Origin of the sequence: Yoonia vestfoldensis DSM 16212 (assembly GCF_000382265.1) — a bacterium.
Classification (GTDB): domain Bacteria; phylum Pseudomonadota; class Alphaproteobacteria; order Rhodobacterales; family Rhodobacteraceae; genus Yoonia; species Yoonia vestfoldensis.
The window spans coordinates 55,583-113,253 of sequence record NZ_KB907979.1 but is presented as its reverse complement, the minus strand read 5'-3'; the positions used below and the strand labels follow the sequence as shown (position 1 = coordinate 113,253).

At 61.8% G+C, this 57,671-nt stretch carries 54 protein-coding genes (2 of these 54 running past the window's edge); 21 read left to right on the top strand and 33 right to left on the bottom strand.

The features are described 5' to 3' along the window. The 5 genes in view from H147_RS21240 to H147_RS0108765 are tightly spaced (at most 3 nt apart) and all read right to left on the bottom strand, a layout consistent with a single transcriptional unit that may run on beyond the window. A protein-coding gene (locus tag H147_RS21240; protein ID WP_211216534.1) for a hypothetical protein crosses the window boundary here: on the bottom strand, nt 1–212 show its 5' portion. Its footprint begins 130 nt before the window's first position; the window shows 212 of its 342 coding nt (coding positions 1–212); its start codon is at nt 210–212; its stop codon lies beyond the left edge, outside the window. Then, entirely contained in the window at nt 209–1,465 is a 1,257-nt protein-coding gene (locus tag H147_RS0108780; RefSeq protein WP_019954984.1) for a hypothetical protein, read from the bottom strand. Before H147_RS0108780 ends, H147_RS21240 begins: the two co-directional genes overlap by 4 nt. After that, on the bottom strand, nt 1,456–2,277 hold the full coding sequence (locus tag H147_RS0108775; protein ID WP_019954983.1) for an MBL fold metallo-hydrolase: 822 nt from the start codon (nt 2,275–2,277) through the stop codon (nt 1,456–1,458). The genes H147_RS0108780 and H147_RS0108775 overlap by 10 nt, the downstream gene beginning before the upstream one ends. Then, on the bottom strand, nt 2,274–3,242 hold the full coding sequence (locus tag H147_RS0108770) for an NAD-dependent epimerase/dehydratase family protein (RefSeq protein WP_019954982.1): 969 nt from the start codon (nt 3,240–3,242) through the stop codon (nt 2,274–2,276). Before H147_RS0108770 ends, H147_RS0108775 begins: the two co-directional genes overlap by 4 nt. 3 nt (nt 3,243–3,245) lie before the next feature. Continuing rightward, nucleotides 3,246–4,190: a 3-oxoacyl-ACP synthase III family protein gene (locus H147_RS0108765; RefSeq protein WP_245541124.1), complete on the bottom strand. Its 945-nt coding sequence runs from the start codon at nt 4,188–4,190 to the stop codon at nt 3,246–3,248. Nucleotides 4,191–4,493: 303 nt separating this feature from the next. Between H147_RS0108765 and H147_RS20320 the strand changes: the two genes are divergently transcribed. From H147_RS20320 to H147_RS19525, 6 genes are all read left to right on the top strand, one after another. Continuing rightward, a complete protein-coding gene (locus H147_RS20320; RefSeq protein WP_019954980.1) occupies nt 4,494–4,859 on the top strand; it encodes a hypothetical protein in 366 nt (121 codons plus the stop codon). A gap of 78 nt (nt 4,860–4,937) precedes the next feature. Continuing rightward, the gene (locus H147_RS0108755) at nt 4,938–5,720 is read left to right on the top strand and encodes an MbnP family protein (protein ID WP_019954979.1); all 783 of its coding nucleotides are present in this window, start codon (nt 4,938–4,940) and stop codon (nt 5,718–5,720) included. A gap of 241 nt (nt 5,721–5,961) precedes the next feature. After that, the gene (locus tag H147_RS0108750; RefSeq protein WP_026352385.1) at nt 5,962–6,159 is read left to right on the top strand and encodes a hypothetical protein; all 198 of its coding nucleotides are present in this window, start codon (nt 5,962–5,964) and stop codon (nt 6,157–6,159) included. Nucleotides 6,160–6,180: 21 nt separating this feature from the next. Beyond that, entirely contained in the window at nt 6,181–6,717 is a 537-nt protein-coding gene (locus tag H147_RS0108745) for a YcnI family copper-binding membrane protein (RefSeq protein ID WP_019954978.1), read from the top strand. Nucleotides 6,718–6,851: 134 nt separating this feature from the next. Continuing rightward, nucleotides 6,852–8,417 carry a copper resistance CopC/CopD family protein gene (locus tag H147_RS0108735; protein WP_019954976.1) on the top strand — a complete coding sequence of 522 codons (1,566 nt, stop codon included), beginning with the start codon at nt 6,852–6,854 and terminating at the stop codon, nt 8,415–8,417. Between the two features lie 11 nt (nt 8,418–8,428). Beyond that, a complete protein-coding gene (locus H147_RS19525) occupies nt 8,429–8,971 on the top strand; it encodes a copper chaperone PCu(A)C (RefSeq protein ID WP_019954975.1) in 543 nt (180 codons plus the stop codon). Between the two features lie 563 nt (nt 8,972–9,534). Here the strand turns inward: H147_RS19525 and H147_RS0108725 are convergent. The 3 genes from H147_RS0108725 to H147_RS19520 are packed head-to-tail and all read right to left on the bottom strand — an operon-like array spanning nt 9,535 to nt 11,158. Continuing rightward, nucleotides 9,535–9,987 (bottom strand): hypothetical protein, encoded by a 453-nt coding sequence (locus H147_RS0108725; RefSeq protein WP_019954974.1) that lies wholly within the window; start codon nt 9,985–9,987, stop codon nt 9,535–9,537. Between the two features lie 54 nt (nt 9,988–10,041). Continuing rightward, a complete protein-coding gene (locus H147_RS0108720; RefSeq protein WP_019954973.1) occupies nt 10,042–10,605 on the bottom strand; it encodes an NADPH-dependent FMN reductase in 564 nt (187 codons plus the stop codon). A 19-nt stretch (nt 10,606–10,624) separates the two neighbouring features. After that, nucleotides 10,625–11,158, bottom strand: a complete 534-nt coding sequence (locus H147_RS19520; protein WP_019954972.1) for a cytochrome b — start codon at nt 11,156–11,158, stop codon at nt 10,625–10,627. Between the two features lie 506 nt (nt 11,159–11,664). Here H147_RS19520 and H147_RS0108700 point away from each other — a divergent pair. Then, nucleotides 11,665–12,573, top strand: a complete 909-nt coding sequence (locus tag H147_RS0108700) for a LysR family transcriptional regulator (protein WP_245541123.1) — start codon at nt 11,665–11,667, stop codon at nt 12,571–12,573. A gap of 356 nt (nt 12,574–12,929) precedes the next feature. Here H147_RS0108700 and H147_RS19515 read toward each other — a convergent pair whose 3' ends face one another. The 8 genes from H147_RS19515 to H147_RS0108655 form a co-directional block, all read right to left on the bottom strand. Beyond that, nucleotides 12,930–13,805: a 2-oxo acid dehydrogenase subunit E2 gene (locus H147_RS19515; protein ID WP_019954969.1), complete on the bottom strand. Its 876-nt coding sequence runs from the start codon at nt 13,803–13,805 to the stop codon at nt 12,930–12,932. Nucleotides 13,806–13,815: 10 nt separating this feature from the next. Then, on the bottom strand, nt 13,816–15,240 hold the full coding sequence (locus tag H147_RS0108685; protein ID WP_019954968.1) for an NAD-dependent succinate-semialdehyde dehydrogenase: 1,425 nt from the start codon (nt 15,238–15,240) through the stop codon (nt 13,816–13,818). Nucleotides 15,241–15,255: 15 nt separating this feature from the next. Then, nucleotides 15,256–16,536, bottom strand: coding sequence for a biotin/lipoyl-containing protein (locus tag H147_RS0108680; RefSeq protein WP_019954967.1), 1,281 nt, complete (start codon nt 16,534–16,536; stop codon nt 15,256–15,258). Next, complete coding sequence (locus H147_RS0108675) at nt 16,526–17,521, bottom strand: alpha-ketoacid dehydrogenase subunit beta (RefSeq protein ID WP_019954966.1); 996 nt, start codon at nt 17,519–17,521, stop codon at nt 16,526–16,528. Before H147_RS0108675 ends, H147_RS0108680 begins: the two co-directional genes overlap by 11 nt. Before the next feature lie 12 nt (nt 17,522–17,533). Further along, complete coding sequence (locus H147_RS0108670) at nt 17,534–18,505, bottom strand: thiamine pyrophosphate-dependent dehydrogenase E1 component subunit alpha (protein ID WP_019954965.1); 972 nt, start codon at nt 18,503–18,505, stop codon at nt 17,534–17,536. Nucleotides 18,506–18,593: 88 nt separating this feature from the next. Next, complete coding sequence (locus H147_RS0108665; RefSeq protein WP_019954964.1) at nt 18,594–19,892, bottom strand: M24 family metallopeptidase; 1,299 nt, start codon at nt 19,890–19,892, stop codon at nt 18,594–18,596. A gap of 63 nt (nt 19,893–19,955) precedes the next feature. Then, nucleotides 19,956–20,765: an SDR family NAD(P)-dependent oxidoreductase gene (locus tag H147_RS0108660; RefSeq protein WP_019954963.1), complete on the bottom strand. Its 810-nt coding sequence runs from the start codon at nt 20,763–20,765 to the stop codon at nt 19,956–19,958. 20 nt (nt 20,766–20,785) lie between these two features. Beyond that, nucleotides 20,786–22,555 carry an extracellular solute-binding protein gene (locus H147_RS0108655; RefSeq protein WP_019954962.1) on the bottom strand — a complete coding sequence of 590 codons (1,770 nt, stop codon included), beginning with the start codon at nt 22,553–22,555 and terminating at the stop codon, nt 20,786–20,788. A gap of 258 nt (nt 22,556–22,813) precedes the next feature. Here H147_RS0108655 and H147_RS0108645 point away from each other — a divergent pair, with 258 nt between their 5' ends. From H147_RS0108645 to H147_RS0108630, 4 genes are all read left to right on the top strand, one after another. Beyond that, on the top strand, nt 22,814–23,764 hold the full coding sequence (locus H147_RS0108645) for a sugar ABC transporter substrate-binding protein (RefSeq protein WP_019954960.1): 951 nt from the start codon (nt 22,814–22,816) through the stop codon (nt 23,762–23,764). Between the two features lie 133 nt (nt 23,765–23,897). Then, nucleotides 23,898–24,872, top strand: coding sequence for an ABC transporter permease (locus tag H147_RS0108640; protein ID WP_026352382.1), 975 nt, complete (start codon nt 23,898–23,900; stop codon nt 24,870–24,872). A 12-nt stretch (nt 24,873–24,884) separates the two neighbouring features. Continuing rightward, on the top strand, nt 24,885–25,886 hold the full coding sequence (locus H147_RS0108635) for an ABC transporter permease (RefSeq protein ID WP_019954958.1): 1,002 nt from the start codon (nt 24,885–24,887) through the stop codon (nt 25,884–25,886). Beyond that, complete coding sequence (locus H147_RS0108630) at nt 25,883–27,442, top strand: sugar ABC transporter ATP-binding protein (RefSeq protein WP_019954957.1); 1,560 nt, start codon at nt 25,883–25,885, stop codon at nt 27,440–27,442. The genes H147_RS0108635 and H147_RS0108630 overlap by 4 nt, the downstream gene beginning before the upstream one ends. 187 nt (nt 27,443–27,629) lie before the next feature. On the opposite strand, the gene H147_RS0108625 is transcribed toward H147_RS0108630, so the two are convergent. The 5 genes from H147_RS0108625 to H147_RS19505 all read right to left on the bottom strand — a co-directional run bounded on the left by H147_RS0108625 (nt 27,630) and on the right by H147_RS19505 (nt 31,639). Then, nucleotides 27,630–28,328, bottom strand: coding sequence for an endonuclease/exonuclease/phosphatase family protein (locus tag H147_RS0108625; protein ID WP_019954956.1), 699 nt, complete (start codon nt 28,326–28,328; stop codon nt 27,630–27,632). Continuing rightward, on the bottom strand, nt 28,325–29,755 hold the full coding sequence (cls, locus tag H147_RS0108620; protein ID WP_019954955.1) for a cardiolipin synthase: 1,431 nt from the start codon (nt 29,753–29,755) through the stop codon (nt 28,325–28,327). Before cls ends, H147_RS0108625 begins: the two co-directional genes overlap by 4 nt. 158 nt (nt 29,756–29,913) lie before the next feature. Then, nucleotides 29,914–30,438, bottom strand: a complete 525-nt coding sequence (locus H147_RS20315; protein WP_019954954.1) for a DUF1269 domain-containing protein — start codon at nt 30,436–30,438, stop codon at nt 29,914–29,916. Then, the gene (locus tag H147_RS0108610) at nt 30,435–30,830 is read right to left on the bottom strand and encodes a hypothetical protein (protein ID WP_019954953.1); all 396 of its coding nucleotides are present in this window, start codon (nt 30,828–30,830) and stop codon (nt 30,435–30,437) included. Before H147_RS0108610 ends, H147_RS20315 begins: the two co-directional genes overlap by 4 nt. A 68-nt stretch (nt 30,831–30,898) precedes the next feature. Beyond that, nucleotides 30,899–31,639: a hypothetical protein gene (locus tag H147_RS19505; protein WP_019954952.1), complete on the bottom strand. Its 741-nt coding sequence runs from the start codon at nt 31,637–31,639 to the stop codon at nt 30,899–30,901. 204 nt (nt 31,640–31,843) lie between these two features. Between H147_RS19505 and H147_RS0108595 the strand changes: the two genes are divergently transcribed. From H147_RS0108595 to H147_RS0108575, 4 genes are all read left to right on the top strand, one after another. Then, nucleotides 31,844–32,407 (top strand): SOUL family heme-binding protein, encoded by a 564-nt coding sequence (locus H147_RS0108595; protein ID WP_019954950.1) that lies wholly within the window; start codon nt 31,844–31,846, stop codon nt 32,405–32,407. A 182-nt stretch (nt 32,408–32,589) separates the two neighbouring features. Then, nucleotides 32,590–33,237: a BON domain-containing protein gene (locus tag H147_RS0108590; RefSeq protein ID WP_019954949.1), complete on the top strand. Its 648-nt coding sequence runs from the start codon at nt 32,590–32,592 to the stop codon at nt 33,235–33,237. Between the two features lie 71 nt (nt 33,238–33,308). Further along, nucleotides 33,309–34,472, top strand: a complete 1,164-nt coding sequence (locus tag H147_RS20310) for an alpha/beta hydrolase (RefSeq protein WP_211216532.1) — start codon at nt 33,309–33,311, stop codon at nt 34,470–34,472. Between the two features lie 250 nt (nt 34,473–34,722). Then, complete coding sequence (locus tag H147_RS0108575) at nt 34,723–35,277, top strand: LuxR C-terminal-related transcriptional regulator (RefSeq protein ID WP_211216531.1); 555 nt, start codon at nt 34,723–34,725, stop codon at nt 35,275–35,277. Nucleotides 35,278–35,396: 119 nt separating this feature from the next. On the opposite strand, the gene H147_RS0108570 is transcribed toward H147_RS0108575, so the two are convergent. The 8 genes from H147_RS0108570 to H147_RS0108535 form a co-directional block, all read right to left on the bottom strand. Further along, entirely contained in the window at nt 35,397–36,077 is a 681-nt protein-coding gene (locus H147_RS0108570; protein ID WP_019954945.1) for a peptidoglycan-binding domain-containing protein, read from the bottom strand. Next, entirely contained in the window at nt 36,074–37,399 is a 1,326-nt protein-coding gene (locus tag H147_RS0108565) for a DUF3131 domain-containing protein (RefSeq protein ID WP_019954944.1), read from the bottom strand. Before H147_RS0108565 ends, H147_RS0108570 begins: the two co-directional genes overlap by 4 nt. 1 nt (nt 37,400) lies before the next feature. After that, nucleotides 37,401–39,221, bottom strand: a complete 1,821-nt coding sequence (locus tag H147_RS0108560; RefSeq protein ID WP_019954943.1) for a glycosyltransferase — start codon at nt 39,219–39,221, stop codon at nt 37,401–37,403. Continuing rightward, nucleotides 39,222–40,376 (bottom strand): acyltransferase, encoded by a 1,155-nt coding sequence (locus H147_RS0108555; protein WP_019954942.1) that lies wholly within the window; start codon nt 40,374–40,376, stop codon nt 39,222–39,224. Beyond that, nucleotides 40,373–42,532, bottom strand: a complete 2,160-nt coding sequence (locus H147_RS0108550; protein ID WP_162561649.1) for a DUF3131 domain-containing protein — start codon at nt 42,530–42,532, stop codon at nt 40,373–40,375. Before H147_RS0108550 ends, H147_RS0108555 begins: the two co-directional genes overlap by 4 nt. Nucleotides 42,533–42,561: 29 nt before the next feature. Further along, on the bottom strand, nt 42,562–42,906 hold the full coding sequence (locus H147_RS0108545) for an STAS domain-containing protein (RefSeq protein ID WP_019954940.1): 345 nt from the start codon (nt 42,904–42,906) through the stop codon (nt 42,562–42,564). Beyond that, nucleotides 42,884–44,113 carry a SpoIIE family protein phosphatase gene (locus H147_RS0108540; RefSeq protein ID WP_019954939.1) on the bottom strand — a complete coding sequence of 410 codons (1,230 nt, stop codon included), beginning with the start codon at nt 44,111–44,113 and terminating at the stop codon, nt 42,884–42,886. The genes H147_RS0108545 and H147_RS0108540 overlap by 23 nt, the downstream gene beginning before the upstream one ends. Before the next feature lie 110 nt (nt 44,114–44,223). Further along, complete coding sequence (locus H147_RS0108535) at nt 44,224–44,838, bottom strand: response regulator transcription factor (protein WP_026352381.1); 615 nt, start codon at nt 44,836–44,838, stop codon at nt 44,224–44,226. A gap of 245 nt (nt 44,839–45,083) precedes the next feature. On the opposite strand from H147_RS0108535, the gene H147_RS0108530 reads away from it, so the two are divergent. From H147_RS0108530 to H147_RS0108520, 3 genes are all read left to right on the top strand, one after another. Beyond that, entirely contained in the window at nt 45,084–45,971 is an 888-nt protein-coding gene (locus tag H147_RS0108530; protein ID WP_026352380.1) for a UTP--glucose-1-phosphate uridylyltransferase, read from the top strand. A 126-nt stretch (nt 45,972–46,097) separates the two neighbouring features. Continuing rightward, complete coding sequence (locus tag H147_RS0108525; RefSeq protein WP_019954936.1) at nt 46,098–46,613, top strand: putative pterin-binding protein; 516 nt, start codon at nt 46,098–46,100, stop codon at nt 46,611–46,613. Nucleotides 46,614–46,654: 41 nt separating this feature from the next. Beyond that, complete coding sequence (locus H147_RS0108520) at nt 46,655–49,156, top strand: ATP-binding protein (protein WP_019954935.1); 2,502 nt, start codon at nt 46,655–46,657, stop codon at nt 49,154–49,156. A 95-nt stretch (nt 49,157–49,251) separates the two neighbouring features. On the opposite strand, the gene hutU is transcribed toward H147_RS0108520, so the two are convergent. Genes hutU through hutI form a run of 4 tightly spaced genes read right to left on the bottom strand, consistent with a single transcriptional unit; the run spans nt 49,252 to nt 54,447 of the window. Further along, entirely contained in the window at nt 49,252–50,958 is a 1,707-nt protein-coding gene (gene hutU / locus H147_RS0108515; RefSeq protein ID WP_019954934.1) for a urocanate hydratase, read from the bottom strand. Then, nucleotides 50,955–51,737, bottom strand: a complete 783-nt coding sequence (hutG, locus tag H147_RS0108510) for an N-formylglutamate deformylase (protein ID WP_026352379.1) — start codon at nt 51,735–51,737, stop codon at nt 50,955–50,957. Before hutG ends, hutU begins: the two co-directional genes overlap by 4 nt. 2 nt (nt 51,738–51,739) lie before the next feature. After that, nucleotides 51,740–53,266, bottom strand: a complete 1,527-nt coding sequence (gene hutH, locus H147_RS0108505; protein WP_019954932.1) for a histidine ammonia-lyase — start codon at nt 53,264–53,266, stop codon at nt 51,740–51,742. Beyond that, the gene (gene hutI, locus H147_RS0108500; RefSeq protein WP_245541126.1) at nt 53,263–54,447 is read right to left on the bottom strand and encodes an imidazolonepropionase; all 1,185 of its coding nucleotides are present in this window, start codon (nt 54,445–54,447) and stop codon (nt 53,263–53,265) included. Before hutI ends, hutH begins: the two co-directional genes overlap by 4 nt. Before the next feature lie 90 nt (nt 54,448–54,537). On the opposite strand from hutI, the gene H147_RS0108495 reads away from it, so the two are divergent. The 3 genes from H147_RS0108495 to dusA form a co-directional block, all read left to right on the top strand. Further along, nucleotides 54,538–55,905 carry a formimidoylglutamate deiminase gene (locus tag H147_RS0108495; protein WP_019954930.1) on the top strand — a complete coding sequence of 456 codons (1,368 nt, stop codon included), beginning with the start codon at nt 54,538–54,540 and terminating at the stop codon, nt 55,903–55,905. Continuing rightward, on the top strand, nt 55,902–56,603 hold the full coding sequence (hutC, locus tag H147_RS0108490) for a histidine utilization transcriptional repressor HutC (protein WP_019954929.1): 702 nt from the start codon (nt 55,902–55,904) through the stop codon (nt 56,601–56,603). The genes H147_RS0108495 and hutC overlap by 4 nt, the downstream gene beginning before the upstream one ends. 171 nt (nt 56,604–56,774) lie before the next feature. Then, nucleotides 56,775–57,671 carry the 5' portion of a tRNA dihydrouridine(20/20a) synthase DusA gene (gene dusA / locus H147_RS0108485; protein ID WP_026352378.1) on the top strand. 99 nt of this gene lie beyond the right edge of the window, so the window shows 897 of its 996 coding nt (coding positions 1–897); its start codon is at nt 56,775–56,777; its stop codon lies beyond the right edge, outside the window.

Here is a 57,671-nt window from a genome sequence, read left to right as displayed (position 1 = left end):
TAGTCGATATAGGCGCTGACAGGATTGCAGATATAGCAATTGCCACGCTGGGCGCGGTCGTTGATCGTCAGCGGATAGGCGCGCCCGTCGATCAGGATCTGGTCCACCTTGGTTTGCAGGTTGGTGATCAGCTCTGGCACCGGATGCGCCTCAAACAGGGCCACAAAGCGTGCGACCATGTCCGGCGTATTGGCGACACGTTCGGGGGTCATCGCCGCAGGTCCGCAGGCAGCCGACATTCCACGCGGCGCAATTTGCGGCTGACATCCAGCGCAAGGTTATCGTGGGTGACAGTGATGGCGGTTTGCGCACCAAGACGGGCAAGAGCCCCCTGCAAGGCCGATTGCGCCGTTCCGATCGCATCGGGCGGGGTGGCATGTGGCAATACCAATGTCACGGCACCGTCGGTTTGCTGGATGACGCGGAAATCGGTGATCCGTGCATCCGCCTGCACGACGGCATTGCGCAGCACATCGGGCGTCACCAGAACCGCGCCGAAACGGAAACAATCATCCATCCGGCCCACGACTTCGGCGACCCGCTGCAAGGGGGATTGGCAGGGGCAGGGCTGGTCCGAAAGGCGCAAAAGATCGTTCATCCGGTATCGCGCAAGGATCTGTTCCTGTCGGCGGAAGCTGGTGATCAGCGGCGATACAAGACCATCCCCAACGGGTTCGTATTCGAATGCCACGGAATCTTCGGCCAGATGCAGATGGCCATGGGCGCAGGTCACGCCCAACAGCCCCTCGGTCGCCATGTAGATCTGCCCAAGCGTTAGGCCGAAACCGTGTTCGATGACCGCGCGGTCGATCGGGTCCAGCGTTTCCGCAGCGCTGAAGACACGGCGCGGCGCAAGCCGCGGGCCGTCTTCGACCAAATGGCGCAGGACCTTGGGCGGGGCGACGATGACGGTGGGGGCATAAGCCGCGAGTGCGCGACGCCATTTATCGACGCCTTGGCTTAGCGGAAAGAACCGCAGTTCCAGGAAGGGGACCGACCGAGCGCTGCTGTAAAGCCGCGTGTCCTGCGGCAGGATGATCGCCACGCGCTGCGGCCGCCACAAAAGCCCCGCCATCGCCTTGGCCAGCAGCGCGCCAAGCCAGCGATAGCGTTCCAGATCGGAAATCACGAAATAACCGCGATTGCCTGTCGTGCCGGTGCTCGCGCCGACCGTGAAAGGCCCGACCTTGCAATCCGCTCCGAGGGCAGTGCGGACCTGATCGACGCTGATACCCGCACAATTGTAGCGCGCAAAGTTCGCCATCAGCTGTGCCTTGTCCATGACGGGCAGGTCGTCCAGATTGCGCGGGGCCGCACCAAAGGCCGCAACCCGCGGCAGGTCATTGTCCAGCCAGCGGCGCAGGGCCTGGCCTTGTGCCGCCACGAATGCGCCGCGCGACAGGCCCGGATGCGACAGGCGGCGGGTTGATTGATAGCTGCGCAGGGTCTCGCGGATCAGGCGCATGGTGCCGCCTCGTCATAGATCGTGGGTGTCGGATCGTGGCACAGCAACACGTCCCCGCCCGCGGCCGCGACCCCGGCCACCAGATCGCACGACCGCGCCTGCGCCGCGCGGTCGGTCGCGACCAGCATCGCAGGAAACCCCGGTCGGCGTGGCGCGGGCAAGGCGGCCAGCATCCATTGCGTATCGACGGCGTAAAGCAGTGGCTTTGCAAGCCGGGTAAACAGCAGTCCGACATGCCCGACCGCGTGACCGGGCAAAGGCAGGGCAAGCAGGGCACCATCGCCCATCAGATCATAGGCCGTGCCATGATCGGTCCGTACGGCGGGTTTGCGTTCGATCGGGTCCAGCCGGTCCGCGAAATCGGGCGGCAGCAATTCGGGAAACACGGCATGGCGCAGATTGCCCAGCGTACCATGTGCGCGCAGCGCGTCCCATCCCGCGCGCGCGGCAATGAACCGCGCGTTGGGAAACAGCCGCAGGCCCGACACGTGATCGGCGTGGAAATGGGTGACGACGACTGTCGTGATCTCTTCGGGTCGCAACCCGTGGCGCGCAAGAAACGGCACGGGCTGGCCTCGGGGCTGCAAGCTGGCACCGAGCGCGCGCCCATAGAACCGCAACGCCGCGCTGCGCCCCGCGTCATGCAGCGCATGCGACGTATAGCCGGTGTCGATCAGCACAGGCCCTGACGCTGCGCCAAGATAGAGCCCGTAGCGTACCCAAAGCGCGCGTTGCCGCCATGGTGCCTCGCGCAGGACGAACCGCTCGGGGGCCTTGACGAGGGCGCTGTTGGCAAAAACGGGCGCGGTCACGACGCGACCTGAAAGGTGCGCTGCAATCCAACCTCGAACGGCACGAGCGGCGACCAGTCCAAGAGGTCGCGGGCCTTGGTGATATCAAGGCTTTGCGCATAGGCGAAAAGCGCAAGGCCATAGCGCGTGATTGCGGGTTCAGGGCGGTGCGGCAGCAGCATGCATGTCATTTCGACAGCACCGGCAATCGCCATGGCCGGGCGGAGCGGCATCTTGCGCCAGCGCAGGGGCTGGTTCGCGGCAGCGCAGGCGCGGCGGGCGATCTGGGTCACGGGGATCACCTCGCCTCCGGTGATGTTGAAGATCTGGCCGGTCGCGTCCGGCCCGGCGCGCAACGCTGCCATCACGGCGGCGACGACGTCATCGACATGCGTCAGGTCGATCCGCGCCCGACCGTCACGCAACAGGGGCAGCGGGCCCCGCCCGGCCGCACGCAGCAGGCGCGGCAACAAGGCTGTGTCGCCCGCGCCATAAATCCCGCGCGGGCGTAGCACGATCGGGCCGAGCGCGGGGGCGTCCAGCACGATCTTTTCGGCCTGTGCCTTGGTCGCGGCATAGGCGTTGAACGGCCGCGGCAAGGGGGCATCTTCGCGCAGGTCCAACTGGTCCATCGGGGCGAAACTGACCGACGCACTGGAGATATGCACAAGCCGCGCCACCCGCAACGCCTGCGCCAATGCGACTATATTGCGCGTTGCGGTGACATTCGCGGCGATGAAGTCCAGCCTTGGCCCAAAAGGTGCAGACAGCGCTGCGCCATGCACGATGGCGCTGATCCCGCTGAAATCGGCAGGGTCCAGCGGGCGGGTCAGGTCATGGGCACGCAAGTCCAGCCCTTGGGCGCGTATGGCGTCGATGCGCGCCACATCGCGCCCCAGCCCGGTGGCAGGCTGCCCCGTGGACGCCAGATGGCGCAGCACCGCCCCGCCCAGAAACCCCGTCGCGCCTGTCACCAACACCGTCATGCGTCAGGCAACCAGGGCCAGGCCGCCAAACGACACCCCCGCCGAGGTGCCAAGCATCAGCACCTTGTCGCCTGCTGCGATCCGACCGTCGCGGCGGGCCAGATCATAGGCAAAAGGGATCGAGGCCGCGACCTGATTGCCATATTCGGCGGCGATATCGACGACCTGCCGGGGCGCGAACCCCGTCAGCCGGATCATATGTGCAAGGCCTGCGGGGCTTGCCTGATGCGGGACGACCAGCGCGACATCGCTTTGTCGCCAGCCGGCCCTGACCAAAAGATCGGCGACAAAGCCTTTGAAATGCTGGGCCGTGACGCGAAACAGCGCCTTGCCATCCATGTCAAAGGTGCTGTTGGCCGCAAATCCGGCGGGATCTTTATGGTAATCAAACCTTGTGCCGCCTGCACCCAGCGTGCAGGCCTCATAGGCCGACGGGTAGCTGCGCATCTGCATCGCTGCAACACAGGCCGCCGCGCGTGGTGGGCTTGCGCCCAAGACCATCGCTGCCGCGCCGTCACCGAACAGCGCGGCGGTTTCCGGATCATCATCCCATGGCAGGGCACGCGATGCGACTTCGGATGACACGACAAGTGCACGGCGTGCGACGCCCGTCGCGATCTGGCGGGCGGCAAGGTCGAATGCAGTGATGAAGCTCAGGCAGGTTGCGTTCACGTCAAAGGCAGCGGCCGTCCCGTCCGCCATGGCAAGCCGCCGCATAACCAAAGGGGCCGTCGCCGGGATCGGCTGATAGGGGACCGCCGCGCCGAACACGAGCAGATCGATCTGATCCGCCGAAAGACCCGCATCGTCCAGCGCGGCCCTGCAAGCAGTGACCGCAAGGCTGATCTGGTCTTCGGTGTCGCACAGATAACGGCTCACCACCCCTGTTGCCTGCACCACGCGGCCCGTGCCAAGCCGCCGCTGCTGTTCGAGATCGGTCGTCGTCATGCGTCGGGCGGGGGACGCGCGCCCTGTTCCGCACACCGAAATCCGCAGATGACCTGTCATGTCAGTTACCCAGCCCGTCCTGCGCGGCGCAAAAACCGGCACCTTTTCCACCCCTGACGCTATCGCGCAAGAGGTCTCAGATCAACGCGTATCGGTCGTCTGTCAGCCCGGGGACCGCTGAGCAGGCGCTTCGGTCGGGGAAGCGCGGGATGAAGGCGCGGTTCTTTTCGCAAGGGCGGAATGTCTTGATTGCGCGGGCAGGCGAAGCTCTGTAGACCTTCCAGCATGGGAAGGTTTCGATTCATGATCTGGAACAGGGCTGTGTCGCTGCTGTGTGCCATGGCCCTTGTGATGGTGGCGTTCGCGCACCGTCCTGCTGATTCCGGCCATGGCCTGACGGACCCGCAGATCGCGTCCTATCTTGCGCTTGGCGGATCGCTGGCCGACCTGTGCCTGTCGGACCTCCCCAGAGAGGACGGCGCGCCCCATGCAGATTGCCCGTCCTGTACCTTGGCCAAAAGTCTGGCGCTTGCCCCGGCGGACCTTGATGCTTCCGGTGATCTTGTCGGCTCGGTCGCGCAAGTGGCCATCGCGGATCGCGCGACGCCGCGCGGTCAGGCGCCACGCGCGCCACCGGCCCGCGGCCCCCCGTTTATCCGTTTGATCTGACTTTCATCAGGTTCCGCGTGTTGCGGGCCAAGATTGCCCGCGCCCGTGCGGGCACCTGATCAATCTGGATGATCTGCCATGAATCGTTTTGTTGTTGCGGCCTTGGCCGCCCTTGCCGCCAGTCCGGTCTGCGCCGATCTGACGGTCGAGATTCCCTTCACCGCCCAGAGTGCCGGTGCGCCCTTTGCCTGCACTGACAGCGATGCGGGCCTTGGCCGTGCGGGAACCGAGGTGCAGGTCCTCGATTTTCGCATTTTCGTTTCGTCGGCCAATCTGATCGCCGCCGACGGCACGCCGCAGGTCAACACCACGCTGCGCGGCACCGTGCCAGATGGCGAGTATCGCGGGCCGGAGTTCGAAGGCGGTGTATCCTTCGACGGGAATCACGGGGAATCCACAACCGCGCCGGCACCCCTGAACCTGACGGCAATGTTCTGGAACTGGCGGGGCGGCGACAAGTTCGCCAAGATCGCATTCTCGCCGGTCACAACAGCGGACATGACTGTTGCCGCGACCACCCAGGTCGAAAAGGCAGGTCACGTCGGCCCCGGCAGCGGGATGCTGCATCTGGGCACGACATTGTGCGCAGCCTCCGACGCGACGCCGCCACCGACCGAACCCTGCGCCAATCCCAACTGCGGGGCCGGGGTGCTGCCGGGCTTCATCCCCGGCACGAGCATGGTGGTCATAGACCCTGCCGCCTTTGGTGCGGGCGCGGACCTGACACAGACCACGCCCAAGACCAGCCCGGGCTGCATGTCTTTCCCGCACGATGCTGACTGCACCAGGGTGCTGCTGCGGCTGGGGATGGCGTTCAATGCCTTGCCGGCCGAACAACAGCGCCTTGTGACCCTGCGCTGACGCTTGGCCATGCGATCCTTTGCCAGAACCGGACGCCCTGGGGGAAGGCGGGCTTATCCCGCCGGAGACCGCGGCCTTTTTGAGGTTACGGACGTGCCGTTCGACAGGGGCTGCTTTCGGACACCTGGCCTGCGCAACGTCGCAGTGACTGCACCCGACATGCATCACGGGTCTGTCGCGACGCTGGAGGCGACGATCCGCCACGACGCCGCAGGTGGACGGCGCATCGCCAGTGGTCCCCATGCAGGTGTGGGCCACGACAATCCATTCAAGGCCCCCGCTGATCACCGAATTCCAGATATCGGACGCCGAAATCGCGGACCTGATTGCCTTTCTCGACAGCCGGATCAGCGAGGAATTCCTCGCTGATCCGGCCTTCGCGGACCCTTGGCCGGGCGGGCACCCGGCCAGTGTGAACAGAGCGATGCCCGTCAACTGAAACCAACACGAAAGTACGAAGATGAAACACATTCTCGCAATCGCAGTCCTTGCATTGCCGTTTGCCGCCGCCACCAAGGCCGCCGCCCATGCCACCTTTGCCGAACGCGAGGTCGTGCAAAACCAGACCAGCCGTCTGACGTTGCGGGTGCCCCATGGCTGCGGCGACGAGGCAACGCTGCGCGTGCGCGTCCAGATACCCGAAGGCGTCATTGCGACCCAGCCCATGGTCAAGGCCGGTTGGGAACTTCAGACCGTGACAGGGCCCTATGCCAATGCCCATGCCATACATGGCAATTCCGTGACCGAAGGCGTGCGCGAAATCATCTGGTCGGGTGAGCTGCCCGATGCCTTTTACGATGAATTCGTGTTCCGTGTCCGCGTGACCGAAGAGGTCCCGGCAGGTGCGATGCTGTACATTCCTGTCGTGCAGGAATGCGCAAACGGGGCCGAACGCTGGATCGAGATCCCTGCCGCCGGACAGGACAGCCACGATCTGGAGGATCCGGCACCCGGCGTCATGGTCGTGCCAGCGGCCCCGGCCGGGCATGGGCATTAGCTATGCCTGGGGGTCGGGTTGCGGCGACGTCGCTGTCCGATCGCCACGACCTTGCGGCGCAAGCCCTTGATGCGCGCCGACAACGCCGCCGGGCAAGGCCATGGCTCGGCGGAACAATTAATGGATAACCGCCGATGCGTCATGCCCTGATCCTTCTCCTTGTCCTGTTCATGCCGTTGCAGGCGCTGGCGCATGCCCAGTTGCGTGGCGCGGGCCCTGCCGACGGGGCGGTGCTTGACGCGATGCCCGGCAACGTTACGCTGACCTTCAACGAGCCGGTTGCCCCCTTGGTTCTGCGTCTTTTTGGACCGGACGGGGCTGCGACCGATCTTGTGGGAACGGCAGAGAACGCGGTCGTGACCGCAGCGCTCCGGGGTGTTCTGGTCGAGGGGACATATCTGCTGTCATGGCGCGTTGTATCGGCGGATGGACATCCCGTGGGCGGCACGCTGACGTTTCATATCGGCGCGCCTTCTGCCGCGCCGCCGACCCCGGCGGACCTTGCGGCAGGCGCGGCCCGGATGGCCTCTGCCCTGCGCTTTTTGCTGACCGCAACTGTGGTGGTGGCCGTCGGCGCGTCGCTGTTTGCGGCGTTCGTCATCCGTGGGCAGGCCGGGCCGCAATTGTCCCGTGCCGCATTGGTTGCCGCCAGTGCGACCTTGCCCGCAGGCGTGCTGGTGGTGGGCGTTCAGGGGCTCGACATGCTGTCGCTGGCCCCCGCTGCGCTGCTGACGCCGCAGCCGTGGTGGGCGGGGCTATCAGCGCCGGTGACCCTGACCGTCATCTTGTCATGCATGGCTGCGGTGCTTTCGGCTGGCGCATTGCGCTGCGGCACAGGCCCCGTGCGCGACGCGTTTGCGCTCGTGGCACTGCTGCTGGCTGCGCTGTCATTCGCGGCCTCTGGTCATGCCGCCGCCGCGCCGCCGCGCGCGGTCGCCTTGCCCGCCGTCACGCTGCATGCCGCTGCGCTTGTCTTTTGGATGGGATCGCTCCTGCCGCTGCTTTTCGCGCTGCGCGGGGCCGATGCCGCCGTCATCCTGCATCGCTTTGCCGCAATCGCCATTCCCGCGGTCGTGGTGCTGGTCCTCAGCGGCGCGACATTGACCTGGTTGCAGGCAGGCACCTCAACGGGCCTGATGGGATCAGCCTATGGCATCGTGCTTGCGGCAAAACTGGTCCTTGTCGCAATTCTCCTTGGTGTTGCTGCAAGAAACCGGTTTGTCCTGACCCCTGCGCTTTGCGAGGCGCAGCCGCAGGCCGCGCCGCATCTCAGACGCGCCATCCGTGCCGAGATCGTCCTCGGGCTGGCGATCCTTGCGCTGGCTTCGGGCTTTCGGCTGACGCCGCCGCCCCGTGCCTTGGCCGCGCCGGTCGCACCGCTTTATGCGCATATCCACACCGACCGCGCGATGGCCGACATCCGGCTGACACCGGGGCGCGCGGGGCCGGTCACCGTCATGCTCGGTTTTCAGACGGGCGATTTCGCCGAACTGGTGCCACGGGCCGCCGAGGTCATCTTTGCACAGCCCGCAGCCGGGATCGCGCCGATCCGGCAACAGGCGCTGCGAGGCGGTGACGGGCTTTGGCATGCGGGGCCCGTCACCTTGCCGCTCGCAGGCGATTGGGAGGTGACGCTGCGCCTTCTGATCACCGATTTCGAAAGCATGATACTGACCGACACGATCAACCTTCCCGATTGACAGGAGACCCCATGAAACGCCTTGCCCTTGCCGCGCTGCCTGCCACCGCTCACGAGGTGATCACCGACACGCTGGTCATCGACCACCCCTACGCGCTGGAAACCGTGGCCACGGCGATGTCCGGCGCAGGCTATCTGACGATCACGAACACCGGCAGCGCAGCCGACCGCCTGCTTGCGGTGCGCGCCGAGTTCCCGCGCGTGACGCTGCACGCGACGCAAACCGACGCGCAGGGCGTGACCCGGATGATCCAGGTCGAGGGTATCGCGATCGCACCGGGCGAGACGGTGAGATTCGCGCCGGGTGGCATGCATGTGATGTTCATGGGCCTTGACGGCGACCCCTTCGAGGAAGGCGAGCGTATTCCCGCCACGCTGGTCTTTGAACATGCGGGCGAGATCGCGTTCGAATTCTGGGTCGAACCGCGCGACGACGCGATAACAGGGCATGATCATGGCAGGCTTGTTCTGCCGACAGGGGATGTGGCAGCCGATGGCCCAAAGGCCGCGCGGATCAATGCAGCGCGAATTTCAGCATCTTCACAAGCAGGCTGAGTCCGCCGGTCAGGCCTGCACTGCCCATCGCCGCCACAATTGTGCCACCCACACGCCAGCCAATCCGGCCGCCGAACCAGACGATCAGCCCCGAGGCCAGCGCCTGCGCGAGGTAAAGCGCTGCGTCGTCCGGGTCTGTTGCCGGACATGGGATGCGTCAGCCAAGGTGGCGGCCGGACCGGATGCAAGCATCCTTTCGCATGTCTTGGCAAAGGCTTTGGCACGTCCGATCGCACAGACCGATCCCACACGCATCAGCCACGGGCGGGATGCAGTGCCGGGAGATGCGCCAGAACCGTGATGGAGCCGTCGACAACGCCAAAAGCGGCCTCGTCACTCCGTCGCGTGGTGGCTGTCATCGGACCATTTGGCGCCAGGGTGAGAGCCGTCGCAGAACGGCTTGTTCGCCGCGGCATAGCGCCACCTTGGGCCTGCCTGACACATCCAAGGCGACCGCGCCTGTCAGACGGGGTGCGCTCTCGACAATCAGCGGGCCGTTGTCGGCGGGGGTGATCCTTGGCAGGTCGGACATGAATGTGGCCTTTCAGCTTGGCAGGACTGCGTCAGGCCTGCGTGGCGGACAAGCGCCTTGTGCCGAGCCAGACCCAGAAGCTGAGCACGATTGCCGAACCCGAGATCAGCGTCATCACGGTGCCCGGAAAGAAATTCACGTAGCCCGGCAGGTCCACGAACACCAGATAGCCGATATCCGCAAGACCGCCCACCATTGCGGTGACCCAGATCGCGGTCAGGTTGCGCCGCCAGATGAATGAGGCACCAAGGATTGTGACGATCCCGATCCACAAAAGGTTGAATCCGTGCTGGTTCAGGACCCCGCCGACCGCCGGATGATAATCGGCGACCAACAATGCGGGATCGACAGCATCTGCGATGGCGGCAAAGCCCCCGGATGGGGCCTGAATGATCGTCATCACCCCTGCGAGGGTGTGAACAAGGCCCCAGATCACCCACAGGATGGCTGCGATCTTCAGGGCGGTGGTTTGTGTTTTGGTCATCGGGGTTCCTTGCTGCGTTGTCTGATGGGCTGGGCGGGGGCGGCCAAGGCGTGGTCAGGCCAAGGCGAACGGGTCTGGTGTCGCGACGAGGCGGCGCAGAACGTCATCGAGCGCGGCGATATCCTCGGGCCGGGTCAGCCGTGCGGTGGCGGCATCCCAAGCCTCGGGCCAGTTGCCGATCCCCAGCGTGCCGCGCAGGTCGGCGCCGAAATGCGGGGCCAGCATCTGCTGGCTTGCCAGCACATTGGCGCCCGCCCTTGGTCCGGGTGTTGCCGCCAGCATCACCATGGGTTTGCCCTGCCAGAGCGCCATTTCGATCCGGCTCATCCAGTCAAAGACATTCTTCCAGGCTGCGGTCACAAAGCCATTGTGCTCGGCGAAAGCGACAAGCACGGCATCGGCCGCACCGATCCGGCCATGGAAATCCCGCGCTGCGGCGGGAATCCCGTCCGCGCGTTCGCGGTCAATGGAATAGATCGGCATCTCATAGGCATTCAGGTCGAGCGTTTCGACCTCTGCCGCCGGGATGATCGCCCGCAGTCGGCGACCCGCATGGTCGATCAGCGCCCGATTGATGGATTGGCGGCTGTTCGTGGCCGCAAAAGACAACAGTTTCATGATGGATACCTCAGCCGGGTCATGCCGACCGCCTGCCGAACCACATCCGGCGAAGAAGACCATCCTTGAGGATGAATTGGTGATAAACCGCTGCCACCACGTGCAGGGCGATCAGCGCCACCAGAAGCGATGCGATCACACCATGCGCCGCCCGCTGCCGAAGATCCGAGAGTTCCGGTGGCAGCGTCTCGGCCGTGCCGCCATAGACGATGGGAAAAAGGCCCGCGCCAAGCGCTGATGCCAATCCGGTGGCGACCATGCCCGCGATCAGCACATAGAACCCCCAATGCGTCCAGCGACCAAGCCGGTCAAGCAAGGGGGTGCCGGTCGTGGCATGTGGCGGGTGCGTGCTGCGCGTGCGGGTGACAAGGCGGAGGATCAGCAAGACGCCGATCGCCATGCCAAAGACCATGTGGCCGCCAAGACCCTTCACCTTGTCAGGGCTGTCGGGTGGCATGTTGGCAAGCACCACACCACCCGCAGCAAGCGCGACAAGGATCATCAATGCAATCAGCCAATGCAGCACGACAAGAAAGGGGTGATATCTTTGCATGGTGCGGTGCCTTTTCTTTGGTTTTCACGCCATACCCTGCGGCGACGATCCGATGCGCACCAGATATCGAAATGCGCAGAACATGCGCGCTGATATGACATGGGGACAGTGTGTCATCGCTTGCCGGGAACGGGCGCCCACGCGATTGCCTGCGCCCAATCGGTGATCGCCGCCTTTGTTGGCCAGTCGAACAGCGCGCCGTGGCGGGTTCCAGCCATATCCTCCAGCCTGTGGGCGATAGGTAGACGCCGCGCCGTGTCCTGCCACGGATCAGCGGGTGTGAATCGCCGACCCCGAGCGTCTCGCCAAGCGCAGCAACAGGTTGAGCACCGACAGTGATGGGGTCAAGATATGGGCAGACACGGGATATCCTCGCTCTGCCAACAAGATTGCGCGGCCAGAGCGACGGTCCTGACGACCGGATTGAAACACGCCTGCGATACACGGTCTTGATGCACCACAGGTCGAAACGCGGATGACCCGCGCGTTGCTGCGTCCCCTGTTCGATGCTACGCACGGATATGGAATACTGGACGGAACTCCGCACCGCGCTGATGGTCGCGCGTCTTGGCACGGTCAGTGCGGCGGCCGATGCGCTCGGCGTGCATCGTGCGACGGTAAACCGCCACGTCGAGACACTGGAAGGGGCGTTTGGCGACACGCTGTTCCAGCGCCATGCGCGCGGCTATGCGCTGACAGATGCGGGCCGCGATATGCTGGAGGTCGCCAGCCGCGCCGATGAGATGTTCGCCGATCTGGCCGGACGCGCGCGTGGCAAAGCCGGGCAATTGTCGGGATCGCTGATCGTGACCGCCCTGGCGGGCGTAGCGCCGCTCGTGATGCCCGCGATCCGCGATTTCCATCTTGCCCATCCGCAGATTGCACTGGAATTCGTGGCCGGGGCGCAACTCGCACGGTTGGAGCATGGCGAAGCGCATGTCGCCGTCCGCGCCGGGGCGAAACCGGAGGTGCCCGACTACGTCGTGACGCTGTATCGCCGCCTGCGCTTTGGGCTTTATGCCAGCCGGGACTATCGCGACCGGGCGGGTCCGATCGACCCCGATCGTCTTGATGGGCACCGCTTTGTCGGGTCGGTCGGCGCACCGCGCCCGGTGCCCTATGCCGACTGGATGAATGCCAATGTCCCGCCCGAGGCGCTGGCCCTGCAGACCACCGACCAACAGGTGCTGCACAGCGCGGTCTGCGACGGGCTGGGGCTGGGGTTTCTGGCCGAACACGATGCCTGCGTCCGGCCCGATCTGGTCGAGATCATCGCGCCCGGCGACGCGTGGTCGACCGCGCTCTGGGTTGTGACCCATGTCGATCTGCACCGCACAACAAAGGTGCAGACGTTCCTTTCGCACCTCAGGGTGCGCATATTGGCAGAGACCGCCGCACGACCCGCGATCCGCTAGGAAAGACCAATCCACCGGCAGATATCAAATTGCTGCTGCCGCCGGTGGCAACCTATCCGACACGCGCCGAAGGCTTTGGCGCAAGGGCTGTCATCCAAAGCGACCGATGCCACAAGAAGCGATGTTCTATTGACGCCCGCGTCAGGTCTGGTCGGCATCCCGACAGACGATCACGCGCATCATGATTGACCAGACGGCGCACGATCCGACCGCGCCACAGCCCATGACAATCGCAAGCGTCAATCGGGTCTCAACCGACGCTGTCTTGCCCGGCACGTTCGCGCGCCTCCGCCTGCACGGGCTGCGGCCAAACGTCAAAGCGCCACCTGTCCAAGCGGGCCAGTCAGCGGCCTGCGTCAGATCAGCATGTTGCGGGGATCGCCGATCAGGCTGCAATAATGCGCCATGAACCGCGCGGCATCCGCACCGTTGATCACGCGGTGGTCATAGGACAGATCAAGCGGCACCATCGGCACCGGACGCGGTGTTTCGCCATCCCAGACAGTGACGGTTTCGGTGCGCGTGATGCCAAGGATCGCAACCTCCGGCGGGTTCACGATAGGGGTAAAGGCGGTGCCGCCGATCCCGCCCAGATTGGTGATCGTCATGGAGGCCCCGCCCATCTGATCCGGCGTGACCTTGCGCGCCTGCGCGCGCGCCGCCAGATCGGCGATTTCCGCTGCGATCTGCCACAGACCCTTATGGTCGGCATCGCGGATGACCGGCACCATCAACCCGTGCGGCGTGTCCACGGCGATCCCGATGTGGATATAACCCTTCAGCACAAGTGTCTGCCCATCAGGCGAGAGCGATGTATTGAACCGCGGAAATTTGCGCAAGCCCCGCGCAAGAGCGGCCACATGGAACGCCAGCGCGGTCAGTTTGACACCGCGCGCGTCGGCCTGCGATCGCAGGCTGGACCGGAGGCGTTCTACCGCGCGGATATCGGCGCGGTCGTGGTGTGTGACCGCGGGGATCAGCGACTGGGCGGCGGCCATGTTGCGGGCCGCGACCTGCGCAAAGCGTGACATCGGTTCCTCGGTCACAGGGCCGTACTGGCTATGATCCACATCCCAATAGCCGATGTCGCCGGTCGGTGCAGCGCCGGACTTTGCCGCGATATCCTCGGGGCCGATCGTCGTGCGCCCCAGCTTCCTTGCCAGATTGTCGATATCCACATTCTGATCGCGCGCCATGCGGCGGGTCGAGGGGCTGGCGATAATCTCTGTCATGGTGATCCCCTTACCAACTGGCTGAAATATATTGCGTTTCCATGAATTCGAGCATGCCTTCATGCCCGCCTTCACGGCCCAGCCCCGATTGCTTGGTGCCGCCGAACGGTGCCGCAGGGTCGCTGACAAGGCCACGGTTCAGCCCCACCATCCCGTAGTCGAGCCTTTCGCAGACCTGCAAGGCGCGTTTGAAATCACCCGAGAATACATAGGCGACCAGCCCGTATTCGGTGGCATTGGCGCGCCTTATGACATCGTCCTGATCGGTGAAGGTCTGGATCGCGGCGACGGGTCCGAAGATTTCGTCATGCACGCAATCGGCTGTTTCGGACACATTGGACAGGACCGTGGGCGGGTAGAAATAGCCTTTGCCATCAGGCGTGACCCCGCCGCATTCCACCTTGGCCCCTTTGGCCACGGCATCGGCAACGAAAGCCGCCACCTTGTCGCGGGTATCGGCGTTGACCAGGGGGCCGACGTCGACGCTGGGGTCGCTGCCGTCGCCGACTTTCAGCGTGGCCATCCGGGCGGTCAGGCGTTTGGTGAAGTCTTCTGCAATGCGTTCATGCACATAAATCCGGTTTGCGGCGGTGCAAGCCTCGCCCAGATTGCGCATCTTGGCCTGCATCGTACCGTCGATCGCAGTATCGATATCGGTATCGTCAAAGACGATCACCGGCGCGTTGCCGCCCAATTCCATCGCCGGTTTCAGCACCTGATCGGCGGCCGATTTCAACAGCTTGCGGCCCACGCCGGTCGATCCGGTGAAACTGACAACGCGTACGCGGGGGTCGTGCAGCATGTGATCCACAAGCGCGCCGGTCTTGCGCGACGGCAGGACGTTGACCAGACCGGGGGGCACGCCGGCCTCTTCCAACAGGGGCATCAGTGCCAGCATGGTCAAGGGCGTTTCAGAGGCGGGTTTGATGATGACGCCGCACCCTGCCGCCAAGGCGGGCGCGATCTTGCGGGTGCCCATCGCGGCGGGGTAGTTCCACGGCGTGATCAGCACGGCGAGGCCTGCCGGTTTATGCTGCACCATGATCCGCGCGCCCGATGCGGGGGCATGGGTGATCATGCCATCGGCGCGCACGGCCTCTTCCGCGAACCAGCGAAAGAATTCGGCGGCATAGGCGGCCTCGCCTTTGGCATCGGCGCCCGCCTTGCCGTTTTCGAGCGTGATCAGATGCGCGAATTCATCCAGCCGTGCTGTCATCAGTTCCCACGCCTTGCGCAATACTTCAGAGCGTGCGCGCGGGGTGCGGGCGGCCCAATCGGCCATCGCGGCCTCGGCGGCGTCCAATGCCTTGTCCGCATCAGCGATATCGGCGCTCGCGACCGAGGCGATGACCTGTTCGGTGGCGGGGTTGATGACGTCGAACCGATCTGCGGTCTTGTGCCATGCGCCGTTGATATAAAGGTCGGTATATTCCATTTCGGTCCCCAAGGGTCAGAGCAGATGGTGAAGCGGATGCTCCATCCGGCCTGCGAAAGTTGTCAGAAGCTGGATCGCGGCGGCGGCATCCAGTTGTGCGGACGTGCATTCCAGCGTGATCGTCAGCCCCTGTGCGCCTGTCATCAGCGTCAGAACCGGCAAGTCCGCCGCGCCCAGCGTGATGTTGCGCAAGGCTGTGCCGCGCAGGTCGCGCAGGATCAGGTCTGCCGCATTCTCGGTTGGCCCGACAGCGGACAACGACCGCCCCGCAGGTACGGCATAGCGGTGCTGCTGGCCAAAGCGGTCGATGGCGACAACGCAGGGGGCCGTCAGGCTGGCACCCGCGAGACCGGCAAGGAGTGCGTCTGCGTCAGTCAATCCGTTCTGTGCTGCCCAAGGGATGAAGTCGACAAAGCCATCATCGCTGATTTCCGCGGTCAGGCTGCATGTCGCGGCAGCGGTTGTCGCAACCGGCGTTTCTGTGGGTATTGCGCGCAAGGTTTCCAGATCAGCGACGTGGAACGGTTGTGCATGGCCCGCCTTGACCAACAGTGCCAGATCAAGCCCCTGTTCCAGCGCCAGCCTGCGGGCCTTTGGTGACGCGAGGATACGCCCATTCGTCTGCGCCGCGGGCGGGGCAGGGGTGGCCGGTTTTGGATCCTTCTGCTTTGGTGCGTCAGGTGCCTTTGCGGTAGGTTCTGGCGTAGGGGCCGATTTGGCGGCATCGCCATGTTTTCGGGCGACCGGATTTTCGGGCTTGTCCGCGCTGATGATCGCAACCTGCGCACCGACCGGCACCTCTTGGCCAGCCTCGGCCAAGGTGGCGGCCAGAAAGCCGTCGAAACCTGCGCTGACTTCCATCGTGGATTTGTCGGTTTCGACCTCGAACAGCAGATCGTCGGCGGCAACGGCATCGCCGGGGGATTTCAGCCAGTTGACCAAGAGGCCGGTGTCCTGCGCCATGCCAAGCTGGGGCATGGTGACGGATTTGCCCGGCGGCAGGTCGTCGCCTGCGGCGGGGGCGTCGGCCGGTTTGGGGGCAGGGGCATCGTCAGCGGCGCTGTCGGAAATCTGCGCGATCACGGCACCGACCGGCACATCTTCGCCTTCGCCGGCTGTCACGCCGGTCAGAAAGCCGCTGGCCTGCGCCTCGACCTCCATCGTGGCCTTGTCGGTTTCCACCTCGAACAAGGCATCGCCTTTGGTCACGGCATCGCCCGGCGCTTTGAGCCAGGCGACGATCTTGCCCGCGTCCTGCGCCATGCCAAGCTGGGGCATTGTCACATCACGCGGCATGGATCATCTCCCCCGCGCAAAGCCTGCGGGCATTGGCAGCGACGGTTTCGGGCGTGGGCACGGTGACATCTTCCAGCGCGGGCGAGAAGGGGACGGGCACATCCATGGCCCCCATGCGCAGGACGGGGGCATCCAGATGGTAGAACGCCTTTTCGTTCAGGCGCGACGCGATTTCTGCGGTGACGCCGTAGCTTTGGTGCCCTTCGTCGATGACGATGGCGCGGCTGGTCTTGCGTACGCTGGCCAGCAGCGTTTCCTCGTCCAAAGGCACGATGGTGCGGGGGTCGATCACCTCGACGCTGATGCCTTCCTTGGCCAGAATGTCGGCAGCTTTTTCCGCGACCTGCACCATGGACGACGTGGCGATAAAGGTGATGTCGGTGCCGGTCCGCTTGACGTTCGCGACACCGAAGGGGATCAGATATTCCTCTTCCGGCACGGGGGCCTTGTCCTGATACATCAACTTGTCCTCAAAAATGACGACAGGGTTGTTGTCGCGGATCGCGGTTTTCATCAGGCCCTTGGCCTCGTAGGCCGATGACGGCATCGCGACCTTCAGCCCCGGAATATGTGCGACCAAAGCCTGCAAGGACTGGCTGTGTTGCGCGGCAGACCGGCGGGTCGCGCCCATATTGGTGCGCAAAACCATCGGCACCTTCAGTTTGCCGCCCGACATGTAATGCTGCTTGGCCGCCTGATTGCACAGCTGGTCCATCACCAGATAGATGAAATCGCCGAACATCAGATCGACGATAGGGCGCGCGCCGGTCATGGCGGCACCGACGGCAAGCCCGACAAAACCGGGTTCGGAAATGGGCGTGTCAATGACCCGTTCGGTGCCGAATTCCTCGACCAGACCGGACAGGACCTTGAAGGGGGTGCCCGCCTCGGCCACGTCTTCGCCCATCAGAAACACGGTTGCGTCACGGCGCATTTCTTCGGCGATGGCCTCGTTGACGGCTTGGGACAGGGTGATCTCTCTCATGATTGGCTCTCCTCAATCCGCGTAGACGTGCATGTCCACTTCGGACACATCGGGGTATTTGGCGGCCTCGGCATAGGCGACGGCGGCAGTCGCATCTTCCTCGATCTCGGCGTTCATCGCTTCGATCTCGGCCTCGGTGGCGATGCCTTGATCGACCAGCCAGCCGCGGAACCGCACGATGGGGTCGCGGTTCTCTTTCCAATCCTTTTCTTCGTCCTTGGACCGGTAATATTCGCGGTTGATGTCGCCCACATGGTGGCCGTGATAGCGGTAGGTTTCGAGTTCGACAAAGAACGGCCCTTCGCCCTTGCGGCAGCGCGCGACCAGTTTTTGCGTCAACGCGTTGACGGCCAGCACATCCTGTCCATCGACCTTGAACGCTTCGATCCCGAAAGCTTCGGCGCGGGCGGTGATGGAGCCTGCAGCGATTTCCTCGGTCTTGGTGTATTCGGAATAGCCGTTGTTTTCGCAGGCATAGATGACCGGCAGATGCCACAGGGCCGCCATGTTCATCACCTCATAGAGCAGGCCTTGTGCGGTGGCCCCGTCACCAAAGAAACAGACGGTGACGTCGTTCTGGCCCAGAAGTTTTGCCCGCAGGGCAGAGCCTGTGGCGATCCCCATCGACCCGCCGACGATGGCATTGGCGCCCAGATTGCCGTGGCTTTGGTCGGCGATATGCATCGACCCGCCCTTGCCGCGGCAATAGCCTTCTTCCTTGCCCAGCAGTTCGCAGAACATTTCGCGGAAATTCGCCCCCTTGGCCACGCAATGCCCGTGGCCACGGTGGGTCGATGTGATGCGGTCATCATCGGTCAGCGCCTCGCAGATGCCGACGGCGACGGCCTCTTCGCCGGAATACATATGCGTGAGGCCCGGCATCTTGGCGGACAGGTACAACTGGTTGGCATTATCCTCGAACGTGCGGATGCGGACCATCTGGCGGTACATGCGCAGGTAATCTTCGGAATTGGTTTTGGTCATCGGGTGATCCCTTTTGTGCGGGTCAGGTGCGCAAGATGCGCACCCTACGGGCGGCGTAGGGTGCGCATTCTGCGCACCCCGAAGCGCCCTAATACCGGTTGGCGATGGGCAGTTCTTCGGCGGGGAACAGGCTGATCACCTCGCAGCCGGTTTCGGTCACGACCACCTCTTCCTCGATCCGTGCGGCGGAATAGCCGTCGGTGGCGGGGCAATAGGTTTCCAGCGCAAAGACCATGCCGGTCTTGATCTCCATCGGGTGATCCATGCTGATCGCGCGGCTGATGATGGGCCGTTCATGGAGCGCAAGGCCAAGGCCGTGCCCGAATTGCAGCCCGAACGCCTGATCTTCATTTGCAAAGCCAAGGCTTTCGGCGGTGGGCCAGACGGCGGCGACCTTATCTGTCGTCACGCCCGGTTTGATCATCGCAATCGAGGCGTCGATCCATTCGCGCGCCTTGGTATAGGCATCGGTCTGCGACGGTGTCGCGCGGCCCACGTTGAACGTGCGGTAGTAACAGGTGCGATATCCCTGATAGCTTTGCAGGATGTCAAAGAACGCCTGATCGCCGGGCCGGATCAGCCGGTCGGTAAAGTTATGCGGATGCGGGTTGCAGCGTTCGCCGGAAATGGCGTTGATCGCCTCGACATCGTCGGACCCCATTTCATAGAGCATCTTGTTGGACAGCGCGACGATGTCGTTTTCGCGCACGCCGGGTTTCAGTTCTTCATAGATCATGTGATAGACGCCATCGACCATCGCGGCAGCCTGCGTCAAAAGCTGGATTTCATCCCAATTCTTGATCTCGCGCGCAGCGAGCATGATCTGCTGGCCATCGACGACATTGATGCCTTCTTCCTTCAGCGCATGGAACATCGCGGTTTCGGCGTAATCGACACCCACCGGCATATCGGCCATGCCCGCATCGCGGATCAGTCCGGCGATCTGCTTGGCGTATTTCTGCATCAGGCCGAATTCGGGCGGGATCGTGCCGCGCATGCCCACGACGCCGGCCAGACAATGGTCAGGCTCCAGCCAGTCGGCGTGGCGTTTGTGATGCATCGCCGCTGATCCGAAATCCCAGACATACGGGCTGTCGTCACCCGTCAGCAGGCAGAAGCGGCACATCTTGTCCCGTTCCCATTCGCCGATCTTGGTGGCGCTGACATAGCGGATATTGTTCACATCGAACAACAACAGCGTGCCCGCGTTGGATGCCTGCAACGCCTGCCGTGTGCGGGCGAGGCGATAGCGGCGCAGACGGTCGTGGTCGATGCGGCGTTCGAAATCCACCGTGGTATGGCCCCAGGCGGGAATGCGTTCGCGCCATTCCCAGTTGGGTTCAAGGTCTTGCGGCGTCAGCAGGTTGGGCATCAATGCGCGTGACATGGCTTACTCCTTCATGGTGCGGGACACGCACCATTTGATGATAAAAAATTGTATTAAATCAGGCTATTGGATACACCAACCGCCATCGATATGGATCATCTGGCCGGTCATGTAATCACTGTCGTCGCTGACTAGAAAAGACGCGGTGCCGGTGATGTCCTTGGGGTAGGAGACGCGTTTGATATGCAGCGCGTCGCGCACGATATCGTCATAGGCCTGACCTTCGTGGTCCTTGAACCCGATCTCGACCAGATCCTTGTCGAGCTGTTCCCAAAGCGGTGTGACAACGACACCCGGCGCATAGCCGTTGACGGTGATGTTGTGTTCGGCAAGGCCAATGGCCCCGCAATGGGTCAGCGCCAGACAGCCGTATTTGCTGGTGCAGTAGACCGTCACATCCACCAGCGGTTTGCGCGACGCGATGGAACCGACGTTGATCAGCTTGTAGGGATGGTCGGGCATCGGACCTTGGGCGATCATCTGGCGGGCGGTTTCCTGCATGCCCAGCCACATCGCCTTGGTGTTGACGTTCATGATCAGGTCCCAGTTGTCTTCGTCGATATCCATGAAGAAACGGGGCTTGTTCAGACCGGCATTGAAAACACCCACGTTGATCGACCCGAAAGCCGCGACGGTCGCCGCGACGGCGGCGGCATTGTCTTCGCGCTTGGTCACATCCATGCGGACCGCAATCGCCTTGCCGTTGCCTGCGGCGTTAATCTTGTCCGCGACGCCTTGGGCCGCGTCCAGATCCAGATCGCCAAGGCAAATGTTCGCGCCTTGCGCGGCAAAGTTTTCGGCATTGGCCGCACCCATGCCGCGTCCGGCCCCGGTGATCAGGATGTTCTTGCCGTTCAGGCGATTGGTGTCCATGGTTTCCTCCCTTGGGTGTTCTAATGTCGTAGGATGTCTTCGGCGCGGGCCTGCACCCGGTCGAGCGCGTCACGCGGGCTGATGATCCCGCGCAGCATGTCGTGAAGTTCGAACCCGCACAGGTTGATGATCTCGGAAATCTGCGGGATCGGGGGGCGCGGCCAGAATTGCAGCTCGTCGCGCCAGGACATCTGGTCGAGAAGGCCGAAAATCGGCGACAGGCGCCGTACTTCTGGGTCGGCCCCGACGGAATAGCGGGGTTCGGTCCGGCTGCCGTTCTGGGCGTAAAGTTTCTGCGCGCCGGGGGATGTGAAGGTGACCAGCGCTTCGACTGTGTCGTCGATCCGGTCATCGGGCAGGTTGGTCGGCACGCAAAGCACATAGCCGCCCACCGGCGCAATCGGTGCGCCCTGCGGCCCGTGGGGATGCGGCAGATAGCCGGTATTGCCATGCGCTGGGCTGTTCGGGTCAAGCTCGAAATAGGGGGCGAGCAGGGTATAGCCATAGGCCATCGCGACATGGCCTGCACCATACGGGCGCACCCGTTCGTACCACGACATCGACAGGATATCGGGCGGCGAATAATCCAACAGCTGCATCAGGTACTCCGCCGCTTGCAGCGCGCGGTCGGTGTTCAGCGTGGGGGTAAACCCGCCCTTGGCCAGCCTGTCGGTGTCGAAACCGCCCGCGATCCGCGGGATGTCGATGATCGGCTGGCCGAAGGCCGCGCAGGTCATCATGAACGTATGTCCCAGCGCGGTACCGCGTGCCGCGTTCCATGCCACGCCGTACCGTCCGCGCTGCGGATTGTGGAAATGGCGTGCGGCCTCGATGACACCGGCGGTCGTGGTCGGGGGTTCGATATTGTCGTTCGCGAACCAATCCTTGCGGTAGAACAAGAGTTCCGGCGTGGTCTGGCTGGGCACGCCATACGCGCGCCCGCCCCAATGCGCCGCGCGCCAGCCAGCGGTGTGGAAATCCGCAGGATCAAGCCGTGCGATATCCATCACCTCGTCCAACGGGCGGATCACGCCCTTTTCGACGAATTCACCGACCCAAGGCAGGTCGATGGCGATCAGGTCATACCGGCTTTTGGGGCGTTCGGCATTGCGCAACGCTTCTTCGCGCAGCCGGTCGATGGAAAAGGCGCGCTGGTGGATATTGGTGCCGACGATCTGTTCGAACTGGCGTTTCAGCCCTTCCATCACCATGAACGTCGGGTCGCCATGCACAAGGATGCGCAAGCCGCCCGACAGCTTGAGCGGTTGCGGCAATGCGCTCATCGGGGGGATCGCGGCGCGGCCGGGCTGGTAGGACCCGCCGAAATAGTAATCGGTAATGTCGGCAGATGGTTCGTTGACCTCGAACGAAGCCCGCACCAGCCGGTCGATCCGGTCGGCCAGCTGGCTGAACCCTTCCAGCAGGTCGCTGCTGGGGTGCAGGGAATAGCTTTTGCCGGTTTTCGTCCGCGCCCGGCGTTCGATCAGCCCGGCATCCTGAATCTCGGCCAGTTTGCGGGTCGCAGTCGCATAGGGCACACCGGCTGCCGACACCATGGACGAGGGCGATACGATCCGCCCCGCCGAATGGCTTTGAAGCAGATGCAAAATCATGTTCAGATGCGGATTGGCAGTATTGGGATCTATGGCGTTGTCGATCTCCACCGTCAGATTGGACAAAAACTGCGTCACACGGTCGAGATCAGCGCCCGCCATCACGCCGGTCAGCACCGCCGGCCCACCGGGGGCCGCCTGTCCAGACTGGATATTTCGTGCGACACTTTGTTGCATTGGACCTGAGTTTTGTGGGGCGAGAGATCGCCGGTGGGATGCCTTCATGGTATTCCTCATGCAAATTAGCCATAATGGTAGAGGGGAATATTGCCATAAAGCCCATAATGGATAAAATTAAATCCGTAATGAACAAAATTTTGGGGTCTTTTCATCCCGAAATCGCGCTTTTTGGCGAGGTCGATTACATGGGGCGGTGTCCCAGGGCTGGGAGGCTGCCGGTAATCGGAACACATTGATCCACGGGAGGATTTTAGAATGAAAATGACCATGACCGCAGCTCTTGCCTGCACCACAGCGATGTTCGGTGCGGCGGCTGCTGCCCAGACCACGACGATCGGCATCACGCAGAACAACGTCGGCGTCGACAGCTATCAGACCACTTATGAACGCGCCTTCATCGCCGCCGCCGAGGCGAACCCCGATGTCGATGTGATCGTGCTCGATGCCGGCGGCGACGTCGCCCGCCAACTGGCGCAGATGGAGGATCTGATCCAGCAGGAAGTCGATGTCATCATCATCTGGCCCACCAACGGCGAGGCCGTGATCCCCGCCGTGCGCCGTGCCCATAATGCCGGCATCCCGGTCGTCGTGACCAATTCCAACATTGCCGAACCGGGGTTCGATTTCATCCGGTCTTTCTCTGGCCCCGATAACGTCACCCAAGGGTCACGGTCGGCCGAGATCATGTGCGAACGTTTCACCGAACTCGGGATCGAAAACGAAGCCCGCGTGGTGCAGATTTCAGGCCAACCCGGCTACACCACAGCGATCGAACGCCAGCAGGGCTTTGACGAACGTCTGCCAGAAGTGTGCCCGAACGTGACCCTGGTCGAAACCCAGCCGGGCGACTGGAACCGCGAACGGTCGCAGCAGGTGATGGAAGCCTTCCTGATCAAGTACGACGACATCGACGGCGTCTATTCCGGCGATGACAACATGGGCATCGGCGCACTGAACGCGGCCCGCGCCGCAGGGCGCGAAGGTATCGTCTTTGTCGGCGCCACAAACTTTGCCGTCGGCTATGACGCGATGGCAGAAGGCGATTACTGGGGCTCGATCTATCAATCCCCGGTCGATGACGCCGAAGCCGCTTTGCAGACCGCCATCGACATCCTGAACGGCGAAGATGTGCCGTTCCTGAATTATTTCGACACTCCCAAGATCACTCAGGAAAACATGGACGAGTTCACCAAGCCCGTGTTCTGATCTCTCCCCCCCAGAGACAGCGTGGGGCAGGTTCGCCTGCCCTGCGCGTTTTTTGACCTACGTTGCAGACAACAGGGCTGGGGCGGTCGCCCGTCCTGACTTGACGACACGACCGACATGGGAGGGAACCATCATGACAATTATGACGAAACAGCATGTCGTCACATTTGTGGCCAAACAGGGCATTCTGATCGCCTTCGTGCTGTTCATGGTCGGCTTTGCGATCGCCAACCAGCGGTTTATCGCGATGGACAACATCCTTGGCGTCGTGCGGTCCTCGGCGATCATCGGGGTGATGGCCCTTGGCGTCACCTTTGTGGTGATCGGTGGCAATCTTGACCTGTCGGTCGGGTCCATGATGTCGTTTTCCACGATCGTCGTGCTTGACCTGCACGACAAGGTCGGCCCCGCGATGGCGATCCCGATCATGTTTGCGCTGACCTTGCTGCTTGGGGCCTTCATCGGGTTTCTGGTCGGCTATCTGAAGCTCAATTCGCTGATCGTGACATTGGGGATGCTGTCGGCGATTCATGGTCTCACGCTGACGTGGTCGGGCGGTCAGAATATGGACATCGCCGATAAGTCGGGCACGTGGTTTTCATTTTTCGGCCAGGACCGCCTCTTGGGAATTCCGGTCCCGATCCTTGTGTTTGGCTTGCTGGCAGTCGTGCTGAGCCTGCTTTTGTCCAAAACGGCCTTTGGACGGCAGGTCTATGCGGTGGGTGGCAACGGGCAGGCGGCGACGTTTTCGGGCATTCCGCGTGCGCGGATCGTCTTTCTGACCTATCTGGTATCTTCGTTTTGCGTGGCCACCGCAGGTCTGTTGCAGGCCAGCCGCAGCCTTGGCAGCCAGAACACCGTCGGGCAGGGGTTGGAGCTGACCGTGCTCGCGGCGGTCATTCTGGGGGGGGCGTCCCTGCTGGGGGGCTCTGGCACCGTGTTCAAGACAGTGATCGGCGTGCTGATCCTTGGATTCATCCAGAATGGATTGCTGTTGGTCGGTCTGGATTTTTACGTTCAATACATGGTCACATGGGCGATCATCATTCTGGCCGTCTGGCTGGATGTCGCGGCCAAGCGGGGCCGTCTGTGGTCCCCCATCGCGTAAGGAGTGGCCGATATGACAAGCCAAAACCGCCGAGACCTGATCAAGCAAAGTGGCATCTGGGTCTTTATCGTCGTCGAGCTCGCGTTTTTTTCCATCGTCGGCAACTATCTGTCGGTGTCCGATCAGGCCTTCATGGATTTCGACAACATGCTGTTGTTGCTCAAGCAATCGGCGCCGATCGGGATCATCGCACTGGGCATGACGATCATCATGATCAACGGCAATATCGACCTGAGCGTCGGGGCGACCTTCGCCTTGGCCGCCATCGTTTTGCTGGACAGTATGACCTGGCCTTTCATGCAGAACCTCGGCAATTGGGCGATCCCGCTGGCCTGGGGCTTTGCGCTGATGACGGGTGTCGTGCTCGGGGCGATCAACGGACTGATCGTGTGGAAAACCGGTGTCGATGCTTTCATCGTCACGTTGGGGTCGATGCTCGGCTTTCGCGGTTTGGTGTTCATGTACAACGGCGAACAACCGACCAGCCACCTGAATTGGACCCTTGTCGATTTCGCCGAGGCGCAGTTTCTGGGTCTGCACACGGCGACATGGTTCCTGCTGGGGACGGCGCTTGTGCTTTGGCTGGTCACGACGCGCACCAATCATGGGCGCAACGCCTATGCGGTCGGGAACAATCGCGATGCGGCGGTGAATGCGGGTATCCGTGTCGGGCCGCATATCATGTGGAATTTCATGCTGATCGGTTTTCTGGCCGCGTTGTCCGCCGTCGTTTTCTATTCCGAAAGCGGATCGGTGAACCCCAATGACGGGATGTTGTACGAGCTTTGGGCGATCACGGCCGTCGTGCTGGGCGGAACCAAGCTTGCGGGGGGCTATGGGTCGATCATCGGCACCCTTGGCGGGGTGATCGCGATCCAGTTGTTGCGCAAGGGGCTGGGCCATATCGGTGCCGATACGCAGACCGTCAACCTTGTGATCGGTCTGATCCTGATCGCCGTGCTTGTGATGGACCGCCAGTTGAACCGGCAAGGCAAAGAGGAGTTGAAGATATGACCGACCCCAAGCCTGTCCTGCGATTGCGGGATATCGTCAAGACCTTCCCCGGCGTACGCGCGCTGGACGGCGTATCTTTCGATGTGCGCGCAGGCGAGGTTCACGCTTTGATGGGTGAAAACGGCGCGGGCAAATCCACCTTGATGAAGGTGCTGGGCGGCGTCCTTGCGCCGAACGAGGGACAGATTTTCATCGGCGAGGACCCCGTCGTCATGACATCGCCCAAACAGGCCAAGGCGATGGGGGTGATGTTCATTCATCAGGAACTCAGCCTTGCGGATGAACTCAGCGTGGCGGAAAACATCTTTCTGGGGGAATTGCCGCTCAAGTCCTTTGGCCGGGTGGATTGGGACAAACTCTATGCCGATACCGACCGCATCCTTGAAACGCTGAACGTCGGTTTCGACGCGAAAACCCGTGTCGGGGATCTGTCGATCGCCAACCAGCAGATGGTCGAAATCGGCCGCGCCCTGACGGTGGACCCGCGTGCGGTGATTTTTGACGAACCGACCGCATCCCTGACCGATGCCGAAAAGGTCGTTTTGTTCAACGTGATCGCAGATTTGCAGGCGCGCGGCGTGGGGATCATCTACATCTCTCACCGGATGGAGGAGATTTTCAAGATCACCGACCGCATCAGCGTGCTGCGCGACGGGCAATACAGCGGCACATTGAACACGGCCGAAACGAACGAGGATGAAGTCACCCAGTTGATGATCGGTCGAAGCCTCGATCTGTCCCGCAACGCAAGCCACCATCAGATGGGCAACGTCGCGTTGGAAGTGCGCGGCCTCAGCTGTGGCCGCCTGTTCGAGGATGTCAGCTTTGACGTCCGGCAGGGCGAGGTGCTGGGCTTTTACGGCCTTGTCGGCGCGGGCCGGACCGAGATTGCCGAAACCATCTTTGGCCTGCGCACGCCGTCTGCGGGGCAGATCCTGCTGAACGGGCAGGAGGTGCAGATCACATCCCCCATCGACGCCATCAAGCTGGGCATTTCACTGGTGCCGGAGGATCGCAAGGATCAAGGGCTGGTGCTGGGCATGAATTGCAAAGACAACATGTCCCTGCCGCAGGTTGGCCGCCTGACCAAGGGGCCATTTGTCAGCCAGGGTGCCGAAATCGCGATTTTCGACAAATACCGCGATAAGCTCGACATTCGCACGCCAGGCTGGCGGCAGGCCGTGGGCAATCTGTCGGGGGGCAATCAGCAGAAAATCGTGATCGGCAAATGGCTGTCGATGCAACCCGAAGTGCTGATCGTGGATGAACCGACGCGCGGCATCGATGTCGGCTCGAAATCCGAGATTCACAATCTGATCCGGGATCTGGCCGCGCAAGGCTTTGCCGTGATCGTCATCAGTTCCGAAATGCCGGAGGTTTTGCATGTCTCCGACCGGATCGTCGCGATGTTCGCGGGACGGGTCATGCGCGAATTCACCTCCGAGGAAGTGACCGAAGACAACCTGATCCAGGCGATTTCCGGCATCAAGGAGCAGGGCCCCGCCGGACACGCCGCAGCGTCCCACGGTATCGGGCAGGACAAGGCATTGACCTAGCTGCGCTTTGTCTCGCTGGCGCGCGGTCAGGTGTGCGCGCCGACCATTGGTATCGGCGGCATCGACCGTGACTTAGCCCAGATGAACCGTCTGGCGCGGCTGCCGTCGATCGCTGTTGCGTTGCAACGCTGGCTGCGCGCCCACGGCCGCTGGGTGCCGTGCCCTTCGACGATCGCGGCGCAAGGCGTCACTCCAGCCAGAACTGTGCCTTGACCGGCAAATGGTCAGAGGCACGGCGCGCAAGCGATGTGTCATGCACCGCACCGTGCTGCAAACGCGCAGGGCCGCTGACCATCATCCGGTCCAATGGCGCCAGCGGGTAGCGGGCGGGATAACTGGGCAGCGCGACGGTGTCCCTGAAGTGCGTGGCAAGATGGCGGAACGCCGCGCTGCCGGGTGCGCGCCATTCATTCAGATCGCCCATCAGCAGCGCCGGGCGCTTGTCCATCGCGGCCAGCAGCGCCAACAGGTGCCGCGTCTGGGCTGCGCGGGATGCCGGCAACAGCCCGAGATGGGTGCCGATGATCCGCAGGGGCTGACCTTTGTGGTGCAGATCAGCGATCAGTGCGCCGCGTGGTTCCAACCCCGGCAGGTCGACGCGATGCACGGCGTCGACCTCGGCCTCGCGCAGCAAAAGCACATTGCCATGCCAGCCATGCGCCGGGCTGCCACCGGGCAGGGCGACGGCAACCAGCCCGTGTTCGCGGCCAAGCGCATCGAGGTCGAGCAGCCCCTTGCGCCCGAAAAACCGTGTGTCGGCCTCTTGCAGCGCCATGATGTCGGGCGCGATCTCTCCTATGACGGCGGCGGTCCGGTCAAGGTCACGGCGGCGGTCGCGCCCGATCCCCTTGTGGATGTTCCATGTCGCGACGGAAAGCCCGGTCATAGCAGCGGGCCGAAAATGGCAAAGGCGTTATTCCAGGCCTGTCTGCGCCAGCTCCATTGGGCAACATCGCGTGCGGTGATGCGGGTGCTTTCGGCCAGATAGGCCATCTGGCGCGCGCGCATTGCAGCCGTGGTCCCCGGATCAGCCAGAAGAAGATTGTTTTCAAAGTTCAGCGCAAAACTGCGGCAATCCATATTCGCTGACCCGATCAGGGTGATGTCACCGTCGACCGTGATCGACTTTGCATGCAACAGGCCGGGGTTGTATTCATAAATCCTGACGCCGGCCCCGATCAGATCGGCGTAATAGCTGCGGCTAGCGGCCGCGACGGCGAAATCGTCGTTCCGGGCAGGCAGGATCAGCGTGACCGCGACCCCCCGGTTCGCTGCGGCCCGCAGGGCCGATTGCAGCGACGCGACCGGCACGTAATAGGGCGTGGTCACGATCAGTTCACGGCGGGCTGCATAGATGACGCTGGCAAACATTTCGGGCACCGCCGAGGGCCTGTCGATCGGACCCTGGGCGATGACCTGGGCTGCAAAGCCATCGTCGGGCGGCAAAGCGGCCGTTGTCAACGCAGCGCTCAGATCGTCCTGCGGCCTCTCGGCCAGCCAATCGCCCGCAAAGACGACCTGGTTCTGGCGGGCCACCGGCCCAGTGATCCGCATCACCGCATCGACCCATGGCGCGAATTTTGCCTTTGGCAGAAACGCGGCATCGGCACAGTTCTGGCTGCCGACATAGGTGATGTGACTGTCGATGACCACGATCTTGCGGTGGTTGCGCAGGTCGATGCGCCCGATCACCGCGCGCAAAATCATGTTGCCGATGGGCAATCCGCGCGCCACGGTCACACCGGCGTCGCGCATCCGCGACCAGACCGGATGGCGGATGATCCTGCGCGATCCAAAGTCATCCGCCATGACCCGGCAGGTCACGCCCCGGCGCGCCGCCCGCATCAGCGCTTCGGCGACGCGGGTTCCGCTGTCGTCGGGCAGCCAGATGTAGAACAGCAGATGGACATGGTCGCGCGCCGCATCGATGTCCGCGATCAACGAGGCGATCGTGTCCTCGGCATCGGCGGTCAGTCTGGCGGTGTTTCCGCCGACCGGGGCAAAGCCGCTGATCGAATGGCCGACGCGGAAGAGTTCGGCATCGCGATCACGCCGGTCCGGCAGGGCATCGGGTATGGACCATCGGGGCATCGAGGCCCCAGAGGGCAGCCGGGATCTTGCCGCCAGATGCCGCGCGAGTCTGCGCCGCCCGATGCGCGTTTCGCCAAGAAAAACATAAGCTGATATTCCCAGAACGGGCACCGAAAGGATCACGACGATCCATGCAAGGCGCGATGCCGGTTCTCTGTCGGGGCGCAGCAGAACCCGGCCGATCAGGACGACCTGTATCAAAAGATGAAACGCAATCAACACGGCAGGCTATCTTCCTCCTTGCCCCGCGTGGAGCAGGTGAGGGCGTTGCAATGCAGCATAGCGCGCGGCAGGCCTGTCGAAAAGGCACGGAATCTGCGCAAGTCCTGACGGGGATGCCCCTGCATGCTTGCCCCCGGACCGGGGAAAGGACTGCGGCATCAGATCCTGGGATCAAGCATTTCATAAGGGTAAAGATAGCTGTCATAGTAATGGGCGCCGAAGGCTGCGTTGGTTGATGCGGTATTCATGCGCCGATAGATCGTACCGCCCATCGGTGCCAGCGCGTCATCCAGGATCGCGGTCCAGTCTTCCGAGATTTCCGCAACGAAGGCCGATTGCCCGTGCTTGAGCGTGAAAAACCCTTCCTCTGCCGCATGCGCGCGGCGGGTTTGCGTCACCGCATCCGCCGCCGCACCGACCGCCGCACCTGTCAAGGCACCCACGGTCACGCCGGCAGGCCTCGCGAACACGCCCAAAAGCGCGCCGATACCAACGCCGATTGCCGTGCGCATCCCGACATCGCTGTCCTGCTCTGACATATGGATGTGGCCCATATCGTCACGGTGCACGATTGCGGCGCCATGGACGGTCAAAGCGCCATCTTCGTCGAGTTGCCACAATTTGCGCAGACCGGCGCGGGCCTTGGCCTCAGACGAAAAGACGCCCGCGACATAGGTATTCATGAGACCACCTTTTTCGGCGCGATCGCCTGCGCCAGCTTGCTGCGAGCGGCGGCAACAGCGGCGCTGAGGGCTTGCGCGGCCTTGTGGGCGCTGTCAAGCATCGCCGCATTGGCACGTTCGACATCGTCTTTTGCATCGCATGTCTTGTTTTCCACCAGCTGGCCCGCTGCCTCCAGCTTTGCGACTGCCGTCTGGATGGCGGATTTCACCGTATCGGCCTGATCCTTGGCAAGGGTCGTCATCTTGGAACCCAGTGCCTTTGCGTCGGCCTGGGCGGATTTGACATCGGCCCAAGTGGCCTTTTCGGCTTTGGCCATATTGGCGCTGATCTTCTTGTGCAGGTTCTGCGCGTCGATCCGTGTCATCTCGAGGACGGTATGTGGTTTGGTCATGGGACACCTTTTCAGTTGGAGGATTGGCAATACATGCGCCCGATCGTGCCGGGTGATGTTGGTTCGGGTCAGTCCGCGCCGCCGCCGGCAATATTCTCAGAGGCGGGATCAAGGGCATCGCGGGCAAGCACAAGGATTTCCGGCACCGACCTGTGTGGCAGGTCGGCGGAGATCACGCGGGCGATGCGGTCATGCACGCTGCGGTGATGTTTTTCCAGATACGCCACCAAGTGGTCGCCTTCGTTGCTCTGGCCCTTGCCATGGCTGATGACCACGATGCGCGCATCCCCCTGCACATCCTGCGCGATGGCATCGAAAAAGCGATGATCGACGGGGTAGGTTTCCGCGCGGTCGGCATCATGCTGCATGGGGTCGATGGTATGATGTCGCTGGTGGGTGTGCCGTGCGGCGTGATGCGCATCATCGGGTGGCAGGTCGTAGATTCGCGCACTGGCATGATCGATGATGATCGCGATCGCCGGGACCCCAGCCGAAAACGAGGGCGCAGGCATCGACATTGGTGTCCAACCGGCACCGGACAGAAAATGGCGCAAGGCCATGACGTCATCGGCGTCCAGATCCTTGTCATGCGCCTGCGCGAAGGTCAGATGATCGGCGCCCAGCCGCAGCACCAGCCTGCCGTTATGTGCATGTTCAACCCCGCCTGCGGCGCTGAACAATGCGATCACGTCACGCCACGACAGGTTATGTGACAGCGGGTGTTGAAAGACGCGGTCAAGAACGCGCTGGTCCGCTACGGTCAGGTCCGGTTTCGCACTGGCAAAGCGGGCATCGTCAGGGGGCATCATCGGGCCTTTCGGACAGGCTGCCTGATCCGGGCAACCGGCGGGTTTCTAGCGACCAAGCCTAGACCCTGCTGATTTCGGGCGGCAGGGTCGGAAACTACTCAGGCGGCGCTGATCCGCTGGTCTTGGTAGTTTCCGTCCCTGTGCGCCATCGCCGATCTATGCAACACTGTCAGCCTTTCCGCCCCTTGCATGAAAGCCTGCCGCATGAGCATCGAAGAACCGAAATTCACCCTTGCATTGAAAGACGGCGATTTCGAGATCCGTGACTACGCCGCTTCGGTCGTGGCCGAGGTCACGGTGACAGGCGATCAGACCACAGCCAGCAGCACGGGGTTCCGGCTGCTGGCGGGCTATATCTTTGGCGGCAACGCGTCGCGCCAAAAAATCGCGATGACGGCACCCGTCACCAAGACCCCCAAAGGCGAAAAGATCGCGATGACCGCCCCTGTGACCGTGATTGCGGGGACAGGCGACTGGCTCGTGCGCTTTACCATGCCCGCCCGCTATGCGCTGGCCGATCTGCCGGTGCCGAATGACCCGGCGGTGACACTGCGGTCGGTCCCGGCTGCCCGCTTTGCGGTTCTGCGGTTTTCGGGATTCTCGGCCGAGACGAAAGTGGCCGCCGAAACCGGGCGGCTGCTTGAGATCGTCAGGGCGCGCGGGTTGCGCCCGGTCGGGCCTGTGTCCATCGCGCGCTACAACCCGCCATGGACACCATGGTTCCTGCGCCGCAACGAGGTGATGTTGCCGGTCGCGGCCGAGGCCTGACCGCTGCATGGCGGCGTGATGCGGCGCATGCCGTCGATCCCACATCGGCCGATGCCCGCGCTTGCGTAGTTTCCGACCCTGCCGGGCATCCGGTCAGCGCTGATAGGCTCGACAGGTGCCGGTGTTTCACAATCGTGAAAGACCGGCGCGATACCCTTCCGCTCATCCTACAGGAGACAGACATGTCCAATGATCAGCAACTCAAGAAATCCGTGCTCGACGAATTGAAATGGGAACCAAGCGTCGATGCCGCCCATATCGGCGTGACCACGAAAGACGGGGTCGTCACACTGATGGGCTCGGTCGAAAGCTATGCCGAAAAGCATGGCGCCGAAACAGCCGCATTGCGTGTCAAAGACGTCAAGGCTGTCGCCGAAGAGATCGAGGTCAAGCTGCCGTTCAGCGTCAAACATGGCGATGCCGAAATCGCCGAAGCCGCCGTGAACCGGCTGGCCTGGGACACGTCGGAGCCCAAGGATGCGGTAAAGGTCACGGTGGCAAATGGCTGGGTCACTTTGACAGGGCAGGTACACTGGCACTATCAGCATGATGCGGCCGCCAGCGCGGTGCGCACACTCTGGGGCGTCACGGGCGTGTCGAACCAGATCACGATCAAGCCGCGCGCCAGTGCCGGCGACATAAAGTCCGACATCATGGTCGCGCTCAACAGGTCATGGTTCACGCCTGAGCATATCGACGTCACCGCCCGTGACGGCAAGGTCACGCTGACCGGAACGGTGGAATATTGGGGTGAACGCGCGCTTGCGGGCACTACCGCATGGGCGGCGCCGGGCGTCGCCTCGGTCACGAACGATATCCGCGTGCATTGAACCCGGTGGCGCGCCAGGCAACCGGGGCGCCTGCCGTCCGATTTGCGCAAACCGGACCACAAGGCCAGATGATGACACGCCAGAAACCGACCATCGTGGACGACCTTTCAAAGGCCTTGCACAGAGACGTGGCTGTTTCGTCAGATCATACTTTTGAACGCAGGCGTGTCTTGTCCGGTCTGCAATCGATCCTGTGTGTGGTCGCTGTCGTGACGACAGCGGCCTGCACCCAACGCGGGACGTTGGGCGCGATCACGCCGTCCGCCCATACGGTCGCAGCAACAGATATCGCGATCCTGTTCGCAACCGACCGCAGCCGGATCAAAGGGACTGATCTCTTTGGCGCCGCCCGGTCGCCCGAGACGACCTTTGGCCGTCTCGATGTCGAAATCCCGCTAGAAAGGTCTTTGGGCACGATCACCTATCCCGACACCGCGGCGCCCGAACGCCCGGCATTTCACGTCTTGAACGGGGTACTTTTCGAGGATAACGCGGGTTCTCGCGATGCGTTGAACCAGCGCCTTGCCCATAACCCGGCGGGCCAGACGATCGTCGTCTTTGTTCATGGCTACAACACGAACTTTGCCGAAGCTGTCTATCTTCATGCCCAGATGACGGTTGACCTGGGGATGCCGCAAACCGCGGTCCTGTATGCCTGGCCGTCAGAGGGCACTGCGTCCGGCTACGTCTATGACATCAGCAGTGTCCTTTTTGCGCGGGACAGGTTCGAGCAGGTGCTGAACACCATCGCCGGATCGGATGCGACCGACATCATCGTGGTCGCCCATTCGATGGGCGCGCTGCTCGCGCTTGAAACGGTGCGGCAGGCAGCCCTGCGGCCCCGATCCCCCGTCCTTGGCAAATTGCGCGGGATGTTTCTGATCGCTCCAGATGTGGGGGTGGATCTTTTCAACGCTCAGCGGCAGGTGATCGACCCGCAGACCATCCCGATCTGCGTGATCGCCTCTGACAGCGACCGCGCCTTGGGTTTGTCGGCGTGGCTGCATGGAAACGAGCCGCGGTTGGGTCAACTGACCCGCCCCAACGCCGTTGCCAGGCTGACAGCCGCCGTGATTGACGTTTCGCAATTTTCCAACCCCGCCTCGGACAACCACCTGACGGTTGCGCAATCAACCGAACTGATCGGGCTGATCCGCGACCACCGCAGCGGCGAACTCGCGGCTTGTGCGACGCCGGGTGCCCAAGGAACGGTCGACCACGTCGCCTTGAAGTAATGGCCCTTGCAGCAAGACAGATTTGTCATGGCACGGCCGACGCGGCCCGGTTCTGACCCCGTCACGACCAGCCGCAAGCCAAGATCAGCCGATCCCGGCATCGGGCTGATGCAGATAAGCCCCCACCGCAAGCAATGCGTCAGGATAAGGGCGTTCGCCCCATCCGATGCCGATTCCCCAGGAGGCTGCCGACATGTCCGATCCTTTCGCCCGAAGTCCGACAGAGAACGCGGGTTTGATCGCAATTCATTTGACGGCTTCCCGCAAACACAGCGTCACAGTCTTTGGCCCGTCTGCCCCCGGCGACCGATCAGCACGGGCGGAACGCACGGTAAAACCGGAGCCAACGGTTGCGGCTCTGCTGGCGGTGAATGCGGTGCTGATGGCGCGCAACGCGGCGCTTCCGGCGGCGTTGGGGCGGGATGGCACACCTGCGGAAACACGCGAGGCGCGCTCTGACGATAGGATCGCCCCCGCACCGGTGCATGATGCTGCCATCCGGCATCCGGTCCTGCCGCGCGTGTCGGAGGTCATCCAGAAAAAAGCGGGGTCCGCATTGATCGCGTCTTTGACGACGCGTCAGGCACAGATTCTGCAAATGGTTCTGGCCGGGCAACCCAGCAAGAACATCGCCGCCGATCTGCAGATCAGCCAGCGGACCGTTGAAAACCATCGTGCCGCGATCATGCGGCGCACGGGGGCCACGTCCTTGCCGGCACTTGCGCGGATGGCCGTGGGTGCGCGGTGCGGCGCCGATTGTAAATCGCCTTTGCGACACCGCGCACAGACCCCTGCCTGCCATTGACGCCCGCGACAGGCGGTGCTGCGTTAGGGCTATTCTGCGGAATCTTTCCAGCCCGCGCGACGTCGCTGATTGACTTGCGCCGGCAGCAGACAGCTTTCGGCGGAACGGGCTGTGTCCTTTCAGTCGGCGCTGGCCCCACAAAGCTGCGTTTCCAACAGGGTGATGATCTGGGGCACGGTGCGGTTTGTGCTGGCGCCAACCGCAAACGCCTCGATCGCCGCATATGACTTTGGCCCCAAAACGCCATCAATTTCGCCGGGGTCCTGACCAGCCGATGTCAGCAAGCGCTGCAGGATCGCCACATCACTGGCCTCTTTGCTGGCAGCAGCGGGACATACTGACGGCCCCGCGATTGCAGCGGTTCTGGCGGTGTCAGATGTCCCGGTTGCGTCGACAGGCCCGGCCGTTTCGGCGGCAACCGGAGCCATTTGCGCCCCAAGAAGACATTGACCGATTGATCGTGCAACGATCTCTGCATCCCGGGGCGGGGCTCCTGCCGTCGCGAAGTCACAGCTTTGATCGGCGACAGAGCAGCGCAGTGTAATCCGCCAGTCCTGATCGGCGTCAGTCGGGCGCAACGTACCTTCTGCCGATGCGAAGATCGTATAGACGAAATCGTCGATCTGGCCTTGTTGCCAGAATGCGGGGAATTGTGCCGACGGCACGTCAGACACATGCGACACGACATTTGTCGCCCCCGGCAAGGGCAGATCAAACGTGCCAGACACGCAAGGGGCCGCGACTGCCCCTGTGGCGATCAAACCAAAGCTGACCGCGACGCAGAACCGCCACGCGATCATTGACCTGCACGGATCAGCGGGCCATGCGCGCGAAACGCCAGCGATGCAAGGACGACAGCATTCGTGTTGACGGTCACGGAACTGTTGGTCGTGCCATCGATCTCATAGATGCCTTCGGGCCAGCCGCGTTCCGGGTCCCCCAATGGTGCGATCGTCGCCATCAGTTCGCCTGTGTAGTCGGTCCCGAAAAGGGCATCCCATGCAAAGGCCACCTTGGTTGTGATGGTCCGGCGGCTGTCCAGTCTGTCACCTCCAAAGGTCATCACGGCCCAAGGCGCACCGCCGCCCCAGACAGAAGAATAGATGAAATAGGGCGCGACATCGATGTGGGACTCGCTGACCGCCGTGAGTATCCCGGAATTCCGATAGCGTGCTTCTTGTGCGTTGTAGATCGCGGTCGCAAACCGGGCTGATCGCGCATCGAACCCGAATTCCAGACCATCGAACAGGTAGGGTTCGCTGACCGTGAAGGCAGGGGTCACGTTGCGATGCAATCTGGTGTCGACGGGGATCGGCTGACCTTCGACGTCGCGGACCATCAGATGGCTTTCCGCATCATAGGCCTCGTAGACGTCGTACCCAAAGAGCATCATTGCCTTGGCCGCATATTGTTCATAGCCGACACGCCCCTCCTGGTCACGGCGCAAGGTCCCTTCGACCATGTTGCCCCCGATGAGTTCCCCGTTTTCGACCATGTCGGAAAGCGCCCACCTGTTGATCAGCCGGCTGGTTTGCGGCGCAAGCTCTGGATAATGGGCGTTGACATGGCCAAGTGCCGCGACCATGCGCGCGATGTCCAAGGCCGACCAGCCAAGGCCACGTTCGACCGGCGCGTTGGCGTAATTCACCAGGTCGCCCGTTCGGACGTTATAGGCTTTGTTGGGCAAGATCCCGTCAAACAAGCGCATGGTATTGAGCGTCTCCAACGCCAGTCCAATCCGCGCCACCGCTTCGTCGCGCCCGATGACGCCCAGCTTTTCGGCGGACATCGTGGCCACGAAATAAGATCCGGTTTCCCACATCGTGGTGGATGGGTAATTGTCCGTCGAATTCACAAGGCCCGTCGTCTGGTCGGTGTTGTTCTGGAAATAGCGCCACGCGATGCGCGCATATGCGATGTCATCGGCCGATGACGTGCCCGTTATCGCAAGAGCAAGTGGTTCGATGTCTCTGAATGGGGCCATCTGTCCACCTGTGTCCTGTGCTGCATCCGCGGTACGAGAGCGGCCGTCGATCGCGGTCACCAACGCGAGCCCACACATCAGCGCAATCAAAAAGATGATATGGCTGCGCGCTTTGATGATGTTGTCTTTCAAGTTCATTTCATTCGGTTCCTTCTTCCGCGCGTGGCAACCACAGCGCCGCGCCGATGATGCCAAGCATCGCCAGGCAATTGTTGAGTCCCCAGAGGATGTTCGATACGACGCCCGTTGCCGAATGCGGCGTGGTGCCCGCAATCAGCGCCCCGACCGCCCAGAGGCCTGCAAGCGATGTCAGGGCCACGACCGCAATCTGCGGTTTGACCAGACCAAGAAAGTTCCCCGATTGCCGCACCTTCGATGTGACCTTGAAGGAGATCTGTTTGCCTTTCAGCACCGAGACGATGGCGCGCAGACCCACGGGGAAGAACGACAGATAGCTGGCTTTCGCCGCATATCCCGAAACGCCCCATGTCCCCGCCATCATCGCCAGTTCCAACGTCACGAGAAACGGGATCAGGTGCCAAAAGAACTCGGCCGAGTAGGCCGTGACCGGCGAAATCCCCGTGAAAAGATAGACGACGGGGGCAATCAGAAAGATCACGTTCCAGATCGGTGCAAGGTATGAATAGAACGTCGCGGCGTAGATCATCCGCTGGGAAAACGTCAGCCCACGGCGGAACAGCGGATTGTCATGGATCAGGATATCAAGGCTGCCGCCTGCATATTTGTAGCGCTGCACAGTCCAGGTCAGCAGGTCCTGCGGAGAGAGCATCTTGCTTTCCACGGTCGGGTGCAGCCGTGATTTCCAGCCGCGTTCACGATCCGCATGCAGCGTGATCGACGTATAGATGTCCTCTGAGACGTGAAAGTGATAGGGCGTCAGAATTTCTGCGACAGCCGCCTCTGTGCGGATCGCTTGCATCAGCTCGGGGGCGATGTCGCGTTCCTTGCTTGAAACGGTGATGGCTTCTTCGGTGGCATGGGCGCGGGTCTCAACTTTGGCGCCGAAATGGCGCAACGCTGTTTCCATCACGGCTTCGCGGCGATGGATCGAGCCTGCACCGCAGCAAAAGGATGCATTTGCCCAGTTCCGGCGGCGTTGAATGATGTCGTAGAACATCTTGGGGTCGCTTACGAAAGGATCGGCACCAAGACGGACAGGACCGATGACCTTTTGTATCGCGTGGCCGCATGTTGCGCCCTTTTGACCAAAGCGTCGGCCCAGTGCCGCGTCAAGCGCCTCGCCTTCCGGCAAATCGTAGAACCATTGCGGGGTCTGGACCCAGGCCATTTTCGGGTCCTTGAAATGGCCCAACGTGTTCGCAAGTAATGTTGGAAAAGGTCGGGTGTCAGCGTCGCAGATGACCAGCAGATCACCGGACGTCTGTGCCATGGCATGCCGCAAATTGCCCGCCTTGAAGCCTTCGTTTGTGGTGCGCGCGATGTAGTTCACACCTTCGTCCAGCGCGACCTCACGCATCTTTGGACGGCGCCCATCGTCAAGCACATGAATGTGCATGTCGATCGGGTGGGGATAGGTCATGTTTTTGGCATCCCGAATGCCAAGACGCACCAGATCGGGATCCTCATTGTAGGTGGCGAACATGATATCGACGGACAGGGGGCGGTCGCCTTCGGGATGGTCGGGCGCAATATCACCAAGCTTTGCCGGAGGGTCGAGGATTTCGATCGGATCGTCTTTCCAAAGATTGAAGACGAACAGGATCATCCCGACGTAGGCCAGGCTTTCTGCGGTTGCGAGAGGGACAGCAAACCACATCGCCGCGGTATTGAGAGAGGCCGTCCACCGCCAGCAGATGTACCAGGCACCGACGATCAGCGCGACAATCGCAAGAAACTGCCACAACAATTCGCGTGGTGCCGAATACGGCAGCGGCGGCTCTGGTTTGCGATCTTCATATCTGAGGAAATAATCGTCCATCTAGACGGCTTTCGCTAGGGTGCGGGATTGCAGCATTTCCCAAGGGTTTGGTCCCAGACCGACGGTCCATGCCAAGGGAAGGACCTTTGAAAGGCCAATCGCGATGGCGAATGACATCGGCAGTGCCACGGCAAACCGCAAAGCGACGATCATCCAGGGGTCCATCAACGGCGAAAGCCCAGTGGTGAAAATCGCGATGTCATACAGGTCGATCACAAGCGGATGAACCAGATAAACGCCGAATGTATAGCGGGCCAGTTTGCTCCAGCGTTCAGACCAATGCAGGTATTGCCCGCCGATGAAGATGAAGAAGACAAAGATGGGCATCAGGAAATGACCGTAAAAATCCCAGCCAGCGCGCACGCCCCATGCTCCGGTCTCGAAAGCGACATGGAAAAACGGGAAGGTCGCGACATAGGCAAGACCGGCAAAGTAAAAACCGACCCGCCGGATCAGGCGTGATTCCCCGCGTGGGATGCCATCGTTCCAAAGCCCATAGATGGCAAAAGCCGCCATCCCATATCCGACGTAGCCGAATATCTTGATGGCGCGCAGCATATAGTCGCGCAGCATCGGGTCGATGTCCAAGCCCCAAAGGAACGCCTGCGCATTGTTCATCACGCCGATGGTGATCACGACAGTCAGTCCCAGCACAGGATAGCGGGTGGCCGCGCGCATGACGGGGTAGAACAGGAACAGTGCAAAGAGCGTTGGCAGGAAATGCATGTGGTATTGGGATTTGCCCAGGATCAGATAGCCCAACCAGTTCCTTGTCTGGCCAAGCTGGTCCCAGATGTAGGGTGCATAGTTGAATGCATCGGCCTTGAGCAGCCGGAAGAACGCATAGAATACGGCCCAGAACAGAAACGGCACAAGCAGCCTTTGGGCCTGCGTGGAAATTGCGCTGCCATAGCGCGGCGTCGCCTTGTCCACGCGCATCGCCATCAGGAACAACGAAAACATGAAGAACATCTCAGAGCCCGAAAACTCGCCGATCGACCGCAGGAAGACCGGGATCACCCGCTCCCCCGGCGTCGCCTGCGCAAAGGCCTGACCGCTGAAATCGGTTGAGCTGTGAATAAGCACGACCCCGAAAGCTGCGAATACACGGTTGGCATCGAACCAGACCAGACGTGGTTTTGACGCGATGCTCATTGGCTTGCCTCTGGTGCGGGGCAGCTTTGTGCAACCACCTCACGTGCCTGCAGCGGTGCAAGCCGGTGTTCTTGCGTGCTGCACGCGGTGGCGGCAACGTCGCCTCCGGCGATGACCGGACGGCAATAGAGGAATTCTTCAACCGGAATGACGGGTCTGACAGCGGTGCGGCTTGCGCAGGCACAGCAGGTGATTTCCTCTATGGCGGGGTTGGGGTGGCATTTGTTCGCCCGGATATCTGTCCCCGCGAAAGCTGTGTCCCAGACTTGTGTGTTCTGGTTCACATGCTGAAGGATGGGTCCCTGCACCTTGTAAAGAAGCGCCGCCAAAATGACCCCGTTGTTGTTGGCGGTCTGCAAGGGAATGAACCCGTTGCCGTTTTCATAAAGCCCTTCGTAGAACCCGCGATCCGGCACCGACAGGTCGGCGACAGTCTCGAACAGCAAATCGGTATAGGGTGTGTCCCAAAGCGCCCACAAACCAATCGCAGCCTTTGCGGAAACGGCGGCGCGGTCGGGTTGATATTCGCCCGTCGGATCAAGGGTGTTCCATGGGTAGCCATCGGCAAAAATGCTGTCGTAGACGAAATAGGGGCTTCCTTCGACCTGATGCTCCGAGCGGGCGGTGATGATGCCCGTCCGTTCAAACCGACGCTCTTGGACAAGATAGATCCGGTTGGCGAACTCGGCCCGCCAGCCGTTGCTGGCGACCATATTGTCGTTCGCGTGATCGGTAGGCAGGTCCCACCCAAGTTCCAGCCCATCAAGTATATAGCCTTCGGTCAGAACATAGTTCTGGCTTTTGAAGACACGTGGGTCGCGCCCATCATAGGGGACGCGGATGTCGTAGATATAGGCATATTCCAAAGGTTCGGGCGACATGGCGCGATCGACGTCAAAACCCCAAAGCGCAAAGCCCTTTGCCGCATATTCCTCATATCCCAGACGCCCTTCCTGCACATAGCGCGTTGCGCCGTCGGCTTGGGTGAACGACCCGAACATGCGACCATCGTCGTTGATCAGGTTGCAGAAGTTCCAACGCATCGGGACGTTGTCGACGCTGTTGGCAAGGTGAGGGTGGCGTTCTTTGAGGATGCGCAACCAGACAAGAAGGCGGCCGATGTCATTCGCTGACATGCCGATCTCGCCAGGCTGGTTTGCATAATTGACCATTTCCGCGGTGGCGGCGTGGTAAACCTTGTTCGGGGCTTCGCCGCGATACAAAGGCAGGTTGCGCAGCGTGCGCAGGATCCGTGTTGCACGATCGTCCAGTTCCCGTTTGTCGATCACACATAATTCGAATGCCGCGACCAGCGCACTGATGTAGGATGCCGTGTCCCACAAGGTCGTCGACGGAAAGTTCCCGACCGCATTCACCAATCCCGTTTCGGGCTGATAGAACGTCTCGAAGTAGGACCAGGCGGTCTTGGCCATTTCAAATTCACGCGCGGTCAATGCACCGCTGCGGCCGAAATGCGCACCAGTTGGGCTGCGTGCACCGGGGACACAGGCCTCTGCGTCCGGCTCTGACGCGAGGATGGTCAAAGCCTCGCCCGGCGCTGTGGTCATGCGATCATTGGCTAATCCATCAACGGCAACACCGTTGATCGAAATCGCGCGGGTGGTGGTCGTGTTGTCCTGCGTCACCGCAGGGGTGGCCCATGACAGGCCAGATCCCGCCAAGGCGATTGCGAGCAACCAACTGGAAATCGTATCTTTTTTCACAAATCTTCTCCTGATTGCGGTGCAATCGGCTTGTTGGGGTTCGGTCGGTTCCTTGCGCGCCTTGAAGAAAGTCAAAACAAGACGGTTGCGCCCATGGACAGGGCCGTAGGCGACGGTATCTGCGCAGGCGAGGATCAGCCCAAGCCCGCGTCCGCCTTCGGCCAAGGGGTCGATTGTCACCGGGTCGGACGCATGGTCGCGCGGATCGAATGGATCTGCCCCATCGGGGTCGAAGATTTCGATGACGACAGCATCGTGGCCTTTGGTCACGACAAGGTCGAAAAGGGCCTCGGCAGTTTGCGGCTTTGCATGTCTCACGATGTTTGCCAGCACTTCTGCGATTGCGATTTCACAGCGCAATACCGTCGCTTGATCGAGCGCCACACAGACGGCCGCCTTGATCGACATGACCATCGGGTCAATATCAGCCAAGGTTTTCTGCATCTGATGGCGGCTTTTGATCACTGGAATTCAGCCATCGACTGCGTGGCCGTTTCCACATCCTTGTAGACGGTGAAAACCCGGTCCATGCGGCAAATCCGAAACATCTGTTGCACGTCGCTGTTCAGTCCTGAAACAACCAGCTCGCCGCGGTGACCGACCTTTTTCAGAACGCCGACCAGCGCCCCTAGACCAGAGGAATCGAGAAACGACACGTTCTTGAAGTCAATGACAACCCGATTGGCCCCGCCATTGATGATGTCCGTGACTTCGTCCTTGAACGTTTTTGCGTTCGCAGCCGTCAGACGTGCGGCGCCGGGTCTGATGATGGTGAAACCGTTATCAAATGTTGTGGTGTGTATCATGGGTATTCTTCCTTTCCAGGGCGACAACCGTCAGATCATCTTCAAGCGGCTCGCCATTGCGCCAAACGTTCAATGCACGCACGATCGCATGCGGAATGTCATCGACGCCGCGTTCGGGGAACGTGCGCGCGATGTCGCGGACGCGTGCGGTGCCAAAGATTTCTTGTGCCGGGTTTTCGGCCTCTGCCGCAGCATCAGAGCAGATGACCAGCGCCGCACCTGTCTTGATCTGGTGGACGTTGTTTTCGTAGGTTGCGCTGCGGAACATCCCGACGGGAAACCCGCCATCACCAAGCGGCACCGCGCATCCCGCTTGGTCGACATAGACGGCCGCAGGATAGCCAGCCTGACAGAAATCCAGCCGACCCGTGACCCTGTCGATCACACAGCAGATCATAGTGAAATAGGCGTCATTTTCGGATGCGCTGAAACGGTCGTTCAATGCGGTGACCATCCGTGCAAGATCCGGCTCGCCCTGCGCATCAAACGCATGGGTGCGGAAATAATCCGGCGTGATCAGATACCCGATCGCCACCGACAAAAGCGACGCATGGACCCCGTGCCCGGACACATCGACGGCATAAAGCCCGAGTTTGCGGTCGTTCAGCGCAAAGCAACCGAACATATCGCCCGAGACAATCGCCGAGGGGACAAAAGCGGACGCAACCCGAAAGCCCATGATGTCATCGTGCAAATCGGGCAAAAGCGCGCGTTGTGCCGCCGCCGCCGCGCGCAGGTCCTGCTGAATGCGGTCGTTGGTTGCCTTGATGATGCGCGTCCGGTCGGCCAATTCACCGGCGTGATTGATCAGGCGCACGGCAGTCTGCAACCGCGCTTTCAACAGGGCTGTGCTGCTGCCCTTGGAAATGAAATCATCGACGCCTGCCCGCAGCGCCTTGTCGCGCATCGCGACGTCGTCCGCGCCTGTCACCATGATCACATGGACGTATTGATCCAGTTCAAGAGCGCGGATTTTGCGTGTCAGAGCAACACCGTCGAGGTGAGGCATGTCAAGATCGCTGATCACGATCTCTGCGCCTGTCCGCGCGAGAAGATCAAGCGCCGTCGCGCCGTCTTTGGCTTCGATGGCTTGGAAACCAAGCCCGGTGATCAGGCTGCACAGGTAAAGCCTTTGCAAATCTGAATCCTCGGCGACGATGATTTTCAGACCGGGCGACGGTGTCTGTAACAGGGGCAGGGCGGTCATGTGATATCTCCTTGGGGCAGGAGGTATCTTGGTTAATGAAGTCTTTCATCAACGCGGGCGGCTAAGTGTGAAACGCTTTTGGGACCACAACCTACCCGAACGGGTGGGTTTCAGAACAGTCCCGCCTTGCGTGCGATCAAGGCTGCTTGCGTGCGATTGGCTGCATCCAGTTTCCGGTAAAGCGTTTTCATGTGCAGCTTGACCGTTGGTTCCTGAATATCGAGATCGCGGGCAATTTCCTTGTTCGACTTGCCTTCCGTCAGCCCTTTGAGGACTTGCAATTCACGCGCGGTCAACCTGTCAGCCAAGGGGTTCGTCTGGTCGGCATCCGCGGCTGTCATGAAGTCGATCGGCGCGTATTGTTCGCCCATGGCCATAAACTTGATGGCGTTGACCAGCGATTTCGCTGGAAGCGATTTGGGCACATACCCCGCGGCGCCAGCGTCCAGGGCGGCTTCTGCGATTTGTCGCGTCGCCTCGCCGGACATCAGCGCGACTTTTTGGCCGCCGCCCATGGCGATGGCGGATTTGAGACCTTCCAGCCCGTTCATCCCCGGCATGTTGTAGTCCAGCAAGATCAGATCATAGGGCGCGTCGTTTTGGATACGCTCGATTGCCTGCGCAAAGGTGCCGACAGCGGCTGTGTCCATCTGACCTTGGTTTTCCAGAAACAGGACCAACGTGTCTCTTAACAGGTCATGATCGTCGGCGATTAACACTCTCATGATGCTTCCTCGTTACATTGGGGCCGGATAGCTGGCGACTATGACCAATCAATGGCATAGATTTTCGAAAATCCCGGGGCTTTTTTCTCTTTTGGATATCCAGCCTATCACATTGGATAGGCGCTGCCTCCGTTTGATATCCGTCCAAGGCATTCGCGCGGCATGGCTGTCCCTCTGCGCTGTTGTGGGACAGGCATCATTCGTCCGATCAAGCCGTTAAGCAAGATTGATCAAGGGACGTACCAATGTCGCATATTCGCAAAGCCGTTTTTCCAGTTGCCGGGATGGGTACACGTTTTCTTCCGGCGACGAAGTCGATCCCAAAGGAAATGCTGCCGCTTGTTGACCGCCCGTTGATCCAATACGCCGTGGATGAGGCGCGCGAGGCGGGCATCGAGGAGTTCATCTTTGTCTCTGCGGCTGGCAAAGGGGCGCTGGAGGATTACTTCGACACGGCGGCTGCGCTGGAGGCACGCCTTCAGGCGTCCGGCAAGACCGAGGCACTTGCCGCGCTGGGTGTGACGCGCATGCCCGAGGGAGCCTTGACCATCCTGCGTCAAGCCCAGCCGTTGGGCCTTGGCCATGCGGTCCGGCAGGCAAAGAACCTGATCGGAAACGAGGCGTTTGCGGTCATCTTGCCGGATGACGTCATCAAGGGCGACCGTGGTGCATTGGCGCAAATGGTCGATGCACATCGCGGCGTCGGAGGGCACATGGTTGCGATCATGGATGTCCCCCGCGCCCAGACCAGCATGTACGGTATTCTTGATGTCAAAGATGAAGCCGGCGCGCTTGCACGCGCGCGCGGCTTGGTCGAAAAACCGCGCTCCGATCTGGCACCGTCAACAAAGGCGGTCATAGGGCGCTATATTCTGGACAGTGCCATTCTGGATCGCCTTGACACATTGCGCCCCGGTGCGGGTGGCGAATTGCAGTTGACCGATGCCATCAATGCCGATGTCAAATCTGTTGGTGTCACGGGGTATATGTTTGAAGGCCAGCGGTTCGATTGCGGGTCCGTCCAAGGCTATGTCCAAGCCACGGCGGCATTTGCGCTCAGCAGGGCTGATCTATGCGAGGAGTATTCGGCATTTATCGACCGCAGCCGCAAACGACTGCGGCTGGTGGCCTGATCCCGAACGGGTCGATTTTGGTACAGCAATTGACCTATCCGAAAGGGTAGTACGATATCCTTTTGCCCTCATGCATTCGGGCATGTTCGATGTCAGACAAGGGGCGGAAATCGCAAAGGATGCCCCATGTTCGCACATTTGACCAAAATCGCCCTTGGCCTGTCCCTGGCTGTCAGCTTTGGGTCGCTCGCCAGGGCACAGGATATGGCAATGCCGGCCGCTGATGTGGTTTTGACGGTGTCGGGCAACATCACGGTAACCAATGATGGCGATCTCTTGCGTCTGGATCGTGATATGCTGATGGCCTTGCCAGCGACGTCATTTGAAACCTCGACCATCTGGACTGATGGCGTGCATGATTTCATCGGCGTTTCCCTTGCGGATTTTGCCGCCATGTTCGGTATGCGGGGCGGTGGTTTCCTTGCAACGGCGATCAATGACTACACAGTCGAAATCCCGTTCGGCGATGCTGTCACGGGCGGGCCGATCATCGCGTATCTGATGGATGGTGAGCTTATGTCAGTCCGCGACAAAGGCCCGCTCTGGATCATCTATCCCTATGACAGCGACAGCGCCTATCGGTCCGAGGTGATCTATTCGCGCAGCATCTGGCAACTCGACAGGGTGGAAATCGTCCAGTAACCCTGTGGCAAAGCCTACGTCTTCAACCGAAGGGACATCAGGTGTTCTTCACGATCTTGCCAACCAATCGCAAGGGGCGCGGGATCGCATTTGTCGCGGGTCTTGTGGCTGCGGGCGCGATCGCCTTGTTGTCCTACAACGTTTCGCGGGAAATCCGGTTGCTGGGTTCTGCGCGATCCGACAACGTCCAATGGTCGCTGGTTCAAACGCAGGTCGAGTTTCTTGAATTCGCGCAAGAGATCGAGCGTGATCCCGTCGACCTGACGAAGCTCCGACAGGAGTTCGATATCTTCTTCAGCCGGATGAGAACCGTCAATGAAGCAACCGTGTTCGAAGCTTTGCGCGCTGATGCGACGGTTCGGCAGCATCTGGCGGACCTGAGCCGGTTCCTCGACGAGGCTGTCCGCATCGTGGATGTGCCTGATGCTGTGGTCTTGCAGCAAATTCCACGGTTGGGGATGTTGGCGTCGGAAATCCTGCCGACAGTGCGGGCCTTGGGGAATTCCGGGCTCGACATTTCCGCGATTGCGGCGGATTCTCAACGAGAGAAGGTCGCACGGACCTTGACGCAGCTTGCCCTGGCGATTGCGGGCCTGATCGGCATGCTTTTGCTGGCCATTCTCTATCTCTACCAGTTGAACGTCCGGATCTACCGCCGCGAACGCGAAAACAAACAAACATCGACACGCATGAGCACCGTCATGGGGACATCCCTCGACGGTGTCATCGTGTGCGACGCTCAGGGATTGATCTTGCAATTCAGCCCGGCGGCCGAGGGGATTTTCGGTTATGCAGAAAAAGAGGTCCTTGGCCGGGATATCGGCGCGGTGATCGTGCCCGACCACATGCGCAAGGCGCATGACGCCGGTATGGAGAGGATGCGCGAGAACGGCGAAAAACGCGTCGTTGGCAAAGGGCGCGTCAAGATGGAAGCCAAGCATCGCGAAGGCCGTGTTTTTCCCGTGGAACTTGCGATCCAATCCGCAATGACCGATGAAGGCGAAATCTTCATCGCGTTCCTGCGAGATATTTCGCATCGCGTCGCAGCCGAAGCCGAGCTTGTCGCAGCTCGTGACAAGGCGCTGGCAAGCGAAAAGCTGAAGACGGATTTCCTGTCGACGATGAGCCATGAAATACGCACACCTTTGAACGGTCTGCTCGGCAACATGCTGCTTTTGCGTGATACAAAACTGAACCCGCTGCAAGATCGGTATGTCGGCTATATGGAAACCTCGGGCCGTCTTTTGATAAGCCACATCTCGGATGTTCTGGACATCACCCGCTATGATGCGGGCAAGCTGAGTACTCGGTCACGACCCGTCAACATATCCGCGTTGCTGCAAGCGATCGTCGATAACCAGAAAAGCACGGCCGCGCATAACGAAACCTCGTTGCATTGGCGCTGGATCGGGCAAAACGTGGGCTGGGTCCTGTCCGATCACGACAGGCTTCAGCATGTGCTGATGAACCTGATCGGAAACGCTGTGAAATTCACCCGGCGCGGCAAGGTTTCGGTCACCGTCGAGAATATCGGACAAGCGCAGAATGCCGAGTTGATGATCAAGATCACGGATACCGGGCCGGGCATATCCGCAGATCTCGCGGAACGTATCTTTGACGATTTCGTCACCGGCAACGCCGCCTATGACAGGGTCGCGGGTGGCACCGGTCTGGGGCTGAGCATCGCACGGCGCTTCGTACATGCGTTGAGCGGCGAAATCGGCGTGGACAGCGTGGTGGGCGAAGGAAGCACGTTCTGGGTCAGGCTGCCTGTTGTGCAAACCGAGGCCCCCGAGGAACCGATCGCTGACGAAATGGCGTTGCCGTTGACACGGTCGCTCGATGTGTTGCTGGTCGAAGACAACGAAATCAACCGCATGGTAGCCCGCGAGATGCTTGTTGCCGAAGGGCATTCCGTCACCGAGGCCCATGACGGTCCACAGGGTGTCGAGGCCGCCAATGGGCGACGGTTTGATCTTATCTTGATGGATATCAGCATGCCGCTGATGGACGGTCGTACCGCCACCCGCGCGATACGCAGCGGCGACGGTCCTTCGAAGGACACGGTGATCGTGGCCCTGACGGCCAACGTCATGGTGGACGAGCAACAGGCGTTTCTTGCTGCGGGGATGAACAGCATCCTGACCAAGCCACTTTCGCGCAATGCCTTGCGCACGCTTCTTTCCCAGACAAGTCGCCTTGCCACCGATGAAGAGACGAACATGATCAACAAAAGCCACAGCGACGAAACGCGCGAGGCGCTGGGCGAAGAGGCATTCGTCAAGCTCAGATCGCGGTTTGTGACAGAGGTCGACGAATACCACGAATGGCTGATTTCTGACGAGGCGCGCGATTTCCTCGAAATCGCAGCCCGCACCCACAAGGTCGCCGGCAGCGCCGCAGTGTTCGGTGCCGATGAGTTGCGCAAGATACTCAGGGCCATCGAGACCGCCGCCAAAGCCGGAAACATCACCCGGATACGTGCGAATGTGGCCCAATTTACGGCCAGCTGGACAGCAACGAAATCGCAGCTTTCGCGCTAGCGCAGGCGGTCCCGCAGGCCATTGGTCCGCCGCCTGCGCTGGGCGTGTGACCAATGGCCTGCGGGCGCGGCGTTGATCAGCTCGAATGGGACAGGTCAGTCCTGTGCGTTTTGAACATCGCGCGATGGCGCCATTCCCAGAATACGCGGCAAGCGCAGCCCGTTTTCGCGCGCACAAGCGATGGCGTCCTCATAGCCCGCATCCGCGTGCCGCCACACACCCGACGCAGGATCGTTCCAAAGGACCCGTTCGATCCGTTTGGCGGCTTCTGGCGTGCCATCAGCGCAGATGACGACGCCTGAATGCTGGCTGAACCCCATGCCGACGCCGCCGCCGTGATGGATGCTGACCCAAGTTGCGCCACTGGCCGTATTCACCAGCGCATTCAGAAGCGGCCAATCGGACACCGCGTCAGATCCGTCTTTCATCGCTTCCGTTTCGCGGTTGGGCGAGGCGACAGAGCCTGAATCCAGATGATCGCGGCCAATGACGACGGGGGCTTTCAATTCACCGCTGGCCACCATTTCGTTAAAGGCCAGCCCCGCGCGGTGCCTGTCGCCAAGCCCGATCCAGCAAATCCGTGCAGGTAATCCCTGAAAGGCGATCCGGTCGCGCGCCATGTCCAGCCACTTGTGCAGATGCGCGTTGTCGGGGAACAGGTCTTTCATCTTCTGATCGGTCTTGTAGATATCCTCCGGGTCACCTGAAAGCGCCGCCCACCGGAAAGGGCCGATGCCCCGGCAGAAAAGGGGGCGGATATAGGCGGGCACGAAGCCGGGGAAGGCAAAGGCGTTTTCCAGACCTTCCTCCAGTGCCACCTGCCGGATGTTGTTGCCGTAATCCAGCGTCGGCACTCCCGCGTTCCAGAAGTCCACCATCGCGGAGACATGGGTTTTCATCGACGCACGGGCGGCTTTCTCGACTGCTTTAGGGTCGCTTTCCTGCTTGGCTTTCCAGTCGGCCATGGTCCAGCCCTGCGGCAGATAGCCATGCAGCGGATCATGCGCGCTGGTCTGGTCGGTCACCATATCGGGGCGGATGCCGCGCCGGTAAAGTTCGGGAAAGACATCGGCGGCATTGCCAAGCAACCCCACGGATTTCGCCTCGCCCGCCTTGGTCCAACGGTCGATCATGTCCAGCGCCGCGTCCAGCGTGTCGGCGCGTTCGTCCACGTAGCGGGTGCGCAGGCGGAAATCGATGCTGTCGGGGTTGCATTCGACCGCAAGGCAGCAGGCCCCGGCCATCACCGCAGCCAATGGCTGTGCCCCGCCCATGCCGCCAAGACCACCTGTCAGGATCCATTTGCCCGTCAGGTCACCGCCATAATGCTGGCGGCCGGCCTCGACAAAGGTTTCATAAGTGCCCTGAACGATCCCCTGAGAACCGATATAGATCCACGATCCGGCGGTCATCTGGCCGTACATCGCCAGACCCTTCTTGTCCAATTCGTTGAAATGGTCCCATGTCGCCCAATGGGGCACGAGGTTGGAATTGGCGATGAGCACGCGGGGCGCGTCTGTGTGGGTCTTGATGATGGCGATCGGTTTGCCCGACTGCACCACCAGCGTCTCGTCCGCCTCCAGATCCCTGAGGCTGGCCACGATGCAATCGAAATCGGCCCAAGTGCGCGCGGCGCGCCCGATCCCGCCGTAAACCACCAACTCATGCGGGTTTTCGGCCACATCGGGGTGCAGGTTGTTCATTAGCATCCTCAACGGGGCTTCGGTCTGCCAGCTTTTGGCGGTCAGTTCCGGGCCGGTCGGGGGATAGATGTCGCGCGTATTCTTGCGGGGGTCGCTCATGATGGCCTCCAGTCGGACAGGGTTTCGAGAATATTTTGCAAATGACGGCGCGTCTGGTCGGCGATTTCGTCGACATAAGTCCAGGGGGCGCGCTCGATCATATAAGTGGACTGGGCCAGTTCCATCTGGATGGCATGCAGGTTCTGGGCCGGTCTCCCATAGTGGCGCGTGGTCCAGCCGCCCTTGAAGCGCCCGTTGAGAGTTACCGTGTAACCCTTTGCTTTTTCGCAGATATCAAGCGTTTTTTTAGCAATCTGCGGCGCGCAGGTCGTCCCCTGATTTGTGCCGATGCTGAAATCTGGCAGCGTGCCGTCGAACAGAAACGGGATATGTGACCGGATCGAGTGGCAATCATAAAGCACCGCGAACCCATGGATCGCCTTGACCCGTGCCAGCTCGGCCGCGAGCGCTGTATGATAGGGCACATGATAGGCGGCGCGCCTGCGGTCGATTTCTGCGGCGTCGGGGTGTTGCCCGTCCAGATAAAGCGGCAGCCCGTCGAAATCTGTCAGCGGGCACAGGCCGGTGGTGTTCTGGCCGGGATAAAGACTGACACCTGACGGATCGCGATTGACGTCGATCGCATAGCGATGGATCGGCGTGCGCACGCTGGTCACGTTGTCCACCAACCCGGCATAGAGCGTGTCGATATGCCAATCAGTATCGGCAATGGCGCGGCCCCTGTCGTTCAGGTGGTCACGGCATATCGCGGGAATGTCGGTGCCGGTATGGGGCAGGCCCAGCACAAGCGGGCTGTCGCCCTGCGTGATCTCGATCAGGCTCAAACACGCATCTCCAATCCGGCGGCGGTGGCAAGGCTGTCATCGGAAATGCAGGCGGCCGCCGCCTTGATATCAGGCGCAAGATAGCGGTCTTGCTGCAAGGTTGCGACGACCGCCCGCAGGCAGGCCATGGCCGCTTGCAGCGGCGCGGATGTCGTCAGCGGTGCGCGTTGTTCGATGCCTTGCACGGCGCACATCGCCTCGATCCCGAGGATGACCGAGAGGTTGGCCGTCATCCGCCCCAGTCGCCGCGCACCATGCGCGGCCATACTGACGTGATCCTCTTGATTGGCCGAGGTCGGCGTGCTGTCGGTCGAACAGGGGTTCGCCAGATGCTTGTTCTCGCTCATCAGCGCGGCGGTGGTCACTTCGGCGATCATCAGGCCGGAGTTCAGCCCCGGCGCGGGCGTCAGGAAAGGCGGTAAATCGAAGGACAAAGTCGGGTCCACCATCAACGCCACGCGCCTTTGGGCAATGGCCCCGATTTCGGCAAGGGCCAGTGCGATCTGATCCGCGGCAAAGGCCACGGGTTCGGCGTGAAAGTTGCCACCCGACAAGATCTCGCCGGTTCCGGCAATCACCAGCGGGTTGTCGGTGACGGCATTTGCCTCAATCTCAAGCGTCTTTCCCGCGAAACGCAACAGGTCCACCGCGGCACCCGTGACTTGAGGCTGGCAGCGGATGCAATAGGGGTCCTGCACGCGTGTATCGCCCTGTCGATGGCTTTCGCGGATCGCGCTGCCGGCCAGCAGACGGGTCATCGCGGCGGCAACGTCGATCTGGCCCTGATGTCCGCGCAAGCTGTGGATGGCCGGGTTCAGCGGCGCGGTCGATCCCATGATGGCGTCGGTCGACAGTGCCGATGTTACGACAGCCGCCCGCGCCGCGCGCCAGCCCTCGAACAGCCCCACCAGCGCCAGCGCCGTCGAAAACTGCGTGCCGTTGATCAGCGCGAGACCTTCCTTGGGGCCAAGCACCACGGGGGTCAGACCGGCCTTGGCCAGTGCGGTGCCGCCGTCCAATGTCTGGCCGTCAAATGTCGCTTCGCCCATCCCGATCATGACGGCCGCCATATGCGCCAGAGGCGCAAGATCACCCGACGCGCCGACCGATCCCTGCACGGGGATCACAGGACACACGCCCCGCGCAAGCATGGCTTCGATCAGGGTGCAGATCTCCCAGCGGACGCCCGAGGCGCCGCGCCCCAACGACAGCAGCTTGAGCGCCATCATCAGGCGGGTCGTCGCTGGCTCCAACGCTTCGCCGACACCACAGCAATGCGACAGGATCAGGTTGCGCTGCAAGGTCTCGGTGTCGTCGCGTGCGATCCGCACCGAAGCGAGTTTGCCAAAGCCGGTGTTGATGCCGTAGACGGGTGTGTCGCCCTGCGCCGCGGCGGCGACAACGCCGGCCGATGCCTCGACCGCTGCACGCGCTGCGGGGTCAAGCTGCACGGCACCACCCGCGCGCCACAGATGTTCCAACGTGGCCAAGGTCGTGGCACCGGGGCGAAGAATATGGGTCATGATCTACCTTCAAAGATGCGGATATGCAGCGGATTGATCCCGATGCCATAGGAGAGTTCCGCCGGATCGCTGACGTTCCAGATCGCCAGATCCGCGCGCATCCCCGGCGCGATGACGCCGCAATCGGTCAGCCCGAGCGCGCGGGCGGCGTTGCGTGTCGTGCCTGCCAGCGCCTCTTCGGGGGTCATGCGGAAGAGGGTGCAGGCCATGTTCATGGCCAGCAGGATCGACCCCAAAGGCGAGGAGCCGGGGTTCCAGTCCGTGCCGACGGCCATCGCCACATTGTAATTGCGGAACGCTTGGACACGCGGGACCTGGGTTTCGTGGATGCTATAGAATGCGCCGGGCAGCAGCACCGCTACGGTGCCCGCGGCGGCAAGTGCTGCGGCATCTGTATCGGTCGCATATTCCACGTGATCGGCGGACAGGGCACCATAAGCGGCCGCCAAAGCCGTGCCGCCGATGTGGCTGAGTTGCTCTGCATGCAGTTTGACGGGCAGGCCAAGGGCGCGTGCCTTGTCGAACAGCCGCGCGATCTGTGCAGTGTCAAAGGCGATGCCTTCGCAGAATCCATCAACGGTATCGACCAGACCTTCGGCGTGGGCTGCGGCAAGCGTCGGCAGGCAGATCGTGTCGATATAGGTATCGGCATCCATGCCGTCCGGCACCGCATGTGCCCCCAGAAAGCTCGTCATCACGCGAATGGGCCGATGTTGCCCAAGGCTGCGTGCGACGCGCAGCATCTTGAGTTCGGTGTCGCGGTCCAATCCGTAACCGGACTTGACCTCGATCACACTCACACCTTGCGCAATCAGCGCGTCCACACGGTGCAGCGCGCTGGCCAACAGGTCCGGCTGGCCCGCCGCGCGTGTTGCTGCGACAGTTGAAATGATCCCGCCTCCGGCGCGGGCGATGTCCTCGTAACTTGCGCCGTTCAAGCGCATCTCGAATTCGCGGGCGCGGTTGCCGCCATGTACGAGATGGGTGTGGCAATCGATCAGCGCCGGGGTGATCAGGCGTCCGTCATGGGCCTGCTGGTCCAGTCCGGCATAATCAGCGGGCATGTCCGATGCGGGCCCGACCCAGGCGATGTGGCCGTCCGCCACGACAATCGCGGCATCCCTGACAAGCCCATAACTGACGGTGTGCGGAACCATCGTGGCGGCTGTCAGGCCGGTCATGATCAAAGGCGGTGCCATCAAGATTCCTTGCTTTAAGGCGCACTTAATATTAATATGTGCCTACTTATTAAAGTCAACGGAGTTGTTCCCTTGCAGATCATCCATGCGAAACAGGTGCTTACCGATGGCGGCTGGCACGGCGAGCTTGAGATCATCATCGACGAAAGCGGTCGAATCGCTGGTGTCGGTCCGCAAATCCGCACCCCGACCCAGCGTGTCGCCTTGCTTTTGCCGGCCCCGTTGAACCTGCACAGTCACGCCTTTCAGCGCGCAATGGCGGGCCTGACCGAAGCACGCGGTCCAGACCCGCGCGACAGCTTCTGGACTTGGCGACGTCTGATGTACAAGTTCCTGGAGCAACTCACGCCCGACCACGTCGAAGCAATCGCCGCCCTAGTTTTCATGGAGATGCTGGAAGCAGGATATGGCGCGGTCGCGGAATTCCACTATCTGCACCATGATGTTGGCGGCAGGCCCTATGCCAATCTCGCCGAGATGTCCGGTCGAATTGTCGCGGCAGCAGTGCAAGCGGGGATCGGCCTGACGCTCTTGCCGGTGCAATACCAATATGGTGGCTGCGATCTGCGCCCGCTGAACGGGGGGCAGCAGCGTTTCGGCAATGATCCCGACCGTTTCCTGCGCCTGCACGATTCCGCCGTCTTGGCGGTTGCAGCAAGCTCGCCTGACTTCAACACAGGGCTTGCGCCCCATTCTCTGCGCGCGGTCGATCCCGCGGGGCTGTCCACGGTGCTGGCGCAAGCGGTGTCTGGTCCGATCCACATGCATCTGGCCGAACAGGTCGCTGAAGTGGAAGAAGTGCGTGCCCATCTCGGGGCGCGCCCGACGGAATGGTTGCTGGCGAACCACGCGGTGGATGAGCGCTGGTGCCTGATCCACTGCACGCAGATGTCGCAGGCCGAAACCATGGAATTGGCGCGGACGGGCGCGGTCGCGGGTCTTTGCCCGTTGACAGAATCGAACCTCGGCGACGGTATTTTCAACGGCACGACCTTTTTGGGGCAGGGTGGCACGATCGGTTTCGGCTCTGATTCGAATGTTCAGATTTCACTGTTCGAAGAACTCAAGACGCTGGAATATTCGCAACGTCTGCGCGACATGTCGCGTGCGGTCATGGCGACATCGAACCGCTCTACAGGGCGCGTCCTGTTCGACGCCGCGATCAAAGGTGGCGCGCAGGCGGGTGGGCGCAACAGCGGCCGGATCGAAACCGGGGCCTGGGCAGATCTGATCGGCCTTGATGACGATAACCAATGGCTTTGCAATCGGCGGGGCGACGCTGCGCTCGACAGCCTTGTTTTTGGTGGGGGCGGACAGGCCTGTATCCGCGATGTCTGGAGCGCGGGCAGGCATGTCGTGAAAGATGGTCGCCATGTCAGACGTGACGCGATCGTCGACAGCTTCAAAGCAACACTCCGCCAGCTGGAGACCAGCATTTGAAAGGACAAACGCGCCTTTCCTGGACAGATGTGCGTGACGAAATCCGCACACGCATCCTCCACAGAACGTATGCCCCCGGTGACAAGCTGCCACGGGACGAAGACATCGCGGCGGAATTGGGTTGCGCGCGCACCACTGTGCACCGGGCCATGCAGGATCTGTCGCAGATCGGCCTGGTCGAACGCATACGGAAGGGCGGCACACATGTCCGGACCGACCCTGTCACCCGCGCGACGTTCGATATTCCGATCACGAGGCGTGAAGTCGAACAGCGCGGCAGCAAATATGACTATCAATTGATCAGCCACGCGTTGGAAGACACGCCCTTGTCCGTGATGGCGCGCTTTGGCATCCAGCAACCCGCCCGCGTCCTGCATGTCAAGGCGCTGCATCTTGCCGACAATCGCCCCTATATGTTCGAGGACAGATGGATCCATACCGGATCGACGCCCGACATCCTGGACGTTGATCTGAACATGCAAAGCGCCAATGAATGGCTGGTGCGCCACAAACCCTACAGCCGCGTCGATGTGCGGTTCTACGCAATGAATGCCGAGGGCGAAAGCGCAGTCTACCTGTCGACCAGTCCCGGCAGTGCGTTGCTTGTGATCGAGCGCACCACATGGATCGGGCAGGATCCGATCACAAGTGTTCAGGCTGTGGCCGCGCCGGGATATCAACTGACGGCGCTGAACTGACGTCGGCGGCTGTACACGACCCGCCCGTCCCTGGATGGACCCAGCGGCGACCATCAGCCCGATCATCGCCCATTGCCCAGGTCGCCAGCCTGGGACTGGACTGGTACAATTCGTGTGCTGTATGGGGGCGGGGGCGCGAAACCCCGATCGCGGCCGATAGGAGAGCGAAGCATGCCCCAAAGAACAGCCACTGCGGCAGCGAGGCTTTCCATTGCCCCGATGATGGATTGGACCGACCGCCATTGCCGTTACCTGCACCGGCTCATGTCGCGGCATGTCTTGCTGTATTCCGAGATGGTGACGGCCCCTGCCGTGATCCACGGTGACCGTGACCGTCTGATCGGGTTTGACCGGGCCGAGCATCCGGTGGCGTTGCAACTCGGCGGGTCCGACCCTGTGCTTCTTGCGCAGGCGGCGCGGATCGCCGCGGATATGGGCTATGACGAGGTCAATCTGAATTGCGGGTGCCCGTCCGACCGTGTGCAATCGGGGTTCTTCGGGGCCGTCCTGATGGAAAATCCCGCCCTTGTCGCCGATTGTGTCGCCGCCATGATCGCGGCGGTCGATATTCCGGTGACGGTCAAATGCCGCATCGGCGTGGATGACCAGATACCGGCGGACGTGCTGCCCGATTTCATCGCGCGCGTGTCGGCGGCGGGGGTGGACCGCTTTTCGATCCATGCGCGCAAGGCGTGGCTGCAAGGGCTCAGCCCAAAGGAAAACCGCGATATTCCCCCCTTGGACTATGAGCTTGTGATCGCGATGAAGGCGCTGTTTCCGCATTTGCACCTGTCGGTGAACGGCGGGATCACGTCCCTGGACCATGCGCAGGAGGTCCTTGATCTCGGCCTTGACGGGGTGATGATCGGGCGCGCGGCCTATCACACGCCCTGTGATATCCTGCTGGACGCCGATGCCCGCATCTATGGCGCGCCCTTGGGACGCAGCGCCGAAGAGGTCGTGCATCTGATGCTGCCCTATATCGCGGATCATCTGCAGAACGGCGGGCGACTGGGGCAGGTCACGCGGCACATGCTGGGCATGTTCCAGGGACGGCCGGGTGCCAAG

Coding starts and splice junctions, on each gene's coding strand:
- H147_RS0108625 (WP_019954956.1), bottom strand. CDS start 28,328: ATGACCGGGCTTTCCGTCGCGACATGGAACATCCACAAGGGGATCGGG.
- H147_RS19515 (WP_019954969.1), bottom strand. CDS start 13,805: ATGACAGAGATTATCGCCAGCCCCTCGACCCGCCGCATGGCGCGCGAT.
- H147_RS0108765 (WP_245541124.1), bottom strand. CDS start 4,190: ATGACGACGACCGATCTCGAACAGCAGCGGCGGCTTGGCACGGGCCGC.
- H147_RS19525 (WP_019954975.1), top strand. CDS start 8,429: ATGAAACGCCTTGCCCTTGCCGCGCTGCCTGCCACCGCTCACGAGGTG.
- H147_RS0108750 (WP_026352385.1), top strand. CDS start 5,962: ATGCAGGTGTGGGCCACGACAATCCATTCAAGGCCCCCGCTGATCACC.
- H147_RS0108770 (WP_019954982.1), bottom strand. CDS start 3,242: ATGACGGTGTTGGTGACAGGCGCGACGGGGTTTCTGGGCGGGGCGGTG.
- H147_RS20310 (WP_211216532.1), top strand. CDS start 33,309: ATGACACGCCAGAAACCGACCATCGTGGACGACCTTTCAAAGGCCTTG.
- H147_RS0108535 (WP_026352381.1), bottom strand. CDS start 44,838: ATGAGAGTGTTAATCGCCGACGATCATGACCTGTTAAGAGACACGTTG.
- H147_RS0108635 (WP_019954958.1), top strand. CDS start 24,885: ATGACAAGCCAAAACCGCCGAGACCTGATCAAGCAAAGTGGCATCTGG.
- H147_RS0108745 (WP_019954978.1), top strand. CDS start 6,181: ATGAAACACATTCTCGCAATCGCAGTCCTTGCATTGCCGTTTGCCGCC.
- H147_RS0108675 (WP_019954966.1), bottom strand. CDS start 17,521: ATGAGAGAGATCACCCTGTCCCAAGCCGTCAACGAGGCCATCGCCGAA.
- H147_RS19520 (WP_019954972.1), bottom strand. CDS start 11,158: ATGCAAAGATATCACCCCTTTCTTGTCGTGCTGCATTGGCTGATTGCA.
- H147_RS0108755 (WP_019954979.1), top strand. CDS start 4,938: ATGAATCGTTTTGTTGTTGCGGCCTTGGCCGCCCTTGCCGCCAGTCCG.
- H147_RS0108595 (WP_019954950.1), top strand. CDS start 31,844: ATGAGCATCGAAGAACCGAAATTCACCCTTGCATTGAAAGACGGCGAT.
- H147_RS0108720 (WP_019954973.1), bottom strand. CDS start 10,605: ATGAAACTGTTGTCTTTTGCGGCCACGAACAGCCGCCAATCCATCAAT.
- hutH (WP_019954932.1), bottom strand. CDS start 53,266: ATGACCCATATTCTTCGCCCCGGTGCCACGACCTTGGCCACGTTGGAA.
- H147_RS0108555 (WP_019954942.1), bottom strand. CDS start 40,376: ATGAGCATCGCGTCAAAACCACGTCTGGTCTGGTTCGATGCCAACCGT.
- H147_RS0108530 (WP_026352380.1), top strand. CDS start 45,084: ATGTCGCATATTCGCAAAGCCGTTTTTCCAGTTGCCGGGATGGGTACA.
- H147_RS0108590 (WP_019954949.1), top strand. CDS start 32,590: ATGTCCAATGATCAGCAACTCAAGAAATCCGTGCTCGACGAATTGAAA.
- H147_RS0108630 (WP_019954957.1), top strand. CDS start 25,883: ATGACCGACCCCAAGCCTGTCCTGCGATTGCGGGATATCGTCAAGACC.
- H147_RS0108655 (WP_019954962.1), bottom strand. CDS start 22,555: ATGCAACAAAGTGTCGCACGAAATATCCAGTCTGGACAGGCGGCCCCC.
- H147_RS0108735 (WP_019954976.1), top strand. CDS start 6,852: ATGCGTCATGCCCTGATCCTTCTCCTTGTCCTGTTCATGCCGTTGCAG.
- H147_RS0108780 (WP_019954984.1), bottom strand. CDS start 1,465: ATGCGCCTGATCCGCGAGACCCTGCGCAGCTATCAATCAACCCGCCGC.
- H147_RS0108640 (WP_026352382.1), top strand. CDS start 23,898: ATGACAATTATGACGAAACAGCATGTCGTCACATTTGTGGCCAAACAG.
- H147_RS0108565 (WP_019954944.1), bottom strand. CDS start 37,399: ATGAACTTGAAAGACAACATCATCAAAGCGCGCAGCCATATCATCTTT.
- H147_RS0108560 (WP_019954943.1), bottom strand. CDS start 39,221: ATGGACGATTATTTCCTCAGATATGAAGATCGCAAACCAGAGCCGCCG.
- hutI (WP_245541126.1), bottom strand. CDS start 54,447: ATGACCGGCCTGACAGCCGCCACGATGGTTCCGCACACCGTCAGTTAT.
- H147_RS0108540 (WP_019954939.1), bottom strand. CDS start 44,113: ATGACCGCCCTGCCCCTGTTACAGACACCGTCGCCCGGTCTGAAAATC.
- H147_RS19505 (WP_019954952.1), bottom strand. CDS start 31,639: ATGATGCCCCCTGACGATGCCCGCTTTGCCAGTGCGAAACCGGACCTG.
- H147_RS0108680 (WP_019954967.1), bottom strand. CDS start 16,536: ATGCCGCGTGATGTGACAATGCCCCAGCTTGGCATGGCGCAGGACGCG.
- H147_RS0108670 (WP_019954965.1), bottom strand. CDS start 18,505: ATGACCAAAACCAATTCCGAAGATTACCTGCGCATGTACCGCCAGATG.
- hutU (WP_019954934.1), bottom strand. CDS start 50,958: ATGAGCGACCCCCGCAAGAATACGCGCGACATCTATCCCCCGACCGGC.
- H147_RS0108700 (WP_245541123.1), top strand. CDS start 11,665: ATGCTACGCACGGATATGGAATACTGGACGGAACTCCGCACCGCGCTG.
- H147_RS20320 (WP_019954980.1), top strand. CDS start 4,494: ATGATCTGGAACAGGGCTGTGTCGCTGCTGTGTGCCATGGCCCTTGTG.
- H147_RS0108665 (WP_019954964.1), bottom strand. CDS start 19,892: ATGTCACGCGCATTGATGCCCAACCTGCTGACGCCGCAAGACCTTGAA.
- H147_RS0108545 (WP_019954940.1), bottom strand. CDS start 42,906: ATGATACACACCACAACATTTGATAACGGTTTCACCATCATCAGACCC.
- H147_RS0108525 (WP_019954936.1), top strand. CDS start 46,098: ATGTTCGCACATTTGACCAAAATCGCCCTTGGCCTGTCCCTGGCTGTC.
- H147_RS0108610 (WP_019954953.1), bottom strand. CDS start 30,830: ATGACCAAACCACATACCGTCCTCGAGATGACACGGATCGACGCGCAG.
- H147_RS0108570 (WP_019954945.1), bottom strand. CDS start 36,077: ATGATCGCGTGGCGGTTCTGCGTCGCGGTCAGCTTTGGTTTGATCGCC.
- H147_RS0108725 (WP_019954974.1), bottom strand. CDS start 9,987: ATGACCAAAACACAAACCACCGCCCTGAAGATCGCAGCCATCCTGTGG.
- H147_RS20315 (WP_019954954.1), bottom strand. CDS start 30,438: ATGAATACCTATGTCGCGGGCGTCTTTTCGTCTGAGGCCAAGGCCCGC.
- H147_RS0108645 (WP_019954960.1), top strand. CDS start 22,814: ATGAAAATGACCATGACCGCAGCTCTTGCCTGCACCACAGCGATGTTC.
- H147_RS0108660 (WP_019954963.1), bottom strand. CDS start 20,765: ATGGACACCAATCGCCTGAACGGCAAGAACATCCTGATCACCGGGGCC.
- H147_RS0108685 (WP_019954968.1), bottom strand. CDS start 15,240: ATGGAATATACCGACCTTTATATCAACGGCGCATGGCACAAGACCGCA.